Source organism: Streptomyces sp. NPDC020875, from assembly GCF_040641415.1.
Classification (GTDB): domain Bacteria; phylum Actinomycetota; class Actinomycetes; order Streptomycetales; family Streptomycetaceae; genus Streptomyces.
In genome coordinates this window covers 57,672-114,874 of record NZ_JBFADP010000010.1, presented here as the reverse complement: position 1 = coordinate 114,874, position 57,203 = coordinate 57,672, and the positions used below count along the sequence as shown (strand labels likewise).

The following is a 57,203-nucleotide window of genomic DNA, read 5'->3' as shown; positions in this document are numbered from 1 at the left end:
GCCGGCTCCCGCCGGGCGTACGGTGCTACACCGGCGACGACCACCACTATCCCGAGCTGATCGCGGGCGACGAACACGGCCACAGCGACGCCCTGCTCGGTGTCCTCAACCCACTGGCACCCCTGGCGGCCCGGGCCCTGCACGCCCTCGACACAGCCGGTACGGCGGCCTTCAGAGCCGTACTCGACCCGACCCTCGACCTCGCCCGGCACCTCTTCGAACCCCCCACCCGGCATTACAAGACCGGGGTGGTGCTGCTGGCCTGGCTCGCCGGACACCAGCCCCGCTTCACCATGCTCGGCGGCCACCACACCGCCCGGCCGCCGGACCATCTGGCCCGCGCCCACCGGCTCGCCGACCTGCTCGGCCTCCTGCCCGACCCCGAACGCGCCGCCGCCCTGATGGCGGCCCTGCTCACCGGCGAGGAGCCCCGATGACCGCGCTCCCGGCCCCCGGCGGCCTCGAACGGCTCAGCGTCAACCAGATGACCGTACGGCAGCTCTCCCTGCCCGAACTCGCCGACGGCTGCGCCCGGCTCGGCATCCCCGGCGCCGGACTCTGGCGCGAACCCGTGACGGCGTACGGCACCGCCGCCGCGGCCCGGCTGATGCGGGACAGCGGGCTGAGGGTGACCAGTCTGTGCCGGGGCGGCTTCCTCACCTCGGCCGACCCCGCCGCACGGGCCCGCGCCGTCGACGACAACCGGGCCGCCGTCGACCAGGCGGCGGCCCTGGGCACCGACACCCTGGTCCTGGTCTCCGGCGGACTGCCGCCGGGCGACCGGGACCTGCCGGGCGCCAGGGAGCGGGTCGCCGACGCCCTGGCCGGACTCGTCCCGTACGCCGGGGACGCGGGGGTACGGCTCGCGATCGAACCGCTGCACCCCATGTACGCCGCCGACCGCTGCGTCGTCTCCACCCTCGCCCAGGCGCTCCGGATCGCCGGGCGCTTCCCGCCCGCCCGGGTCGGCGTCGTCGTTGACACGTACCACGTGTGGTGGGACGAGGACGCCCCCGCCCAGGTGGCGCGCGCGGGCGCCGAGGGCCGGATCCACGGCTTCCAACTCGCCGACTGGACCACACCGCTGCCCGCCGGGGCGCTCAACGGGCGGGCCCGGCTCGGCGACGGCTGCGTCGATCTGCGGGGCTGGCGGCGCCGGGTCGACGCGGCGGGCTACCGGGGACCCGTCGAGGTGGAGATCTTCAACGAGGCGCTGTGGAGCGGGGACGGGGCGGAGGTACTCGCCGACACGGCCGCCCGCTACGCCCGGCACGTCGCGGGGGAGTGACCGGTCCCGCCGGACGCGGGCCGGGCCGTGCCGCCCCGGTTGTCCACAGGCCCCCACGCTGTCGGACCACGGCGGTAGCGTCGTGCCATGTCCAATCTGTCAGTACTCGAAGGGGTCCTCGAACGGATCACCTACGCGAACGAGGAGAACGGCTACACGGTCGCCCGCGTCGACACCGGCCGCGGCTCCGGCGACCTGCTGACCGTCGTCGGCTCCCTCCTCGGCGCGCAGCCCGGCGAGTCGCTGCGGATGGAAGGGCGATGGGGTTCCCATCCGCAGTACGGCAAGCAGTTCACCGTCGAGAACTACACGACGGTGCTGCCCGCGACGATCCAGGGCATCCGCCGCTATCTCGGCTCCGGACTCATCAAGGGCATCGGACCCCGGATCGCCGAACGGATCGTCGACCACTTCGGTACGGAGACCCTGGACGTGATCGAGCAGGAGCCCGCGCGGCTGGTCGAGGTCCCCGGACTCGGCCCCAAGCGCACCCGGCTCATCGGCTCCGCCTGGGAGGAGCAGAAGGCCATCAAGGAGGTGATGGTGTTCCTCCAGGGCGTCGGCGTCTCGACCTCCATCGCGGTCCGGATCTACAAGAAGTACGAGGACGCCTCGATCTCCGTCGTGAAGAACCAGCCCTACCGGCTCGCCGCCGACGTCTGGGGCATCGGCTTCCTCACCGCCGACCGGATCGCGCAGGCCGTCGGCATCCCGCACGACAGCCCCGACCGGGTCAAGGCCGGGCTGCAGTACGCGCTCTCGCAATCCACCGACCAGGGCCACTGCTTCCTGCCCGAGGAGCGGCTGATCGCCGACGCGGTCAAGCTGCTCCAGGTCGACACCGGCCTGGTCATCGACTGCCTCGGCGAACTCGCCGCCGACGAGGAGGGGGTCGTCCGGGAGCGATTGCCGGGCCCGGAGGGCGGCGAGCCGGTGACAGCCGTCTATCTGGTCCCGTTCCACCGCGCCGAGCTGTCCCTCGCCGCCCAGACGCTACGGCTGCTGAGGGCCCCCGACGACCGTCTGGGAGCCTTCCACGACGTCGCCTGGGACAAGGCCCTGTCCTGGCTCGCGGACCGGACCGGAGCCGAGCTGGCGCCCGGACAGGAGGAGGCGGTACGGCTGGCGCTCACCAGCCGGGTCGCCGTACTGACCGGCGGCCCCGGCTGCGGCAAGTCCTTCACCGTCCGCTCGGTGGTCGAGCTGGCCCGCGCCAAGAAGGCCAAGGTCGTGCTGGCGGCCCCGACCGGGCGCGCCGCCAAACGGCTCGCCGAACTCACCGGCGCCGAGGCGTCCACCGTCCACCGGCTGCTGGAGCTGAAGCCCGGCGGGGACGCCGCCTACGACCGGGACCGCCCGCTCGACGCCGATCTGGTGGTGGTCGACGAGGCGTCCATGCTCGATCTGCTGCTCGCCAACAAGCTGGTGAAAGCCGTGGCGCCCGGGGCGCATCTGCTGCTGGTGGGCGATGTGGACCAGCTGCCCAGCGTCGGGGCGGGGGAGGTGCTGCGCGATCTGCTGGCCGAAGGCAGCCCGGTGCCGCACGTCCGGCTCACCCGGATCTTCCGCCAGGCCCAGCAGTCCGGGGTCGTCACCAACGCCCATCGCATCAACTCCGGTGAGCAGCCGATCACAACCGGTCTGCCGGACTTCTTCCTCTTCGTGGAGGAGGAGACCGAGGACGCGGGGAAGCTGGCCGTCGATGTGGCCGCGCGAAGGATTCCGGCCAAATTCGGTCTGGACCCTCGCCGGGATGTTCAGGTTTTGGCCCCGATGCATCGCGGCCCGGCGGGCGCCGGAGCGCTGAACGGCCTGCTCCAGCAGGCCGTCACCCCCGCCCGGCCCGATGTGGCCGAGAAACGCTTCGGTGGCCGAGTTTTCCGGGTCGGCGACAAGGTCACCCAGATCCGCAACAACTACGAGAAGGGCCGGAACGGCGTTTTCAACGGCACGGTGGGCGTCGTCACCGCCCTTCACCTCGACGACCAGCGGCTCACCGTGCTGACCGACGAGGACGAGGAGGTGCCGTACGACTTCGACGAACTGGACGAACTGGCCCATGCCTACGCGGTCACCATCCACCGCTCCCAGGGCAGCGAGTACCCGGCCGTGGTGATCCCCGTCACTACCGGGGCCTGGATGATGCTGCAACGGAATCTTCTCTACACCGCGGTCACCCGGGCCAAGAAACTCGTGGTGCTGGTCGGCTCCCGCCGGGCGATAGGACAGGCGGTCCGGACGGTTTCCGCAGGCAGACGGTTCACGGCGCTGGCGCACCGGCTCTCGGCCGGCTGATCCCGGGCGCTCGTCCGGCTGGCGGAGCCCACGAGCCGGTGGGGTGGGAAATGGCACCCCGACTTCCGGAAACCGGGCGAACGGGGCAGGATGAGCAGGTTGGCGGCACTCAGTGCCGCCAATGGGCCCAAAGGCCGACCCCGAGTGCACTCTCATGCGCCAAATGGGGGATGGTAGAGACAGTCAGGGCACCTCGAAGAAGAGGCACTACGTCGGTGAGGGATGACGTGAGCGACAACTCTGTAGTACTGCGGTACGCGGACGGTGAATACACCTACCCGGTGGTCGAGAGCACCGTCGGTGACAAGGGCTTCGACATCGGGAAGCTCCGGGCCCAGACAGGACTCGTGACCCTGGACAGCGGCTACGGCAACACGGCCGCCTATAAATCCGCGATCACCTACCTGGACGGCGAGCAGGGCATCCTGCGCTACCGCGGTTACCCCATCGAGCAGCTGGCCGAGCGCTCCACCTTCGTCGAGGTGGCCTATCTGCTCATCAACGGCGAGCTGCCCACGGTCGACGAGCTGGCCGTCTTCAAGAACGAGATCACCCAGCACACGCTGCTCCACGAGGACGTCAAGCGGTTCTTCGACGGCTTCCCGCGTGACGCCCACCCGATGGCGATGCTCTCCTCCGTCGTCAGCGCCCTGTCCACGTTCTACCAGGACAGCCACAACCCGTTCGACGAGAAGCAGCGCCACCTCTCGACGATCCGGCTGCTGGCCAAGCTGCCCACGATCGCGGCGTACGCGTACAAGAAGTCGATCGGTCACCCGTTCGTCTACCCGCGGAACGACCTCGGGTACGTGGAGAACTTCCTGCGGATGACCTTCTCGGTCCCGGCGCAGGAGTACGACCTGGACCCGGTCGTCGTCGCGGCCCTGGACAAGCTGCTCATCCTGCACGCGGACCACGAGCAGAACTGTTCGACCTCCACGGTCCGGCTGGTCGGCTCCTCGCAGGCGAACATGTTCGCCTCGATCTCGGCGGGCATCTCCGCCCTCTGGGGTCCGCTGCACGGCGGCGCCAACCAGTCGGTGCTGGAGATGCTGGAAGGCATCCAGGCGTCCGGCGGCGACGTCGACTCCTTCATCCGCAAGGTGAAGAACAAGGAAGACGGCGTGAAGCTCATGGGCTTCGGGCACCGCGTCTACAAGAACTTCGACCCCCGGGCGAAGATCATCAAGGCGGCGGCGCACGATGTCCTCTCGGCCCTCGGCAAGTCCGACGAGCTGCTCGACATCGCCCTCAAGCTGGAGGAGCACGCCCTCGCGGACGACTACTTCGTCGAGCGCAAGCTCTACCCGAACGTCGACTTCTACACGGGTCTGATCTACCGGGCCATGGGCTTCCCGACCGAGATGTTCACCGTGCTCTTCGCGCTCGGCCGGCTGCCCGGCTGGATCGCCCAGTGGCACGAGATGATCAAGGAGCCGGGCTCCCGGATCGGCCGTCCGCGGCAGATCTACACCGGTGAGGTCCTCCGTGACTTCGTCCCGGTCGAGGCCCGCTGATCGCGTCACGCGACATCGCGCGAGCGCACAGCCGCATAGCGGAAAGCGCCCCGCCGCCGATCCCCCCCCGGGTCGGCGAGCGGGGCGCTTCCCATATCCCCGGAGCGGATTCCCCCCACGGGATCCGGCCGGGTGTCTGCGACCGCAGATTTCGCGCGGTATGCCGGGGTACGTACGACGGGAGGGCCGCTCAAAGCTCCCCGGGCACGTGCCCCGGCCAACGCTTGCCTGAGATGTCCCCCAAGACATCCCATGAACGTCCCCCAAGACGTTCCTGGCATCGTCCATTTAGACCCTGGAGGGGCCTCAATGGTTACCCCTCAATATCTGTGATCTAGGTCTCTTTGTGAAGGTCTTGTGCATCACACGTACCTCCGCGACGGGGTCCGGGTCCGGTCCGGCGGGTCGTTTCGACCCTGGCGTGCGGGGTCGTCGAGATTTGGTGATCATGCCGCTGACCTGGCCGGATTCCATCGCCGATGGGCTTTTCCGGTCGCTCGGCCGACGTCGCGGGACGGCCTTCGGGGGCTTCGGTTCGGGCGTGCGATGAGAGGCGGATCACGTTCGCACGTGTCCGAAATATCGCTGATGCCGCCCGGAGGGTACGCCGGGGGAGCGGGGGCTCGCCCGGCCCTGCCGCGTCCGGGTCCGCCCGAAAACGCGGGCGGGCCGTACGGGGCGCCGCGAAGGACGCTCCCGTACGGCCCCGGCCCCGGGTGGTGTCCGGCTCAGGCGGTGCCCGCCAGCTCGTAGCCCGCCTCGTCCACGGCGGCGCGTACGGCCGCCTCGTCGAGCGGGGCCTCGGAGACGACGGTGACCAGGCCGGTCGAGGCGACGGCGGTCACCGAGCTGACGCCCGCGATCGCGGAGACCTCGGCGGAGATGGCGCCTTCGCAGTGGCCGCAGGTCATGCCGGTGACCTTGTAGACGGTGGTGACGGTGCCCTCGGAGGCGGCCGGGGCGGCGCCTGTACCGCAGGAGCCGCCGCCGCAGCAGCCGGACGCTTCGGTCGTCTCGATGAACTCGATGTCGGGCTTGGTGCTCATGGCGTTCTCCTCGTGGACGGTCGGGCGGTATGGCCGCATGGCACGGTGGACTTGGGGCGGTTGATGACCCCGGGGCCCGTGCTGCACACCATACTATACCCCTAGGGGGTATGAAATCGCGGTGGGGGATATCGGTCTCCCGTCGTCGGGTCGGCAGACGCCCGCCGGGCCCCGTCCCGGGCCGGAGCGGGCCCGGGGAGGCCGCTCCGGCGTCGCGCCGTACGAGGATCGGGGGCGGTGCGCCGTACAGGACGTGCGGCGGCGTGTCGTACGGGATCGACGGCGCCGATTCCGGGGCCGTGCGTACGGGGTCCGGGCGCGCCGTCGAGACCGCCGTACGCGGCTCCGGCGGCGCGCCCGGCGGTCAGCGCCGGCCGCGGTTGTTGCCCGGCCGGTTCGCCACCCAGGAACGGATCGTGTCCGCGTACCAGTACGGCTTCCCGGCCTCGACCAGGTCCGGCGGCGGAAGATGCCCGTGCTTGCGGTAGGAGCGAACGGTGTCCGGCTGCACCCGGATGTGAGCGGCGATCTCCTTGTACGACCAGAGCCTTCGGTCCGACATCTGTGCGACACCTCCTTGCGGGCGCCGCAGTCGCGGTTGGGGGACCGTGAGGGACCTGCGGCGGATGCGCTTGGCGAGCACCGAGCCTGGTGCCGGGGGCCCCTCTCCCGGGAGGGGAAGTGCCGGGATGTTGATCAGCTGTGACGTAAGACCCGCGTAATGGAGATATATCCGATCATCGGCATAAAAAGCCGGGCGCGGCTGTGGCGTCGGGCCGCACCCCCGTCCACTACCGCCGAAGCCCTGGTCAGAACCGGCGGGAGCCCCGGTCAGACCCCGCAGGAGCGCAGAAAGCGCCGAGTGCGCCGGGCGATCGGGAAGGGCTGGTCCGGCGGGCACGGATACATGTCCTGCTCGACGATCGCGAACAGGTCCGCGTCGAGCGCCCGCGCGGCGGCCAGGACCGGCTCCAGCGCCGGTACACCGCCCGGCGGCTCGCACATCACGCCCCGGGCCACCGCCGGGCCGAACGGGACCTCGTCCGCCACCACCCCGGCGAGTACGGCCGGATCCACCTGCTTCAGATGGAGATAGCCGATCCGCTCGCCGTAGGTCTCGATGAGCTTGACGCTGTCGCCGCCGCAGTACGCGTAGTGGCCCGTGTCGAGGCAGAGGGAGACCAGCCCGGGATCCGTGGCGTCGAGGAACCGCTGAACGTTCTCCTCGCCGTCGATATGGGTGTCGGCGTGCGGGTGGACCACGATCGTCAGCCCGTACCGCTCCCGCACCTCACGCCCCAGCCGCTCCGTCTGAACGGTGAGATCGCGCCATTGTCCGGCCGTCAGGGTCCGGTCCTCCAGCACCCTCCCGGTCTTGTCGTCCCGCCAGAAGGACGGGATGACCACCAGATGGCCGGCGCCCGTAGCCCGGGCGAGGGCCGCGACCTCCGAGACCCGGGCCCAGGTCTCGTCCCAGACCGCCGGGCCGTGGTGCAGCCCGGTGAAGACCGTCCCCGCCGACACCTTCAGCCCCCGGCGAGCCGTCTCCTCCGCCAGGACGGCGGGATCCGTCGGGAGATAGCCGTAGGGGCCCAGCTCGATCCACTCGTACCCCGCCTCCGCGACCTCGTCCAGAAAGCGCCGCCAGGGCACCTGACGCGGATCGTCGGGGAACCACACGCCCCAGGAATCGGGGGCCGAGCCGACCCGGATGCGGTGCGGGGGAGCGACGGGCGTGGTCATACGGCCGAGCTTTCCGGCCACGCCGAAACGGTGTCAAGCCTTCGTCCGAATGTCAGGACAAAATATTGACAGGGCTCGGCGAGGGCCTTTAGATCTGGGGGCCGGGCGCCGAACCGCAGGGACCGAAGGGACGCGCATGCCTCAGCCGGACGGGCCACCGCCGCACGACGCGGCCGCCGCACCCCATGACGTGATCACCATGGGGCGGATCGGGGTGGACCTCTACCCGCTGCGCACCGGCGTCCCACTGGCCCGGGTCGACACCTTCGGCAAGTTCCTCGGCGGCTCCGCGAGCAATGTGGCCGTCGGCGCGGCCCGGCTCGGGCGCCGTACCGCCGTCATCACCCGGACCGGCCTCGACCCCTTCGGCGACTATCTCCACCAGGCGCTGCGCGAGTTCGGAGTCGACGACCGCTGGGTCACCCCGGTGGCCGAGTACCCCACCCCCGTCACCTTCTGCGAGATCTTCCCGCCGGACGACTTCCCGCTCTACTTCTACCGGCGGCCCAAGGCCCCCGATCTGGAGATCCGGGCGGACGAACTCGACCTCGACGCGATCCGGCGCGCCCGGGTCTTCTGGATGACCGGCACCGGACTGAGCGCCGAACCCAGCCGGGGCGCCACCCAGACGGCGCTCGCCCACCGCGACCGCGCCGGGATCACGGTCTTCGACCTCGACTGGCGGCCGATGTTCTGGCGGGACCCCGAGACGGCCCGGCCGTACTACCGGGAGGCCCTGCGCTTCGCCACCGTCGCCGTCGGCAATGTCGACGAGTGCGAGATCGCCACCGGGGAACGCGAACCGGAGGCCGCCGCCCGGGCGCTGCTGGCCGCCGGGGTGGAGCTGGCGGTGGTCAAACGGGGCCCCGAGGGTGTGCTGGCGCTGCGGAGCGACGGCGCCCGGGTCGAAGTCCCGCCGGTCCCCGTCGAGGTCGTCAACGGGCTGGGGGCGGGCGACGCGTTCGGCGGCGCGCTCTGCCACGGACTGCTGGCGGGCCTGCCCCTCGAACAGGTGATGCGGTACGCCAACGCGGCCGGGGCGATCGTCGCGGCCCGGCTCGCCTGTTCCAGCGCCATGCCGTACGAGGACGAGGTCGAGCAGGTCCTCGGCGGCGGCCCCGTACCACCGGAGCGCGAACGGCCGGAGCGTGAACGGCCGCCGGGGAGTGCGGAGCCGTCCGAGCGCCCGGGGCGTACGGAACCGGAGCGTACGGAACCTGGGCCTTCGGGACCGGAGCGTACGGAAGGGCGGCCCGCCTCGGAGGACGTCCCCGGGGCCGAGCCCGCCCCGGCCCCTGCCCCGGAGCCCGGTCGCGCCGCCGTGTCCACCACCGGCCGTGGGCGGCCGTCGACCGGTCCGGGGGAGCCGTCGTGAGCCGGGTCTCCATCGGAGAGCTGACCGGGATCCGCACCCGCCACCCCGAAGCCGTCGCCGAGGCCGCCGTCCGGCGCGGCCGGCGGTCCCGGCTCCTCGGCGACTCCGGCCGACTGATGATCATCGCGGCTGACCACCCCGCCCGGGGCGCCCTCGCCGTCGGGGAGAGCCGACTCGCCATGGCCAACCGGCTCGATCTGCTGGAACGGCTCTGTCTCGCGCTCTCGCGCCCCGGGGTCGACGGTGTCCTCGCGACCGCCGACATCCTCGACGACCTGCTGCTTCTCGGCGCCCTCGAAGACAAGATCGTCATCGGCTCGATGAACCGCGGCGGGCTCGCGGGCGCCGCCTTCGAACTCGACGACCGCTTCACCGGCCATCGCGCCCGCGACCTGGCCCGGCTCGGGTTCGACGCCGGGAAGCTGCTGCTCCGGATCGACTACGGGGACCCCGGGTCGCTGGACACCCTGCACACCGCCGCCCGCACCATCGACGAGATGGCGGAGCATCACCTTCCGGTCTTCGTCGAACCGTTTGTCTGCCACCGGGTGGACGGACGGCTGCGGACCGATCTGACCGCCGAGGCCGTCACCCGGTCGATAGCCATCGCGTCGGGCCTGGCCGGGACGTCCGCGTACACCTGGCTGAAGGTCCCGGTCACCGACGACCCCGACGACATGGCGGCGGTACTGGAGACCTCGACCCTGCCCGCCGTCATCCTCGGCGGCGAGATCGGGGACGATCAGCACGGCGCGTACGAGCGGTGGCGGACGGCGCTGCGGCTGCCCACCGTGCAGGGGCTGGTGGTGGGACGCTCCTTGCTCTACCCCGTCGACGGTGATGTCGCCAAGGCCGTCGACACGGCTGTTTCCTTGCTCTGACCGGCTCCGTCGCCGGGGGTGTGCGGGGACCGCGGCGGTACACGGGGTACCCGGAAGACCGGGGCGGCGACGACGGCACCACCGCACGGCGCACCACCGCAGGGCACCACGGCACCAAGGCGCGACGGACAGCAGGGCACGACGGCACGACGGCACGGCGGACCATCCGGACAGGGAGTGCACGGACCGATGAGCACCGACGAGGGCGACGAACGGTACGGGGAGCGGTACGTCCCCGCGGGGACGGCCGCCGACGGACCGTACGCCCTGCGCCTCGACCCCGGCGGGCCCGGCCGGGAGTACACCGGTCTGCGCGTCGTCGAGCTGGCCCCCGGCGCCGCGCACTCCTTCACCACCGGCGACGCCGAATGGATCGTGCTGCCCCTGGAGGGCGGTTGCACGGTCACCGTCGACGGCGCGTTTTTCGAACTGCTGGGCCGGGAAAACGTGTTCAGCGGGGTCTCCGACTTCGCCTACGTACCCCGTGACGCCCGGGCACAGATCGCCTCCGGTGCGGGAGGCCGCTTCGCCTTGGCAGGAGCGAAGTGCGAGCGACGACTCCCCGCTCGCTACGGCCCCGCGCCGGAGGTACCGGTCGAGCTGCGGGGCTCGGGCCCCTGCTCCCGGCAGATCAACAACTTCGCCGCGGCGGACGTCTTCGACTGCGACCGGCTGATCGCGGTCGAGGTACTGACCCCCGGCGGCAACTGGTCCTCCTATCCTCCCCACAAGCACGACGAACACCGGCCGGGCACCGAGTCCGAACTGGAGGAGATCTACTACTTCGAGATCGAGCGCGGCGGACTCGGATACCACCGTGTCTCCCCGTCCCGGCCCGGCGGTACGGAGGTACTCGCCGAGGTCCGCGACGGCGACGCCGTACTGATCCCGGACGGCTGGCACGGCCCGTCGATCGCACCGCCCGGCCGGACCATGTACTACCTCAATGTGATGGCGGGCCCCGGACCCGGGCGCCGCTGGCTGATCCGCGACCATCCGGACCACCGATGGATCCGCGACACCTGGCCGGGGCAGCCCGTCGACCCCAGACTGCCGCTGTACGAGGCGCCCCGCTCCGCCCCCGGAACCCGGACCGCGCCCGGACGCCCGGCCGCCTCCGGGCCCGCCGCGCGACCACCCGAGGAGGAAGACCGATGACCACCCGCCGGCTCACCGTCGCCCAGGCGCTCGTCGCCTTCCTCGGCCGTCAGTACACCGAACGCGACGGCCGCCGCCAACGGCTGATCGCCGCCACCTGGGGCATCTTCGGCCACGGCAATGTCGCCGGGATCGGCCAGGCGCTGGTCGAGTCCGGCACGGGCCCCGGGGCCGTGATGCCCTACTACCAGGGCCGCAACGAACAGGCCATGGTCCACGCGGCGGTCGGCTACGCCCGTCAGTCACGACGACTCTCCGCCCACGCAGTCACCACCTCCATCGGGCCGGGGGCCACCAATCTGGTCACCGGCGCCGCGCTCGCCACCGTCAACCGGCTCCCGGTACTGCTGCTGCCCGGCGACGGCTTCGCGACCCGCCCCGCCGATCCGGTGCTCCAGCAGCTGGAAGTGCCGTACGCGGGCGATGTGTCGGTCAATGACGCGCTGCGGCCCGTCTCCCGCTACTTCGACCGGATCACCCGCCCCGAGGCCCTCATCCCGGCCGCCCTCGCCGCCGTGCGAGTACTCGCCGACCCCGCCGAGACCGGTGCCGTGACCCTCGCGTTGCCGCAGGACGTCCAGGCCGAGGCGTACGACTGGCCGGAGGAGTTTCTCGCCGACCGCGTCTGGCGGGTGCCGAGGACCCGCCCCGACCGAGCGGTGCTCGACGGCGCGGCCCACGGGGTGACGGCGGCCCGGAGACCGCTGATCGTGGCGGGCGGCGGTGTCCGGCACTCCGAAGCGGAGGACGCGCTGCGCCGATTCGCCGAGGCCACCGGGATCCCTGTCGCGGCCACCCAGGCCGGCAAGGGCGCCCTGCCGTACGACCATCCCCGCGATATCGGCGGCATCGGACATACCGGTACGGCGACGGCCGATGAACTCGCCCGCACCGCCGATCTCGTGATCGGGGTCGGCACCCGCTGGTCCGACTTCACCACAGCCTCCTCCACCCTCTTCCAGAACCCCGCCGTCCGCTTCCTGAACATCAACGTCACCTCCTTCGACGCCCACAAGATGGCCGGGCTCTCGGTCGTCGCCGACGCCCGTGCCGCCCTGGACGAACTGACCGACGCCCTCACGGCCGGGGGCGGCTATCGCGTATCCGAGGCGTACGAACGGGAGTACGGCGCGGCGAAGGAGCGCTGGGAGCGGCTGGTCGACCAGGCATACGCCCCCGGAAGCGGTGGCGGCGGCACGGGCTCCGGCGACTCGGGCGCCGACGGCGCGCGCCCCACCCAGACCCAGGTACTCGGCGCGCTCGACGCCCTGGTCACCGGCGACGACATCATCATCAACGCCGCCGGGTCCCTCCCCGGTGACCTCCACAAACTGTGGCGGGCCCGCTCCACCGACCAGTACCACGTCGAATACGGCTACTCCTGTATGGGGTACGAGATTCCCGCCGCGATCGGTGTGGCGCTCGCCGCCCCCGACCGGCCCGTCTGGGCCCTCGTCGGCGACGGCACGTATCTGATGAACCCCACCGAGATCGTCACCGCCGTCCAGGAGAACATCCCGATCAAGGTGATCATCCTGCAGAACCACGGCTACGCCTCGATCGGCGGCCTCTCGGAAGCCGTCGGCGCCGAACGGTTCGGTACGGCATACCGGCTGCGGGCCGGGGACGGCAGTTACACCGGCGGGCCGCTCCCGGTCGACCTCGCGGCCAACGCGGCCTCCCTCGGACTTCGGGTCATCCGCGCCCGAACCGTGCGTGACCTGCAGGAAGCCCTGGCCGAGGCCCGCTGGTCGGATGTCCCGACAGGTGTCTACGTGGAGACCGAAACGGCAGACACTGTGTCGGGCGCGCCCCCGGCACAGGCGTGGTGGGATGTTCCTGTGGCGGAGACGGCGAACCGTCCGTCCGCGATCAAGGCCCGGGAGGAGTACGAACGGCAGATCACGGCCCGGCGTCGCCATCTGTGACCGGGAGGCCGCGCCTCCGCCCCGACCCGTCCGGCCCGCGCGCCGGAGCGAGCGAAGGTTGTGAAGGAGCCATTCGTCATGACGAAGACCGTCCACCACTGGATCGGTGGCAAGACCGTCGAGGGCGCGTCCGGCAACTGGGGCGAGGTCACCGACCCCGCGACCGGTGCCGTCACCACCCGGGTGGCACTGGCCTCGGCCGACGAGGTCGCGAAGGCCGTGGCGGCGGCCCAGGAGGCGTACTCCTCCTGGGGCACCTCGTCGCTCGCCCGGCGCACCGAGATCCTCTTCCGCTACCGCGCCCTGCTGGACGCGCGGCGCGATGACATCGCCGCCCTGATCACCGCCGAACACGGCAAGGTGCACGCCGACGCGCTGGGCGAGGTGGCACGCGGACTGGAGATCGTCGAACTGGCCTGCGGGATCACCACCCAGCTCAAGGGCGAGCTGTCGACCCAGGTCTCCAGCCGGGTCGATGTCGCGGCGATCCGCCAGCCGCTGGGCGTCGTCGCCGGTATCACCCCGTTCAACTTCCCGGCGATGGTGCCGATGTGGATGTTCCCGCTCGCCGTCGCCTGCGGCAACACCTTCGTCCTCAAGCCAAGCGAGAAGGACCCCTCGCCCGCCAATCTGCTGGCCGAACTGGCCGCCGAGGCCGGGCTGCCGGACGGTGTGCTCAATGTCGTCCACGGCGACAAGGTCGCGGTGGACGCGCTGCTGACGCACCCGGACGTGGCCGCGGTCTCCTTCGTCGGCTCCACCCCCATCGCCCGCTACATCCACACCACCGCCTCCGGCCACGGCAAGCGCGTCCAGGCCCTGGGCGGAGCCAAGAACCACATGCTGGTCCTGCCCGACGCGGATCTCGACGCCGCCGCCGACGCCGCGGTCTCGGCGGCCTACGGCTCCGCGGGCGAGCGCTGTATGGCGATCTCCGCCGTCGTCGCCCTCGAATCCGTCGCCGACGAACTCGTCGAGAAGATCCGCGAGCGCGCCGTGAAGATCACCATCGGCCCCGGAACCGACCCCGCGTCCGAGATGGGCCCCCTGATCACCCGGGCCCACCGCGACAAGGTCGCCTCCTATGTGACGGGCGCCGCTGCCCAGGGCGCCGAAGTCGTCCTCGACGGCACCGGCCACACCGTCGACGGATACGAGAACGGCCACTGGATCGGGCTCTCCCTCCTCGACCGGGTCTCCACCGACTCCGACGCCTACCGCGACGAGATCTTCGGCCCCGTCCTCTGCGTCCTCCGCGTCGCGACCTACGAGGAGGGCGTCACGCTGATCAACGCCTCCCCGTACGGCAACGGCACCGCGGTCTTCACCCGCGACGGCGGCGCGGCCCGCCGCTTCCAGCTGGAGGTCCAGGCGGGCATGGTGGGCGTCAACGTCCCCATCCCGGTCCCCGTCGGCTACCACTCCTTCGGCGGCTGGAAGGACTCCCTCTTCGGCGACCACCACATCTACGGAAACGACGGGGTGCACTTCTACACCCGGGGCAAGGTCGTCACCACCCGCTGGCCCGACCCGTCCGAGCCCCACGCCGGCGTCGACCTCGGCTTCCCCCGCAACAGCTGACCGGCCGGGGGCGCGCCCGGCCCCGGCCGCGCCCCCGAACCCCACCCCGACCCGGTACGCGTCCCCGAACCCGGCTCCGCCGGTGCCCCCGGCCAGGGCCCCGGCTCCCGCCCGGGCCGTGTCCCGGGCTCCGGCCCCGGTTTCTTCCGCGTCCCCGGAGCCGGGGGCCGCAGCGGAGCGGGGCGGCCCGGCACGTACCGCGTCGGGTGTACATCCGCCCACCGCGTACTTCCCCGGGAGGGCGCCCGCCTCCCCCCGGCGCCGGTCCATCCCCCCGACCGGCCCGCTTAGGGTTTCCCCATGAAGATCCGACTTCCCCGGCCCCGCACGCGCGGCCAGTGGCTGGCGGGCGCCGTCGCCCTCGCCGCCCTCGCGGGCGGGGGCACCTACGCGGCGGTCGCCGACGACACGGCACCGGCCGTCCAGCGGGAGGACCGCGTCCAACGGATGCCGGGGGCCCAGATCGACACCTCCTACTTCCTCTCCGGCGACCGTACGAAACCCCGGCCCGCCGTCCTCCTCGGACACGGCTTCGGCGGCACCAAGGACGACGTCCGAACCCAGGCCGAGCAACTGGCCCGGGACGGCTACGCCGTACTGACCTGGTCCGCACGGGGCTTCGGAAAGTCCACCGGACAGATCGGGCTCAACGACCCCGACCACGAGGTCGAGGACGTCTCCCGGCTGATCGACTGGCTGGCCGCGCGCCCCGAGATCCGCAAGGACGCCGAAGGCGACCCCCGGGTCGGCATGGCCGGGGCCTCCTACGGCGGCGCCATCGCCCTGCTCACCGCCGGACACGACCGCCGCGTCGACGCCCTCGCCCCCTCCATCACCTACTGGAACCTGGCGGACGCCCTCTTCCCCGACGGCGTCTTCAAGAAGCTGTGGGCCGGGATCTTCTTCTCCACGGGCTCCACCGGCACCGGAGTCGGCACCCCGCCGCCCGGCACCACCCCCGACGGACCCGGCACCGACCGCGAACCGGGCAGCGGCCGCCCGCCCGCCGCCCGCGCCACCGGCACCCCCGCCCCCGTCGGCTGCGGCCGGTTCCAGCCCGAACTGTGCGCCATGTACGAGCGGACCGCGATCTCCGGAAAGCCCGACGCCGCCGCCCGGCAGCTGCTGGCGGAGCGCAGCCCGTCCGCCGTCGGCGAGCGGATCACCGTGCCCACCCTCGTCGTCCAGGGACAGTCGGACTCCCTGTTCCCGCTGGACCAGGCCGATGCCATGGCCCAGCGGATCCGCGCCAACGGCGCGCCCGTCGCCGTCGACTGGATCAGCGGCGGCCATGACGGCGGCGATCGTGAGAACGAACGCGTGGAACAACGGGTCACCTCCTGGTTCGACCGATATCTCCGTCAAGACGGTGGCGTCTCGACCGGGCCCGCCTTCCGGGTCAGCCGGACCGGGGGAGTGGACTCCACCGACGGCACCGCCCGGCTGCGCGGAGCGACCGCCGACAGCTACCCGGGACTCGACGGCGGCCCCCGGCCCGTCGAACTGACCGGAATGCCGCAGCGCTTCACCAACCCGGCGGGCGGGGCCCCGCCCGCCGTCTCCGCCGTACCCGGACTCACCGGCGGACTCGGACAGCTCTCCTCCCTCGGCGTCGGCCTCGGTCTCGACTTCCCCGGCCAGCACGCCCGCTTCGAATCGGACCGGCTGACCGAACCCCTCCGGATCACCGGCGCCCCGACCGTCCGGCTCAGGGTCACCTCGTCGACCGGAGAGGCCGTCCTCTTCGGCAAGGTGTACGACGTCGGGCCCGACGGCCGTACCCAGGTCCTCCCCTCTCAACTGGTCGCCCCCCTACGGGTCGAGGGCGCCGAACGAGGCAAGGAGGTCGAACTGACCCTCCCCGCCGTGGACCACCGGGTCGACGCCGGACACCGGCTGCGGCTGGTGCTCTCCGCCACCGACCTCGGCTACGCCTCCCCGGCCGCCCCCGCCACCTACACCGTCGCCCTCGCCGACCCGGCCGGCACCCTGACCGTGCCGACCGCGCCGGATGTCCGGACCGAGGCCGCCGGACTGCCCTGGTGGACCTGGGGCCTGCCGACCGCCGCGGCACTGATCGCCGCCGCCCTGCTGCTCACCGCCCGCCGCCGCACCACGGCACCGCCGGCCGATCCCGGACTCGCCGACGTTCCCCTGGAGATCACCGGACTCACCAAGCGATACGCCGGATCCCAGGACCGCTATGCGGTACGGGAACTCTCCTTCCGGGTCGAGAAGGGCCAGGTACTGGGGCTCCTCGGCCCCAACGGCGCGGGCAAGACCACCACCTTGCGGATGCTGATGGGCCTGATCCGCCCCGACGAGGGCGAGATCAAGGTCTTCGGCCACCCCATCCGCCCCGGCGCACCCGTACTCTCCCGGGTCGGCGCCTTCGTCGAGGGCGCCGGGTTCCTGCCCCATCTGTCGGGCCGCGAGAACCTCGAACTGTACTGGCGGGCCACCGGACGCCCCGCCGAGGACGCGCACCTGGAGGAGGCGCTGGATGTCGCGGGCCTGGGCGACGCCCTCGCCCGCGCCGTCCGCACCTACTCCCAGGGCATGCGCCAGCGGCTCGCCATTGCCCAGGCCATGCTCGGTATGCCGGATCTGCTGATCCTCGACGAACCGACGAACGGTCTCGATCCGCCGCAGATCCGTGAGATGCGCGAGGTCATGATCCGGTATGCGGCCGGAGGCCGAACGGTCATCGTCTCCAGCCACCTCCTCTCCGAGGTCGAACAGTCATGCACCCATCTGGTCGTCATGGACCGGGGCCGGCTGGTGCAGGCCGGACCGGTCGGTGAGATCACCGGCGGCAGCGACACCCTGCTCGTCACCGTCGCCGGGGACGTATCCGACCCGCTGATCGACAAGATCGCGGCCCTGCCCGGGGTCGGCTCGGCCCACCGGGCCGACGAGGGACTGCTCGTCCGGCTGGACGGCGCCACCGCGACCGAACTCATCGGCGAACTCGTCCGGCTCGACATCCCCCTGACCGGAGTCGGACCGCACCGCCGCCTCGAGGACGCCTTCCTCACCCTGATCGGAGGTTCCGCATGAGCGGGCCCGCCCCGTCCACGGCGGCACCCGGCTACCGGCCCCGGGGCACCCTGCCGCTGCGCGTCGAAGCCGTACGCCAGCTCAAGCGCCGCCGGACCCTGGTGATGGCCGCCGTCCTCGGCGCCCTCCCCTTCGTCCTCGTCGCCGCCTTCGCCATCGGCGGCGGTCCGGACGGCGGCGAGAACGACCGGATCACCCTGATGGACACCGCCACGGCGTCCAGCGCCAACTTCGCCGCCACCTGCCTCTTCGTCTCAGCGGGATTTCTGCTGGTGATCCCGGTGGCGCTGTTCCACGGCGACACCGTCGCGTCCGAGGCCGGATGGTCGTCGCTGCGGTATCTGCTGGCGGCGCCCGTACCGCGATTCCGGCTCCTCTGGTCCAAGCTGGTGGTCGCCCTCGGCTTCAGCGCGGCGGCCATCCTCCTGCTGCCCGTGGTCGCCCTGGCGGTCGGCACCGTCGCCTACGGCTGGGGGCCGCTGAAGCTACCGACAGGCGGCTCCCTCGACACCGGCGACACCCTGCCCCGGCTGGGCATCGTCATCGTCTTCATCGCTCTCTCCCAACTGGTCACCGCCGGACTGGCGTTCTGGCTCTCCACCAAGACCGACGCCCCCCTGGGCGCGGTCGGCGGAGCGGTCGGCCTGACGATCGTCGGCAATGTGCTCGACGCCGTCACGGCCCTCGGCGACTGGCGCGAGATCCTCCCGGCGCACTGGCAGTTCGCCTGGATAGACGCCCTCCAGCCGCAACTGGAATGGGACGGCATGATCAAGGGCACGGCCGTCTCGGTCTCCTACGCCCTGGTGCTCTTCGCCCTGGCGTTCCGCACCTTCACCCGTAAGGACATCGTGTCCTGATCCGATGACCGGCCCGCCGGACCACCCGGCGGGTCGGCTCCTCAGATCCAGCCGCGTCGAGCCGCCTCGGCGCCCGCCCGGAAACGGCTCGTCGTGCCGAGTACGGACATCAGCTCACCCACTCGGCGGCTGTAGGTGCGCCCCGACATATTGAGCCGGGTAGCCGCCGCGTCATCCGTGAGACCGGCGAGTATCGCCTCCAGCACCGGCCGCAGATGGGGCGGCGGACCCGAGGACCTGGCCTTCCGGGCGAGATCCTCACCCGTCTCCCACCAGACCTCGTGGATCCGGACGAGAGCCCGGACGACCACGGGATCCCGGATCAGCAGCACACCGTCGTCATCGGGGTCGAGATCGAGCGGTACCGCGGCGACCGAACGGTCCGCGACGATTATCCGGAACGGAACCGATTCGGTGACCCTGGCCTCACCCAGACACCGCCAGGGCTCCCGCAGCTGACGCAACCCGTGCCGGGGCGCGATCCGCCGGACCCGGGTCGTCGGCACCTCGGTCGCACACCCCGAGGTGTCACTTCTGAGAAAAGACTCGGGAATCCCCTGACCGAGCGACGCGGCCGGATCGTCGAAGCTGAGCAACTCGTGCCGCGCCGAATGGACCAGACTCGCCAGAGCGGCCCGGATCCGGGCGATTCCCCTGATCTGCTGTATCCGCTGCCCCTGTTCGAACCGGTGCGGAAGCACCGTGTGCTGGAGCTGCTGAGACTGCTGTCCCCGCTCGCCCCGCGCCTCGCGCGGTACGGACCGTGAGACCTCCCACCCGGGCGCGGAGCCCGGAACGACTGCCACCGACATGTCGCATCATCCCCCGCTGTTCCTTTCACCGCGGGATCCGTCCCCTTCGAATCCGCGGACACTCCATGTACGCACACGACAGCACTCCGTGACAAGATCCTGATCGGAGAGTGGCGAGTCCTTGCCACTCAGGTGATTTCGGCCGCCGGTGCGGACACCATGAAGTCAGAGCCGCCGAAGCGCGTCGCACCGGCGGACGGGCCTCGGAGCCCGACGCGCCACGGGTGATTCGCACCCGCTCGCGCACACCATCCACCATCCGCGCACGGACGCGCTCCCGTGCGCCGGGAAGAGGAGAACTCCCATGTCACGTCGGATCACCGCAGCCGTTCTCGCCGCCGCCGCACTGCCGCTGGCACTGACCGTCTCGACCGCGCAGGCGGCCGAGACGGTGAAGTCGGCGCCTCGACCCGCCCTGCTCGACTGCCGTACGAGTACCGACGGCTGGACCGGCCGGGCGGACTGTACGAACCGTAGCAACCAGGTCGTCGCCTTCCGGGCGGTGGTCGTCTGCGGGGTGTGGCCCGACGCCTACGGCAAGTGGATCACCCTGAGTCCGGGACAGGCCGGCTGGTCCTCGGCGACCTGTGGCGGCGGAACCGGCGTGGGCAGTGTCAGCTGGGAGGAGGGCTGACCTTCCCGGGAGCGCGGGCGGGGAAACGGAGCTGATCATCCGGCGGTGACAGGTCATCATGTCGGGCATGGCTACCGTCCTTCTCGCCCTCGCGATCATCTCCACCGGCCTCTACGCGGGCTTTATGCTCACCTTCCGCACGGGCGTCATGCCCGCACTCGCCCAATTGACCGATGAGCAGTTCCTGGCCGCGATGAGACGGATCAACGAGGTCGTGCCCCGGCCGCTGTTCGTCCTCACCTTCTTCTCCATCGTGGTCTTCCCGGCCGTGGCCCTGGCCGTTCCGACCGAGGGCCGAACCACCGAGCAGACCTGGCTGATCGTCGCCGGACTGGTCTGCTCCGTGCTCAACCATCTGGTGACCATCGGCGGCAACATCCCGCTCAACAACGCGCTCGCGGCGGCCGAGAGGTCCGCCGGGACCGGAACCGCCGCACCCCGGACGAGTGGTGCCGGGGGCGGCCGAAGCGCCGACTGGTCGGCGCTGTCCGACAAGGAGGTGCGTACCGCGTTCGAGGGTCCGTGGAACCGCCTGCATCTGATCCGGACCCTGTTCACCATCGCCGCGTTCGCGCTTCTGGTCGCCGCCGCGCTGGGCTGACCGCGAACAGTCCGCCCGGTCCCGGTCCCGGTCCCGGTCCGGGGCGGACGCGGATGACAACGGTGAATGAGTGCTCATTAATACGCCTGAGTACCGGTTCGCCGTTGTCGACGCGGGCGGGACCCGGGCGGAGCGCCGCCGGGAGCGGGCGGGCGGACGCCAGGGAGCCGGGTTCGGCGCGCACGGTTCGGGCGGGCGCCGGGCCTCGGCCGGGCGGATTCCGGATCGATCCGGCGGCGCCTTCCCCGCCGTCACTTGAGTCCTGGGGCGTCCGGCGCCGTATCTCCGGGTGACCGTGATCGCCGGAACCCCGGCGGAAACGTGAGGCAGGGGAGGTTCCGGATGGTTCTCGGGTCGGCGCGACTGGTCGAGTGGTGCAGGGGGTTACGCCCCCGGGGGCGTCATAGCGACGGTTCTCGGAGCGGTCCGCAGGGCCGGTCCTTCCCCGGAGCGACGGGGTCCGGTGGCGATGGTCCGGCCGGTCCGGGAGGCGGCGAGCCGCCCGGTTCCGGACCTCGGAGAGGCATGGTCAGAAGGCCGAGTTCCCCAGGTACCGGGCACGGGGGGCGACATGAGAATGCTCTCCTATTTCACTCACCAGTTCGATCTAGGACGCACACTCTCCGCATGAGACTGAGGCGAGCCAATGTGGTGATCACCGCGGTGGCAGTACTCGCGGGCGTCGGGATGGTGACCGGACGGATGCTGACGAGCGAACCGGATCCGCTCGATCTGGGCCCCGTCGTCATCGTCGACCACACGGCCCCTCATGACGACCGGAGCCGCGACCTCAGTCCGTCGGCGTCGTCACGTCCGCGTCCGTCCGCGGAGCGTCTGCCGAACGGTTCGGCGGGTGGTTCGGGCCCGTCCGCCTCGTCCTCCGGTTCGGCTCCGGGCACCCCCGCGTCCCATGGGCCGTCCGCCAAGCAGCCGGCGTCGCGTCAGCCGGGCGGCAGACCCGTACCTCCGCTCTCGCCGCCGCGCAGCGACGACGACAGACCCGCCCGGCCGACCCCCGGCTCCGGAGAGGAAGAGGAAAACGAGGGCGAAGGCGACGACGAACGCGGTGACTACTCGGAACGGGAGCGGTTCCAGGACGACTTCGAGGGAGACGACTAGTGGTGCGGCGGCGTACGGCGAGCGCCCGCTCGCGCATCGTCGGCTGGATGATGCTCCTGGTCGGCGCGGCGCTCGCGGCTCCGGTCGTGGGGATCACCGTGGTCTGGCAGGCCCAGCTCGACGGACAGGTCGATGCCCGGCTGCAGTGGGAGGCGAACCGTTTACGGGTCTTCGCCGAGACCAGGGTGCAGCCCGACGGCGAGCCCTACAGGGACGGCGCGTCCCTGCTGAAGGAGTTCCTCCGGGAGAACATCCCCAACCGGGACGAGACCTTCTTCAGCATCGTCGACGGCCAGGCGGATCTGCGCAGCGCGTCGGAGCCGCCGATCCGGCTCGACAAGGACCCCGCCGTGATCGAGCTGCTGTCGTCCCAGGGCCGTCGTGACACGGCTGTGGGCTGGCTGGACTCCCCGGTGGGCAAGGTGCGGTACGGAGTCGTGCCGGTGAAGGTCGCGGGCGATACCCGTGATGTGCGGCTGGTGGTGCTGGAGTTCCGGGACCGGCAGCTGAAGGAGGAGCGGCAGGTCGCGAAGTTGCTGCTGGCGACCGGGTTCGGCGCGCTGGTCTGCGCCGGGCTGGCGAGCTGGCTGGTGGCGGGCCGGATCCTGGCGCCCGTACGGCTGGTCCGGCAGACGGCCGCCCGGATCGGGGAGTCCGATCTGACCCAGCGGCTCGATGTCCGCGGGGACGACGACGTCGCCGCCCTCGCCCATACCTTCAACCACATGCTGGACCGGCTGGAGCGGGCGTTCACCACCCAGCGGCGCTTCCTCGACGAGGTCGGCCATGAGCTGCGCACCCCCATCACCGTCGTCCGCGGCCATCTGGAGCTGATGGAGAACGGTGGCGGGGAGTGGGCCGTCGAGTGGGACGTCACCCGTGCGCTCGTGGTCGACGAACTCGACCGGATGAGCCGGATCGTGGACGACCTCCTCCTCCTGGCCAAGGCGGAGCGTCCCGACTTCCTGACGGTCGGGGAGACCAATCTGACCGACCTCATCGTCGATGTGGTCGCCAAGGCCCGGGCCCTGGGGAACCGGCACTGGCGGGTGGCGGCGGTCTCCGAGGCCAGCGTCCTGGTCGACGGGCAGCGGCTCACCCAGGGCCTGATCCAGCTGGCCGCCAACGCGGTACGGCACACCCTCGACGGAGACCTCATCGAGATGGGGTCCGCGGTCCGCGAGGGCCGGATCCTGCTCTGGGTGCGCGACACCGGACCCGGGGTGGGCCCCGTGGACCGGGAACGGATCTTCGGCCGGTTCGTCCAGGCCGGCCGAGTCACCTCACCCGCCCAGGCCGGTACGGGCATCGGCCTCGGGCTGGCCATCGTGCGCGAGATAGCCCAGGCGCACGGCGGGACGGCGTGGGTGGAGGACGCCGAGACGGGCGGTGCCCGTTTCGTACTGGATCTACCTGCCTACTTCCCCTGGCAGAAAGGACACCATGCAACGGATATTGATAGCGGAGGACGAGGCCGGAATCGCCTCCTTCGTCGAAAAGGGGTTGAGGAGCAACGGGTTCGTGACGGCAGTCGTGGGTGACGGCCTCTCGGCCTATGAGCACGCCCGGGCCGGGGACTGCGATCTGATGATCCTGGACCTCGGGCTGCCCGCCGTGGACGGGCTCACGGTGCTCCGGAAGCTGCGTGAGCTGAGGGTGACGCTGCCCGTGGTCATCCTGACGGCCCGGGACAGCGTCTCGGACGTGGTGGCGGGGCTGGAGGGCGGCGCGGACGACTACATCTCCAAGCCCTTCGCCTTCGAGGAGTTACTGGCCCGGGTGCGGCTGAGACTGCGCGGTGAGGGCGGTCCCGAGGCGTCCGTGCTCCGGGTCGGCGACATGGTCCTCGATCTGCGGACCCGGCGGGTCCATGTCGAGGGGCGGGTGGCAGAGCTGTCGGCCCGCGAGTTCGCGCTGGCCGAGGTCTTTCTGCGCAATCCCGACCAGGTACTGACCCGGGAACAACTGCTCAGCCGGGTCTGGGGCTTCGACTACGACCCGGGTTCCAACATCGTGGACGTCTATGTCCGCTATCTGCGGCGGAAGCTGGGGCCCGACCGGGTGGAGACCATTCGCGGCGTCGGCTACCGGCTCCGGGCCTGAACCCGGGGCCGCGTACCCGCGTGGCGGCTCCGGTCGTTTGCACGTGGGAAATGGCCGGTACTTGACGGCCGTCGGACGCTCCGAGCCGCGGTGTACGGGCGGGCCCACGCCCGCCGCGGTGAGGTCGGCGACCGGGTAGGAAAAGCCCAGGTCGCCGGTCGGTATCCCTGGTCAGGGAGCCGACCCGGCCCTTTCCGACATCGTTGTCAAATCCTTATTTTCCCAGTGAGAACTCTCTCACCCTGATCTCACGGATGGTTCATCGCATAGGCGCATGCTTCACGGCCAAGACATCCACCGCCGGATGTCGGCCCGTCCCAGCTGCCCCGTGGGCCTGCGATTGGTATGTGCCTCGCCACCACCGCATATGCCAGAAGGCTCCGGCCGCCGGCTGGACTCTGCGAGGAGCCTGTTATGAAGCGACTGCTCACCAATGCCCGGAACTTCCGCCACCGCGTGGCCCCCGAGAGCGAGACCTTCCGCCGCTTCGCGGCCGGTCAGACCCCCGGCACCCTGTTCATCAGCTGCTCCGACTCCCGGGTCATCCCCGCGCTGATCACCGGTGCCGTGCCCGGTGAGGTCTTCGAACTGCGCAACGCGGGCAACATCATTCCGCCCTACGAGCCCAAGCGGGAGTCCGCCGAATCGGCCACCATCGAGTACGCGGTGGAGGTCCTCAAGGTCCAGGACATCGTGGTCTGCGGGCACTCCCACTGCGGGGCCGTCGGCGCCCTCGCCAACGACCAGGACCTGACCGAACTGCCCTGCGTCTCCCAGTGGGTCGCCTTCGCCCGCCCGGCGCTCGCGCCCATGCTGGGCACCCCGCCGGACGACGCGACCCTCGCCACCTACGTCCAGCGGCATGTGATCGCCCAGCTGGAGACCCTGCGCGGCTATCCCGCCGTACGGGCCGCGGTCGACCAGGGCCGGCTGAAGCTGCACGGCTGGTACTACCGCGTCGACACGGCCGAGGTGCTCGAACTCGACGAGCTCCACGGAGTGTTCCACCGCAACTGACTTCTCCCGGGCGAGCCCACCCGGTCCTTACACCCCCCACTCGTATCGGTCCACCGGACGCGAACCCCTCCGGAGCCCCCGCTCTCGGCGCCCCGGACCCCGATGCGGCGAAAGGAACACAGTGTCCACTGAAGAGATAAGTCCCGGTGCGGGACGGCATGCGCGAAAGGGTAGCGCCGGCCCCGCGGGTTCTCCCGCCCCCGCCAGGAAAACCGGTGACTTCGGCGCCGACTTCATGGCGTCCATCGTCGTCTTCCTCGTCGCCCTCCCCCTGTGCATCGGCGTCGCGGCTGCCTCGGGCGTTCCCCCGGCCCTGGGCATCATCACCGGTATCGTCGGCGGGCTGATCGTCGGCTTCCTGCCCGGCAGCGCCCTGCAGGTGAGCGGCCCGGCCGCCGGACTCGCCGTGCTCTGCCTGGAGTTCGTCACGGAGCACGGCGTCGGCATGCTCGGCCCCGTCGTGCTGGCCAGTGGCATCCTGCAGATGATCCTGGGCACGCTGAAGATGGGCCGGGTCTTCCAGTCGATCTCGCTCTCCGTCGTGCAGGGCATGCTCGCGGGTATCGGCGTACCGCTGATCCTGAGCCAGACCTACGCCCTGGTCGATTCCAAGCAGCACGGCACCGCCATTGATAATGTCATGGGCCTGCCAAATCTGGCGAAGGATGTCATCGAGAGCAGCGCCAAGAGCGGCGCTCTGGCCCTCGGTGTCATGGCCGTGGCCATCTGCTTCCTCTGGTACAAGGTGCCGAAGCCGCTCGGCAAGGTCCCCGCGCCCCTGGTCGCCGTGATGCTGGGCAGCATCCTCGCCGCCCTGCCCGCCTTCGACGTCAAGAAGGTCGCCTTCGGGAACATGCTGGACGCGGTGAACGTCCCCGGTGTCAGCGACATCACCGGACTCACCGACCCCGCGGTGTTGATGATGGTGATCACCTTCACCGTCATCGCCTCCGCCGAGAGCCTGTTCAGCGCGGCGGCCGTGGACCGGATGCACACCGGTCCGCGTACCCAGTACAACAAGGAGCTGTTCGCCCAGGGCGTCGGTAACGCCGTCTCCGGCGCGCTGGGCGCCATGCCGCTCACCGCAGTCATCGTCCGCAGCGCCGCCAATGTCAACGCGGGCGCCAGGACCAAGATCTCCCGCATTCTGCACGGTGTCTGGCTGCTGGGCTTCGGTCTGCTGCTGCCCGGACTGCTCGGAATGATCCCGATCACCGTCCTCGCGGGCGTCCTGCTCCACGCGGGCTGGAAGCTGTTCAACCCGCCGTCCTTCGTCAAGATGTGGAAGAAGGACCGCGGCGAGGGCCTGGTCATGTTCGTCACCACCGGTGCCATCGTGGCGACCAACCTGCTCGACGGAGTGCTCGGCGGACTGGCCGTCGCGGTGATCCTGACCGCGCTGCGGATGTCCCATATGACCATCCGGACGACCACGGACGGCGATGCCGCCAGGCTCGAACTCAAGGGCAACGCCACCTTCCTGCGGATGCCCAAACTGATCGACGCGCTGGAGGCGATCTCCGACAAGGAACGGGTCGTCATCGACGGCCGGGGCATCTCCCATCTGGACATGGCCTGCCAGGCCCAGCTGGAGGGATGGGTCGACCAGCGCCTCAAGGCCGGTGCCGAGAGTATCGAGCTCCTCCTCCCGGGAACCGGGACCAAGGACTCCGCGGTCGAGGGAATGCCGGAGACGACGGATGTCTCCGCCACCCTGCAACAGGAGAAGGTGCCGGCCGGAGTCGCCGCCGGCTCGTCGCCCGGACTGCTCGACGGTCCCGCCGCGGACGGTTCGGGCCGGTCGCGACCGGAGCCTGAGGGGGCCCGTCAGGACTCCGAGCCGGAGACCTTCCGGCCGTATGTGCCGCCCGCGCAGCCGAACTTCGAGTTCCAGCACGCCATGGGCCAGGGCTATGCCCACGGTCCCGTCGTGTACGGCCCGCACTCCGGCCGCCAGCACCAGCACACCCAGCACCCGTATCCGCAGCCGTCCGCGTACGGACACGCCCCCGCGCACGGTCCGTACGGTGCCCCCGCGCACGGTCCGTCGTACGGTCGTACGGGCGGATACGGTCAGCCGCCCTACCCGCACCAGCAGTCCCAGGTGCACATTCCGCACCAGACCCAGCAGGCGGGCCACGGCCACCAGCCCCATCCGGGTCACCCGGGCTACCAGCCCCAGTCGAGCCAGCCCGGCCACCAGGCGCACCAGACGCATCAGACCCATCAGCCGGATCAGGCCGGGCAGGGTCCGGGCGGCGGGCAGCCCTACGGGGAGCCCCCGCACCCCCATCAGCCGCAGCCCGGTCCCGACGGCTACATCTCCGTACCGCCCGGCTACGGCGGCTCGGACGGCTCGTCGGCCCCCGCCCCCGGCCCGAACGGGAACGGCCAGTGGGGCCGGTCGGGGGAATGGGAGCGCGCCTACGGCGAGGGGACGCGGCGATGAAACGACCCCTGAGGACCGCCCTCGCCAACGCGTTACATCTGCGCGACTCCGAAGACCCGCACGACCAGCGGCACCACGGTCACCCCGGGCCCGCCGGGGGCTCCGGCGGCCGCCCCGCCCGCTGCGGCATGGTCCCCTGCGGACTCGACCAGTCGGGACCCGAGTCCGACGGCCCTCCCGACCTCGGGAGACCGGAGTACGGGCGGACCGAGCACGGCCGTCCGGTGCGCGGCGCGGGGAAGCTCCCCGAGCGCCGGCGCCCGGATCCCCGCCGGATCGACTACCGGACCCCGCCGCCCGACTTGTGCGGTCCGGCCGGAACGAAGCCGGGAGCCGGTGGCGGTACGGGCCACCGGACCGGGGTGGCCCGGAACGGCGCCTCGCCCGACGGGCCCGGGGAGGACACCCTCTTCCTCTTCCTGAAGTCGCTCCACCAGTTCCTCACGGCACCCCAGGACGTGGCGACGGCGAGGTCCGCGCCGCCCGTCCGGTCCGAGCCCTCCCCGGCGACCGACGCCACGGCGGTCGCGGAGGACGGCGGCGGACACCGTCCGGCACCGGACGGCCCCACCGGGCCGGACGATCCGGTCTGATCGCGGCAGGGCGGCGCGCCCGTGCGGGTGCGCCGCCCGCCACCCCGGAACGTCGTCCACGGCGCTCACCATCCCCAGGGACCGTGGACGACTCGCAGGGCCTATGAGCGGTAACGCGCTTCCCCCACCAGGCCCTTGGAGAGCCCCTTCCGCTGTTCCCCCGTGCGGCGAAGGGGCTCTCCGCGGTTTCCACGGCCCGTCCGGCGGTTCCCCGGGCCGGCCGGAGAGAGCTTGACCTCAATCAATGTTGAGGTCGAAGGATGGTCATCGGCGCACCGGACAACCGGGCGCGGATCGTCGTGACGGCGTCGTACCCCGTGCCGTCGTGGCCCGACCGAGGAGCACACCATGGAACCCCAGATCGCCGGAGTCCCCGTACCGCAGGACGATGTGGACGCCGTCCTCGCCCTGGTCGCCGGGGTCGAGCAGGCTCAGCAGAAGGCGCTGCCGGACGCCTTCATGGCCGCGTTCCGCCCGGACGCCTTCTGGACCACCGCGCACGGCAGACGGCTCACCGGCGCCGACGCGATCGGCGACTTCACCCGGCAGGTGCTGCCCGCCACGGCGGACGACCCGGTGACCGCCTCCTACGAGGCCGAGCACATCCTCTTCATCCGCCCCGACGTCGCGGCCGTCAAAGTCCGGCAGCGCCCGGTCACCCGGGACGGCGAGCCGCTCGACGAGGTGTTCCGCGGCCATGCGGACCCGGCCGCCCTGGTCGTGGCGCGCCCCGACGCCGTACCCGGAACCCCGCTGTACGTCCTCGCCAAGGACGACGGCGTCTGGAGGATCGCCGCCGCGCAGAACACCAAGGTCGTCGACCCGCAGACGCTGGCATCCCTGGCGTGACCCCGCCCGGGGGCGCGGTGCCGGGACAGCGGTGCTCCGGCACCGGCCTCCGGGGCGCCGGGAGTATCCGGCCGGGCGGTCAGCGAGAGGCGGTCGCGGAGAGCGTCTGCGGCGCGTAGCAGTCGCACGACAGCACCGTCGCGGGCTCGTTTCTGCGGGCGGGCACCGCGATCACGGCGGTCGCGCTGCTCCGCTCGTCGACCCGCCGCCACTCCCGTCCGCCGCCGCCCAGCAGGGCGTCCGTGCCGGAGCCCTCGGTGAAGACGACCGTATCGCCGTCGCCCGAACCCGCCAGGCGGTGTTCCCGGATCAGGGAGCAGGTCACGAGGGAGCCGCCGGACTGCAGCCGGAAAACCGGCGCCCCGGTCTCCGTCGCGCGGTAGGTGTAGCCGCGGATCAGCCGTTCGTCGGCGAGACCGGAGACGTACGACCGCAGGCCGGAGGTGAACGGGCCCGGGGTGAACCGCCGGTCGGCGGCGACCGCCTCGGCGGACCTGGGCCCGCCGGCCGGTCCGCTCAGCGACGTGGCCAGGGTGTCGCAGATCGCGCGATCTGCGGCGGGGGTGGACGAGGTACGGATCGTGCCGGTCGCGGCCCGGTCCGGCGGCGGAAGGACCGGCGTACCCGGCCGGACCAGGTCCTGCGGCGCTCCGGCCGCCGGATCGTGGCCGGTGAAGCCCGGCCGCGCCGCGGACGGCGGCGCGGCGGCGGGCTCGGGGGCGGTGACCACCCAGGAGGCCACGGCGGCCCGCCACGGCCCCTTGGGCTCCCGCTGGACGAAGTAGTGGAGCGCCGAGGTCCGGTCCGCCTCCCGGCCCTCCCACTTGCTGACCGCCGCGAACCACCGCGGATAGCCCCGGTCGTGCCGGGCGTCCGGAATCAGGAACGTCGGCCTGCGGAAGCCCGCCCTCGGCAACTCGGCCCCCGTACGCCGGGCGACGGTGTACTCCGCCAGCGACTCGGCGAGCAGCGGACCCGTCTGGACCGCCCGGATCGCGGAGCCGTCGAGAGCCGCGTCGGCGGCCGCGTTGGCCCCGGCGTACGCCTCGAAGACCCGCTGGGCCTCCTGGGCCCGTACCGCCACGGGCCCGGGCGGCGCGGCGGCCGGACCCGAGCCGCCGGACTCGGCCGGACCCGTCGGACCGCCGGTGGCACCACAACCCGTCGCCAGTGTCGTCAGCAGTACGAGACCGGCTGCGCCGAGCCGGGCGAGTGGGCGTGTCACGGCGGGTTGCCTCCGGGTCGTATGGTTCCTCCCCGCCAGCCTAATCCGGGGTTCGGGCGGCCCGGTCCGGTCCCGCGACGGCCGGCACCGTGGCCGACGACTGCGTCGCCCTCGTCGGGACCCCTTCGGAGCTGGATCTCCTGCTCGGGGTCAGGGCGCAGATCAGGACGGCGAGGGCGGCGACGGCGGTGCCCGCACGGCCGAGGTTGAACAGCTCCCAGCGGCGCAGTACTTCGGCGTGACCGTCCGGTGGGACCGTCGCGGCCCACTCCTTGATCCGGGCGTTGATCGGGACGTTTCCGAACCGGGTGATCAGGAAGGTGGCGACGGTCAACAGCCCCGCCGTGCCCGCGAGCATCCGTTCCCGGAGGCGGTCCGGCCCGAACGCCGGGAGCGTGAGGACGAAGGAGCCGACGGCGGAGAGCGCCATCGCGCCCTGCACGGTGATGCCGTTCATCCGCATCAGCTCGGTATGGAAGTCCAGCCGCAGTTCCAGGGGCACGGCACCGAAAGCCGGGACGAGATCGGCGGCGCCGTAGCAGAGCGCTCCGGCGAGAAGTCCGGTGCGGAGCAGCGTCGACCGGCGGACTGCGAGCGGCAGACGGTGGCGGTGGTCGGGCGAGGGCGGCATGACGGGGCTCTCCGCGGGGAGTCGGGGGGTGGGGTGCGGCTGTGGTCCCCGGTGTCTCGGTACGATAGGGAGCAGCAATAAAGCCGACAAGGGTGTAAGAGTTTGTCGTGATGACGCAGCCCGCCGTGCCTTCCACCGCCCACTCCGACGACCCCGCTCCGGCTTCCGGCGGCCGTGAACCGCGCAGGAAGCGCCGGGCCGATGCCGAGCGGAGCCGGGCAGCCATCCTCGACGCCGCGGTCCGGCTGCTGCGGGCCCGCCCCGACGCCGGTCTCGAAGCCGTCGCCAGGGCCGCCGGACTGACCCGGCAGACCGTCTACGCCCACTTCGCCTCCCGCGAGGCCCTGCTCGCCGCCGTCGTCGACCGGATCACGGCGGAGGCGCTGGCCGCGATCGAGTCGGCGGCGCTGGACGAAGGGCCGGCGGCGGACGCGCTGCTGCGGTTCCTCGACGCCTCCTGGCGGCCGTACGAGAACTACGCGTCGCTGCTCCACTCGGTCGCCGCGACCGTGACCCCCGCCTCCGGCCGGGCCGACCGCGCCCGGCACGAGCCCGTCGCCGAACGGCTTGTCCGGCTGGTGGAACGCGGCATCCGCTCCGGCGAGTTCACCCCCGGCCTCTCCCCGGAGTGGCTGGTGACCACCTTGATCGCGGTGGGGCACGCCGCCGGGGAGGCCGCCCACTCCGGCCGGATGACCCTCCAGGAGGCCCGGGAGACCCTCGATGCCACGGCGCTCCGGCTGCTCGGCGCCCGGCCCGTAACGAACACGGCCACCCCCGCGTGAACCAGGCGCTTCCCGTCCCCCGTTGGGGTGCCGGACCCGCCGGCCGGGCGTGGACCCCGGCGGACCGGATCCGGGACGCCCTACCCTGGCCAGCCGGGGCGCCGGTGGTGGCCGCCGCTCGGCCGACGGTGCCGGACGGCGACGGCCGCCGGTGACCACGACCGGCCCCGGGCGGCGCCGACGGCGACCGGCCGGGGGAGACGACACGGCGGGAGAGGACGGGCACCAGTGATGAAGGCGATCCGGTTCGGGGAGTTCGGCGGGCCCGAGGTACTGCGGCTGGTCGACACCGACACGCCCGACCCGGGCCCCGGGCAGGTCAGGCTGAGGGTCGTCGCGGCGGCCGTGAACCCCATCGACTACAAGATTCGCAGTGGATCGATGGCGGGCGTCTTCACCACCAGGCTGCCCGCCGTCCCGGGGGCCGAGGCCGCCGGGGTCGTGGACGCCGTCGGCGAAGGCGTAAGCCATCTCGCCGTGGGCGACGAGGCGTTCGGCTTCACCGACACCGGCGGCTACGCCCAATACGCCCTGGCGTCCACCGTCGTCCGGAAGCCCGAGGAACTCTCCTTCGAGGAGGCCGCCGCGCTCAGCCTGGTCGCCGAGACCGCGCAGCGCACCCTCGATCTGCTGGCCCTCGCCGCCGGGGAGACCGTACTGATCCACGGTGCCGCGGGCGGTGTGGGTACGGCCGCCGTCCAGCTCGCCCTGGCCCGGGGCGCCCGGGTCGTCGGCACCGCGTCCCCCGCCCGCCACTCCGCCCTCCGCGCCCTGGGAGTCACCCCCGTCGCCTACGGCAACGGTCTGGTCGCCCGGGTCCGCGAGGTGGCCCCCGACGGGATCGACGCCGTCCTCGACACGGTCGGCAAGGGCGCCCTGCCCGACTCCGTCGAACTGCGCGGCGGGACCGACCGGATCGTCACCATCGCCGACCCGGCCGCCGCCGACTACGGGGTCGTCTACTCCTCCAAGGCCGTACGCGACATCGGCCAACTCGGCGAGCACGCCCGGCTCGCCGCCGAGGGCCGGTTGCGGATCCCGGTCGCCGAGGTGTTCCCGCTGGCCGACGCGGGCCGTGCCCAGGAGGCGAGTGAGCACGGCCACGCCCCGGGGAAGCTCGTCCTCAAGCCCTGACCGGCGAACCGGCGCCCCGGCGGGGCGGACGACAACGTCCGTCACCCCGGGCCGGGGCGCTCCGGCGTCACCTTCGGCAACAGCCGGGCCAGCGGGGCCGGAAGCCACCAGGCCCGCCGCCCCAGCAACTGCATGGCGGCCGCGGCGTACGGCATCTGTCGCCCTGTCGCTCCGCCACCCGTCGTGCCCGGACATCCGCTCAGTCGTCGGCGATATCGACTCCGTAGCCACGGGCGAGCGCGTCCAGTCCGTGGTCGTAGCCCTGCCCGACCGCGCGGAACCGCCACAGCGCGCCCCGGCGGTACAACTCGGCCAGCAGCAGAGTGCGCTCCGTGGTGGCGGCGTCCAGGGTGGCCCGGGCCAGGGGAGCGGCCCCGAGCCCGGGGGAGACCGCGACCTGCACCGCGCCGACGTCCCCGAACGTCGGTGTCCCGTCGATCGCCGCCGCCACGGCGATCCGCCGACAGCCGGGCGGGAACGCGGCCAGGTCGACGGCGACGGTCTGCTCCGCCGGGCCGTCGGAGAGGAGGCGTACCGTGCCCGCCGGATTCTCCGGAGCGCCGTAGAAGACGAAGTCCTCGTCGAAGGAGACCTGTTCGTCCTCGTCCAGCACGAACGCGACGACATCGATCTCACAGTGGTCCTGGGGCGCCCAAGCGGCGGTGATGTGCCAGGTCGGGGCGGGTGAGCCGAGGGGCGGTACGGGCAGATCGACGACCCCGCCGCGAGGTAGTACGGACGACGCGCGCGTCCCGGTCCGACTCTCGCCGCCTTCCGTCGGCGCGGCGGCCGTCGGCGCGTCGAGCCAGGGCGCGTGGTGAACGGGCAGCTCCAGTTCGGTGATGCGCCGGATGCGGCGGTCCCGCTCACCTCCGCTCAGCAGCAGGACGTCCGTGACGCTGCGCGAGAGGTTCACGGCGGCCGACGCCCCCAGTTCGACGACGCGGGTCCGGGCGGCGGCGGCCTCCGGGTGAGTACCGCCGAGGACGAGGACCCGCCGCCCGGCGAGCGGCCGGACCCCGGCGGAACCGGACCCTGCACCGGCCTTGTCCCCCGCCCCGGCTCCGGGCTCGGTTCCCGTGCCGGTTCCGGACTCGGTCGCCGGTACCTCCGGCGGGCGCGGTGCCGGGACGGCGGCTTCCGGCGGCGCGACGGGCGATTCCCATTCCGGTTCCGGTCGGGTGCGGTCGGCCGGAGCCGGAGCCGGAGCCGCCGGGCCGTTCGCGGCCGTCCCCTCCGGTGCCGGAACCGGTGCCGTCACCGCGCCCGGGGCCCCCGTACGGTGCGGGGTTCCCGCGCGGACGTCCCGCAGCAGCCTCAGATACGTGTGCTCGTCGACGACGGGCACACCCTCGGCGGCGGCCCGCCGGGCCTTCGTGGAGTTCGCCGCCGACGCGTTGGTGACCAGCAGACTGGTGTGGCGGCTGACCGACGCCATCATGTTCAGTCCGGCCGCGACCGACCGGGCGACCAGCTCGGCGCGTGAGGTCTCCGTCTCGCCGGTGATGGCGATCTTCATACCCTGGACGAGGGGCCCGGCGGTCCACCAACGCCCCGGATTGCGGTACGCGCACGGGGTCTTCGGCGGGTTGGGGGCGAACTGCGGGTCCTGCCGGGGCGGACAGGGCACCAGGGGCAGCGGCAGATCCAGCCCGGCCGCCTCCCGCAGCGTGGCCCGGAAGATCCCGGCCAGGACCCGGGTGTCGTCCAGGGCGTCGTGCGCCCGGGTCTGCCGTACGCCGTAGTGGGCGGCGAGGGTCCCCAGTGTCATGTCGTTCGTGGGCGGATCCACCTGCCGGTTGAGCGCCAGGGTGCACAGCCGCCGCGACACGGGCAGGAAGAGCCTGGCCCGGGCGAACTCGTGGGCGAGGAAGTCGTAGTCGAACTGCGCGTTGTGGGCGACCAGGACCCGGTCCTGGAGCAGCGCCCCGATCCTCCCCGCCACCTGGTCGAAGGTGGGCGCCCCGCGCAGCCGCTCGGCGGTCAGACCGTGGATATGGACCGGCCCTGGGTCGCAGCCGGGATCCAGCAGGGTCGAGAACTCCTCGACCGGTTCCCCGTCCGGCCCGAGGGTCAGGACCGCGACCGAGAGCACCCGGTCGCGCCGGGCGACCAGCCCGGATGTCTCCACATCGACGAGAGCCCAGTCGAAGGCGTAGTCGCGGAGGCTGGACACGGCGGATTCCGGGGTTCTCAGGCTCATCGGTCAAGGATGAGCCGGGATATGACGCTCCTTCAACCAGAAGGGGCTATTGCCTGATTATGTGAGTTCTGTCGGGCCTGCGCGGCGCAGCCGTACGGCCGCCACTCGCCTCCGGCGTCCGTACGCCACGCACCCGCGGCCCCTCTACCGCGCCCGTCCCCGGGCCGCCGGTGAAAAGAAATATCCCCGGATCCGAGCGCGTCGGAATTACCGGGTGATAGCCGGGGGCCCGTCCTACGCTTCTGCTGTCCCTGAATCACCCGGCGGCGGGGTGCCGACAACATGTATTCCCGGCCGCCCGACAGAAAGGAACGTGTTGTGTTGAATCCGGTTGGGCATGGAGTCTTCAACGTTCGCGACTACGGCGCCGTCGGTGACGGTACGGCCAATGACACCGCCGCGATACAGGCCGCTCTGAACGCGGCGCGGACGGCCGGTGGCGGAACGGTCGTGATACCTCTCGGCACCTATGCCGTGAACGACTTCCTGGTGGTCTTCAGTAATACCCGGATATCCGCCTACGGGGCCACCATCCGCTCCGTATCGACCAACAAGGGAATCCTGCGCAACTTCCTTCCGAACGATTCCTATCCCCTCTACTCGGGGAACTCCGGGATCGTCGTCGAAGGCGGCGTCTGGGACGGCAACGCGGCCGACCAGGGTCAGGGCACCGTCACCGGGGTCACCAATGTCATGGCGTTCATCCATGCCCGGGACATCACCATCCGGGACGCCGTGATCCGCAATATCTCGGGGGCGCACGGTGTGGAGTTCAACGCCATCGACAGCGGCCGGATCCTCAACTCGCGGTTCGAGGGCTTCAAGGACACGACCCCGTCGACCCGCAGCTTCTCCGAGGCCGTCCAGCTGGACATCGCCCGGGACGGCAGCACGTCCCTCCCCCCGTACGACTGGACGACCTGCCGGAACATCCTGATCCAGGGCTGCTGGTTCGGCCGATCCGACCGGCTGGAGGCCGCCGGTCGTGCCATCGGCGGCCACACCGCCGAGACCGGTCGCACCTACGACAACATCCAGGTCATCGGCTGCCGGATCGAGGGGGCGATCGAGGAGGGTATCCAGGGCTTCAACTGGCGTAACTCCGTCATCGCCGACAACGTCATCAGTGGGACCGGCAAGGCGGGCATCCTGATGGAGGTGACCGATCCCCAGGTGGTCGACGTCCACTCCGTCGTCATCAAGGGGAATGTCGTCACCAATGCCGGCCCCAAACCCGGCACGTCCGGTATCCGGGTCGCCGGGAACGTCCTCAACCGGATTCCCGCGGTCGTCATCGCGGACAATGTCGTCCGTAACATCAAGGGCAACGGTATCCATGCGGAGGACTGCCCGGCGTCGATCATCTCCGGCAACCAAGTGGAGGGGACGGACAGTACGGGGATCTACGCGGTGAACTCCGAAGGCGCTTCCGTCACCGGAAACACCACCTCCCGTACGCAGTCGAACGGAATCAATATCGGAGGATCGGTAGGGGCGACCGTGTCCGGTAACACCATCCGTACGACGACCACGAATCACGGGGTTTACGTCGGAGCTGGTCGGGCCGCCGCCGCGGATGTCGTGATCTCGGGGAACAACATTCGCGGTGCGGCGGTCGCGGGTATCCGTATCGCGGCCGGATCCAAGGACTGCACGGTCACCGGAAACCGGGTGAAGGCCGCCGGGGCGACCCAGAACGGCATCACCCTCACCGCGGACTCGACCGGCGCGGCTGTGGTGGGCAACGACCTCTCCGGCAACAGTTGGACGGCGGCCACGGCGATCGTGCCCGCCGGTTCCGCGCCCCGGCTCGACTGGGCGGGCGGCACCACCGCGCCCGGCCACAACCTGATCTGACCACGCCTCGGCCCCGCCCCGCCCCCTGTCCCCGCCCCGATCGGGACGTCCCGAGCCGTCCCGATCGGAGCCGGGCCGGGTGGGGCGGGGCCGAGCGGCGCGCACTCGCGGCCGGGTACCGGAAGGTGCCCGGCCGTGGTCCGGTCTCCGGGGCGGCACGGTCCCGAGCCTGTCCGACCCCTGCCTCACCAGGACGACTTGGTGACCCCCGGCAGGAAGCCCGCATGCGCCTGCTCCCGCATCCGTACCCGCGAGAGTCCGAACGCGCGCAGATGACCGCGCGGGCGGCCGTCCACACTGTCGCGGTTGCGGACCCGGGTGGCGCTCGCGTCCCGCGGCTGACGGCGCAGCTCGGCCTCGGCGGCGGCGCGCTCCGCCGGGGTGGAACCCGGGCGGCGGATGATCTCCTTCAGCTCGGCGCGGCGTACCGCGTACCGCGCGACGACCTCCTTGCGTCGATCGTTCCGCGCGATCTTGCTCTTCTTCGCCATCAGACCTTCTCCCCCCGGGCGCGGATCCGGGCGACCGCGGCGGTCACGCCGATCGCGTCCACGGTCCTGATCGCCCGGACGCTCAGGGTCAGCCGGACATGGCGCCCCTCGCCGGGCAGCCAGTACCGCTTGCGCTGGAGGTTCGGGTCGAACCTGCGCGAGGTCCGCCGATGCGAGTGGGAGATGGAGTTGCCGAAGCCGGGCTTGGCGCCCGTGAGCTGGCAGTACGTGGCCATAGGGGGAGATGTCCCCTTCCGCTCTTGTCGAGCCTTATTGAGAATGAAAACCGTTGTCATATACTAGCCTCATGGCACGCAATGAACTCCGCCCGGTGATCAAGCTCCGCTCCACCGAGGGCACCGGCTTCACCTATGTGACGCGCAAGAACCGCCGCAACCACCCCGACCGGCTGGTGCTGCGCAAGTACGACCCGGTCGCCCGTCGGCATGTCCTCTTCCGCGAGGAGCGATAACCCTCCGGCGCCCCGACCCCGACCCCGACCCCGGCCCCTGACTCCGACCTCGGCCCTGTGCCCGGCCCTGGCCGCGCCGAGGAATCCACCGCCCCGAGCCCGGCCCCACCCGTCCCGCCCACCGCAGAAGGACCCCACCCATGAAGCCCGGAATCCACCCCGCCTACGGTCCCGTCGTCTTCCGCGACTCCGCCTCCGGATTCGCCTTTCTCACCCGCTCCACCATGACCAGCGACAAGACCGTGGTCTGGGAGGACGGCGCGACCTACCCGGTGGTCGACGTGGAGATCTCCTCGGCGAGTCACCCCTTCTACACGGGCAACGCCCGGGTGGTGGACACCGCCGGACGGGTCGAACGGTTCGAGCGCCGCTACGGAGCCCGCTGATGGAACAAGGACACCGCCTCCCCGTCGCGATCGTCGCCGGGCTCCACGCCCGGGCCCGTAAGCGGGTGGTCGACGAGCTGCTGCGGAGCCTCCCCGGCAGCGTCGCCCTGCACCACGAGCCGGCCGGGGCGTCCGGCCGTACCGTGCTCCGTACCCTCCGCGACGGTTCCGGCCCGCTCGCCGCCGCGGAGATCCCGCTGGTCGACGACTGCGTCTGCTGTGCGCTCGGGGCCGATCTCGGCCCCGAACTGGAGCGGCTCGCGGCCGACGGCACGACCCGGCTCGCCGTCGTGGAGTTGTGGGACTCGATCGAACCCAGGGCCGTGGCCGAGTCCGTCGCGGCGTACGGCGGCGACCGGCTCCGGGTCACGGGCGTACTCACCGCGGTGGACCCGGCGCTGGTCCTCCCGTACCTCGGCAACGGCGACGACCTCGCCGAATGCGGTCTCGCCTCCGCCCCCACGGACCAGCGGACCGTCGGCGACACCTGGGCCCGCCAACTGGAGTACGCCCCCGTCCTCGCCGTGGTCGACGGAGGCGGGGCCGACGACGAGGATCGCGCGCTCCTTGCCCAACTGCACCCCACCGCCCGGCGGGTGGCCGTCGGCACACCGGAACTCGCGGCCGCCGCCCTCGCGGGCTTCGACGCCGAGGCCACCGCCGCGGCCCAGCACCCCGCGTGCGCGCTGCTGCCCCAGAACGCCGACGAGGCCGGTGTCGCCACCTACGTCTGGCACCGGCACCGGCCCTTCCACCCGGAACGCCTCTACGATGCGCTGGAGGACCTGTGCTGTGCCGCGGCCCGCAGCCGGGGCCGCTTCTGGCTCGCCGACCGGCCCGACACCCTCCTCGCCTGGGACGCGGCGGGCGGCGCGCTCTGCGTCGAGGCCACCGGCCCCTGGCTGGCGTCCCTGCCCGACGCGGCCTGGGAGACGGTCCCGCCGGTACGCCGCGCGGCCGCCGCACTCGACTGGCACCCCGACCACGGTGACCGCTGCCAGCATCTGGTCTTCACCTCGCCCGGCCTCGACCGGGACGGGCTGGAACGCCTCCTCGACTCCTGTCTGCTGACGGACGCCGAGTACGCCTCGGGACGCGATGCATGGCGGCGGCTGCCCGCGGCCTTCGATCTGCTGCTCGACACCGCCTGACGCCTCGGTAACCGGCGCTGCGGCACGGCCCCGCGCGGTCCGCCGGGCCCGTGCGGTCGCCGGGCCCGTGCCGCGGTTCTGTACCCGGGAGTGGCGCTGCCCGGTACGCCTGATACCGGAGGTACGGGCGCGATGAACGGGCTCGATGTCCGTCCGCACCCGGACCTGTACCGGAGTTCTCGAACAGGTACCTCGCGACACCATCCCCGACCACGGTGTACGTGCCACCGTCCGCGTCCGGATCTCCCGCGCCCTCCTCGCCCCAGGCGCCTACCCGACGATCGACGACTTCCGCACCACAGGGTCTTCGCCTCTCACGGGCGGAGATCCGCGGCAAACTGACCATCACGGACCCCGCGACTTTCGTGGGCGTGCTGACGAGGGGTCTCGGGCACGGCCGGGCGTACGGCTGCGGGTTGGTACTGGTGCGCTGAACCGGGAGACGGCGGCGCCCTGGGCGCACGGGGGTACCGCCCGGCGGCCCTGCCGTGGGGAGACCCGCGTACCGGTGCCGGTGGTGAAGCCGTGGTGGCCCCGCATGCCGTCGGCGGGGCCGGTATCGCGGCGGGTCGCCGGACGGCGGAACCGCCCCCGGCCCGCCGGACGTCCGGCTCCCCTCAAAAGGGGGATGGGCGTCCGGTGCCCCGGCTGGAACCGTGATCAGCGCCCGACCGGATCAGCCGCGGAGGGCCGCCGCACCCACGGTTCCACAACGGCCCGGTGCGTACCGGCCTCCGGAAGGAGAGCCCGATGACGACCATCACCACCGTTCAGGCCCCACCACGGAACACCCCCTCCGCGGGCGCGACCGGGCTCCGGCTCGGTGCTCTCTTCGGGCCCGTGATCTTCGGAGTGACGGCCGCGGGGGTCGCGCTGCCCGATGTCGCGGCCGCCATGGAAGTCCGTCCGGCCGTCGCGGGCTGGGTGCTGACGGCCCACGCCCTGGCGCTCGGTATCGGTACCGCGTTCTTCGGGCGGCTCTCGGCGAAACGGGGCGTACGCGACACTCTCCTGGCCGGATCGATACTCCTCGCGGTCGGTGCCGTCATCTGTCTGACCGCCCCCGACCTCGGCACCCTCGTCGCGGGCCGCTTCGTTCAGGCGGCGGGTTCCGGAGCCGTCACCTCCGCCGCACTCACCCTCGTCTCGGCCGCGCCCGTCGCGCGACGGGCGAGGATCCTCGGGATATTCGGGGCTTCCATGGCCCTCTTCTCCTCCACCGCCACCCTCATGGGAGGGCTGGCGACCGAGTGGGCGCACTGGCGGATCACCCTCGTACTACCGGCCCTGTCCCTGCTGGCCGTGCCCTTCTGCCTGAGGCTCGCCGCGGCCCGGCCGGGGTTCGGCACCCCCGTCGATCCGCGCGGCGGGCTACTGCTCGGCACCGCCGCCGCCACCCTGCTGCTGCTCATCCAGGCACCCTCGCTCGACCTCACGACCGGGCCCGTCATCGTCCTGTCGGCGCTGCTGGCCCTGTCGGCGGCCGGCCTGGCGGCCCATATCGGCCGACGCCCCGACGGATTCTTCCCGCGCCCCCTGGCCACCGACCGCACCTTCCTGACCGCGGCCCTGATCGGACTGGGCGGCTACGCCGGACTGTTCGCCGCGATGTACGCGATCCCGCAGATCCTCACCGTGACATACGGCTGGAGCGTCCTCGCCGTCGGCGCCTGGCTGCTGCCGGGCGCGGTGGTCGGCGCGGTGGCCGCCCGGATCGCCGGCCGGCTCAGCACCGGCAGGGGTGGTGGCCGCCTGCTCGCCGGAACCGCCGTCACCTCGGCCGGCTGCCTCGGGATCGTGGGCCTCGTCGAAGGCGGCGTCGTCGTCATGCTGATCGGTACGTCCATGGGCATGGCCACCTTCGCGGCCACCCAGGTACTCACCACCGCCGTACTCGCCGACCGGCTCGAACCCGCCCGGCGCGGCGCCGCCATGGGCATCCTCAACCTGCTCTTCTTCGTCGGCGGCGGCATCGGCTCCGCCACCACCGGGACCCTCTCCGAACATCTGGGGCCGACCGGCGCGCTCGCCGCCGTCGCCCTGCTGCCGCTGCTCGCGGGCGTCACCGCCCTCCTGCTCCCGCCCGCCGGGCCCGGGCGTGAATCATGACCCGGCACCGGCGGCGCCCCGGACCACCCCGGCGCGTCGTCTACGGTGAAATCGGCCGCAGTACGTTCCCCCACCCGCGGACGCCCGGAACGGAGAGCCGCAGCATGCCCCCTGTGACCGGCCGCGAAGAACTCATCGCCCGCGCGGTCAGGGCCGACGGCCCGTACGAGATGTTCAGCACCCTCGCCGCACAACTGCGCCGAGCCGTCCCCTACGACGTCGGCGTCTGGCGCGCCACCGATCCCGAGACCGGGATGATCACCTCCCCGGTTCTCGCCGAGAACACCGAGGACCACAGCTGTACCGCCTACTGGCGGTACGAACTGTTCACGGAGCGGATCAACCTGTTCCGCGACCTCGCCCGGGCACCGGTACCGGTCGCGAGCCTCTGGGACAGCACCGGAGGCCGACCCGCCCGAAGCGGCCTCTACCGGGACTTCCTGGTACCGCGCGGACTCCACGACGAACTCCGGGCCGTCCTGCGCGTGGACGGCCGCCCGCACGGTTACGTCAGCCTGTTCCGGGCGAAGGGCCGCCCCGCCTTCACCGCCTCCGAACGGAGATTCCTCCAGGACCTCGGCACACCGATCGCCCGCCGACTCAGGTCCTACGCCAAAACCCGCCCCGCCCCCGCCGAAGACGGCCCGACCGGCACCGGACTCCTCCTCTTCGACGCGGGCGGCGCCCTGCTCTCCGCCAATGACGAAGCCCGCCGCTACCTGGAAGAACTCCCCGACGGCCCGACATCGGTCACCGCCCTCGGCGTCCGGGTCCCCCTCTGGGTCCACGGCACCGCGATGCGCGCCAGGGCGATCGCCGAACGGCACGGCGGCGACACCGCCCGCATCAGAATGCGCGCCCGGACCGGCCGCTGGCTGGTCTGCCACGGCTCCTGCCTGCGCGGCGCCGACGGCGAACTCGGCTTCTCCGCGGTCGTCATCGAACGGGCCCCGGCCTCCGAGATCACCCCGCTCGTCGTCCTCGCCTACGAACTGTCGGACCGGGAACTCCAGGTCACCCAGTGCGTGGCCCGCGGCCTCCCCACCAACGCCATCGCCGCCGAACTCCACCTGTCCCCCCACACGGTCCGCGACCACATCAAATCGATCTTCGAGAAACTCGACGTCTCCAGCCGCGGCGAACTGGTCGGCCGACTCTTCACGGAGTACGGCGAGCCGGCCCTCTCGACGGCTACGGAGCGCCGGGTGCTGTAGGAGCTTTGAGGGGTCGGCCGGTGGTACGGCGACTCGGAGAGCCGGGGTCTCGATAGGTGCTCGGTGGTGATCGAGCTCAAGGCAGCAGCGTTCCGCGAATGCCCACGAAGACGCCGCAGAAGCAGCAAGGCCGTAGGGCCTCCTGGAGACGGGTGAGGCTTTCGCCGTCTTGGCGGCGTGAATGAAGACCAGCGGACCGGCCGAACGGCTGCGTGCCGCGCAGGACGCGCTACGCGAGAGCGCCGGCTGAGGACACGGGTGGGAGAGAGCGTATGGACATCGGAAATGCCGCGCTGGTCGTCATCGATATGCAGAACGGCTTCGTGAACCACCACAGCCGCCAGGCAGTGCCCGCTGTCTCGGATCTGGTCGCGCGGTGGTCCGCTGTCGGCCGTCCGGTGCTCTTCACCCGTTACTTCAACTATCCGGACAGCCCCTACGAGCGGTTCTTCCAGTGGCGTCGCCTTCGCGACTCGCCGGAGACCGATCTCGTGCCGGAACTCGCCGAGCCCGCGGCCAGGGCCCATGCCGTGATTGACAAGACCGGGTACACGCTCTTCACGCCCGAAGCCACCGAACTGATCCGCCGGGCGGGTTGGACCGATCTCGTCTTCTGCGGGATCGCCACTGAGAGCTGCGTGCTGAAGTCCGCCGCGGACGCCTTCGAGCACGGTTACGCGCCGTGGATCGTGACCGACGCGTGCGCGAGTGACGCGGGCCCGGATGTCCACGACGCCGGTCTCGTCGTAGGCCGCCGGTTGATCGGACCCGGCCAACTCGTGCCGATGGACGCCGTGGTGCGGCAGATCACTGCGTATGCGGAGACCCTGGTGCTGGAATAGGCGCATGGTCGATACGCCGTCGCATGCGGGTTCGTCTGTCAGCTTCGACACCGATCTGATCGTCATCGGCGGAGGGCCTGCCGGTTGTGCGGCGGCCCGGATGGCGGCGAGTGTCGGTATGCGTTCGGTGGTGATTGAGCCGGACCGGTTGTGCCGGAACCTGTATCGGATTCCGGCGCTGAACAATGCCCTGGGCGGTTACAGCAGCGGTGGGGAGCTGGCGGACGCGATGACCGCGGAGCTGAGAGCCACGGAGCTGTGCCGTCTCGAACTCGGCCGCCGGGTGGTCGAACTCCGCGCCGATGACGACCGGGTGGCGGTCGCGTTGGACGACGGTACGCGTCTGATGGCGCCGTACGCGGTCGTCGCCACGGGCGTCGGACCGCTGCAGCCCGGTGACGTCCCGTGGGTCACGGCACCCACCGGTCTCGTCCTGCCCCCGCTGTGGGAGGCGGAGGCGGACGTCGCCGAAGGCCGTACGCTCCTCGTCCTCGGCGGCGACCGCCCGATCGGCACTTTCCTCCGCGCCCACCCGAATCTGGACGTCCGGCTGCTGGTGGCCTACCCGGAGCCGGACGCGTACAAGGTCGAGGAGGTACGGGGCGACCCGCGTGTCGTGCCGGTGCCCGTACGGCAGTTGACACTGCGTCGTGGTGCGGGAGGAACGGTTGCGGCGGAGGTGACGGACAGCAGCGGTGACAGGCACGATCTGGTGGCGGATGCCGCGTATCTCTCCCTCGGTAACACCCCGACGGCCCCGCCGGGCGACCTGGTCCGAGGTCCGGACGGCTACTGCCCACCGGCCGCCCAGCATCCGCGCGTCATTGTGGCGGGGGATCTGCGTTCGGCCCGCTACCAGCGGATCATGACAGCCCTCGGCTCCGGGTCGGAAGCTGCCCTGCGCGCGTACTACGCGGCCCGGGAACTGCCCGCCGACGGGTGAGTGTGCCGGGCCCTGCCGACCGCGCGAGACCGGGTGTCGTAACGGGGGCGGGTCGCTCCGCTGTCGGCGACCGCCACTCCGATCGGGCGCGGCGGTCACAACCGTCCAGTCGCATGACGACGATCACCGGCCGCACGGTCGAATACTCCGAACAGCGAAAACGCCCTCCCGGGGGAGGGCGGAACACCAAGACGGCGCTGCAAAGAAAGAGCGCCCCCGGCAGGACTCGAACCTGCGGCCAAGCGCTTAGAAGGCGCCTGCTCTATCCACTGAGCTACGGGGGCCGGGTGTGGTGGGACGGACGCGGGAAGCGGAGTGCGTGAGTCCGTGACCGTGTCGGGGACAAGGATAGGGCTCCCGTCGCCTTGACCCCGTTGCTTCGCCTGCGTGGCTCGATGTGGAGGTTCGGTGAAGCGAACCGATAATCGCAGGCAGGTGCGATTCCTGCATCGGTTTTCCGCTCAACGGTCGCGGGTGTTGTGCACTCGTTATGCCTGCGCCCCACTCATCCCCTCTGTCCCTTGTGTCCGACCGGCGCGCAGACATGGCCATACGCTTCAAAATGGCTGAAAAATTGGGCATTCTTCACATGTGGTGACCTTGGATGCCCGGCCCCAGCTGATCGACGCTCTGACCGCCCTGCGCGAACGAGTCGCCGCCGTGCGTCTGCCGCTGCCGTTGGCGGGGGCGCCGCGGGCCCGGCAGGCGCGGGGGGAGCTGCTGGCGCAGCTCGACGACTATCTCGTACCGCGGCTCAAGGATCCGGGGGCGCCGCTGCTCGCGGTGGTCGGGGGGTCGACCGGGGCCGGGAAGTCGACGCTGGTGAATTCGCTCGTGGGGCGGCGGGTCACCGAGGCGGGGGTGTTGCGGCCGACCACCAGGACTCCGGTGCTGGTCTGCCATCCCGACGACCACCACTGGTTCAGCGGGGGGCGGGTGCTGCCCCGGCTCACCCGGGTCTGGGCGCCCGAGCGGGAGGACGGCGACGGGGAGGGCGTTGCCCGGAACGAGTTGCGGGTGGAGCGGTCGGGGGCGCTGCCCAGGGGGCTGGCGCTGCTCGACGCGCCCGATATCGACTCGCTCGTGGTGGAGAACCGGGTGCTCGCCGCCGAGCTGATCTGCGCGGCCGACGTCTGGGTGATGGTGACGACCGCCTCGCGGTACGCCGACGCGGTGCCCTGGCATCTGCTGCGTACCGCCAAGGAGTACGACGCGTCCCTGGTCACCGTGCTCGACCGGGTGCCGCACCAGGTGCTCGCCGAGGTGTCCCGGCAGTACGCGGCGCTGCTCACCAAGGCCGGGCTCGGGGATGTACCCCGGTTCACCATTCCCGAGCTGCCCGAGTCCGCGGGCGGCGGCAGCGGGCTGCTGCCCAACAGCGCCGTCGCGCCCCTGCACGACTGGCTCGCCCACCGGGTGCGGGACCCGGCCGCCCGGCAGCAGGCGCTGGGGCGGACCGCGACCGGGGTGATCGACTCCCTCAACGCCCGGATGCCGGAGCTGGCCGCCGCCGTCGCCGGGCAGTACGCCGCCACCGTACGGCTCACCGGGGTGGTGGAGGACGCCTACGAGTCGGAGCGCGCCCGGCTCGACCAGCGGCTTGCCGCCGGGGCCGTGCTCTCCGGGGACGCCAGGACCCGTTGGCGGGGTTTTCCCCGCGACAGCACCGCCGGTGAGCTGCTGGACGCGCTCACCGACGGGCTCCGCGCCCTGGTGCAGTGCGCCGTGGCCGCCGCCGACGAGCGGGTACGGGACGCCTGGCGCCGCGATCCGGCGGCGGCCGGGGTGGCCGCCGTACGGCCCGACCCCGAGGCGGGCGAGCGGCTGGGGATCGCGGTCCGGCGCTGGCGGCGGGAGCTGGAGGAGCTGGCCGACGAGGAGGTGCGGGAGCTGGACCGTACCCCCGCGCCCGATCCCGAGACCGTGGCCGCCCTCGTCGCCGCCGCCCTCCTCGGCGGGCGGCGGGCCCGGCCGGCCGGGGAACGGCTCGCCCAGCGGATCGGGGCCCGGGCCGCGCTCCGGCTCCGCGACCGCGGCGGCGAACTGCTGACCGCGGCCGTCGGTTCCGTCTTCGACGGGGAGCGGGACCGCAGGCTCGCCCCCCTCGACTCCCTCGACGTCTCACCGGAACCCCAGGCCGAGCTGATCGCCGCCCTGTCCGTACTGCAGAAGGTGAAGTGACTGGTGTGGAAGCGGAACACGACGAACGGCGCTGGGACGACGGACTGATCGCCCGCAGGGCCGCCCCGGTCCCCGTCCCCGGAGAGGCCGTGCCGGAGCCCGAGGAGGATCCGGCCGAAACCGGGGTGATCGGCGGCGGTCTGCGGTTCCGGCTCGACGCCCTGCGGGAACTCGTCGGCCTCTCCCGCGCCCGCCTCGACGACGCCGCGCTCGCCGAGCCCGGACGCGTCCTGGACGAGGCCGCCGCCCGGCAGCGGCTCTCCGGGCGGCATACCGTCGTCGCCGTCGCCGGAGCCACCGGAAGCGGCAAGTCCACCCTCTTCAACACCCTCGCGCAGGTACCGCTGTCGGAGACCGGTCTGCGCAGGCCCACCACATCGGCGCCGGTCGCCTGCGTCTGGTCGGAGGGCGCCGCCGGGCTCCTCGACCGGCTCGCCATCCCGCCCAGGCTGCGGCGGCGGCCCCTGGCGGGCGGCGCCGAGGAACTGTCGGGACTGGTCCTGATCGACCTGCCCGACCACGACTCGGCGCTCCGCAGACACCGCGACCAGGTCGACCGGGTACTCGCCCTGGTCGACGCCGTGATCTGGGTCGTCGACCCGGAGAAATACGCGGACGCCGCACTCCACGAGCGCTATCTGCGGCCCCTCGCGGGCCATGCCGAGGTCACCTTCGTGGTGCTCAACCAGATCGACCGGCTGCCCGGCGACGCCGCCGACCAGGTACTCGACGATCTGCGGCGGCTGCTGGACGAGGACGGCATGGCGCTGGGCGAACACGGCGACAGCGGCGCCACCGTGCTCCCCGTCTCCGCCCTCACCGGTGAGGGGATCGGGGAGCTGCGGGAGGTGCTGGGCGCCTTCGTCCAGGAACGTACGGCCGCCGCCCGCAGGCTCTCCGCCGATGTCGACGCCGCCGCGCACGGGCTGCGCGGCGGCTATGTCGCCACCGGCCGGACCGGTCTGGACGAACGGGCGCGGGAGGAGTTCACCGACCGGCTCGCCGAGGCCGTCGGCGCCGACGCGGCGGGTGAGGCCGCCGAACGGGAGTGGCGGCGGCACGCGGGCCGCGCCTGCGGCACCCCCTGGCTGAGGCTCTGGCGCTGGTACGAGCGCCGGCGCACGCCCGGGGCCGTCCCGGTGCCCGACGTACCGCCGGCCGAGGACGAGCCGACCGCTCGCCAGCGGGTGGAACAGGCGGTCCGCACGGTCGCCGACGAGGCGGCGGCGGGGCTGCCCGCGCCCTGGTCGCAGGCGGTGCGCGAGGCCGCGGTCCGGGGCTCCGAGGGGCTGCCGGAAGCCCTCGACGAGCTGGCGGCGAAGGCGGCGGAGGAGACCGGGAGACGGCCGCTGCGGCCCGCCTGGTGGCCCGCCGCCGTACTGGCCCAGGCGTCGATGACCCTGCTTCAGATCTACGGCGGGCTGTGGCTGGTGGGGCAGATCGTCGGGGTCTTCCCGCCGGGCCTGGTCTATCCGGCGGGGCTGATGCTGGCCGGGATCGTCGGCGGACCGCTGGTGGAGTGGGCCTGTACGGCGGCGGTACGCGGCCCCGCGCGGCGGTACGGGCAGGATGCCCGGCGCAGGCTGCGCGAGGCGGCGGCCGGGTGCGGCCGGGCGATGGTGCTCGATCCGGTGGCGGGTGAGTTGCTGCGCTATCGAGAGGTACGGGAGCGGTACGCGACCGTCGCGGGCGGCGACCGGACGGCGCTGGGCGGTACCCGGGGCGCGCTGGGCGGCCGGGGCGGACGGGGCTCGGGGGGTGCCCCGGGGGTGACGGGGTTCTCCACAACCGGCCGGTAGTCCACAGGGCCAGGCGGCGGTCCGGGGCCGGGTCCAGGATCGGACGCGGAGCCGCGGAAGGGCGGTCGTCCGGTCGAGCGGCGGGCCGTGGAGGTCCGCCGGGGGGAGTGGTCGCGCGATGTACGAGACGACGGTGACGCTGGTGGGCAACGCCGCCACGGCGGTGGAGTACCGGGAGACGACCGCCGGGCCGGTGGCGCGGTTCCGGATGGCGGTGACGCCCAGGCGCTGGGACCGGCAGAACTCGGGCTGGTCCGACGGGCCCACCAGCTTCTACACGGTCTTCGCCTGGCGGGGGCTCGCCGCCAATCTGTCGGGGTCGCTCTCGGTCGGCGATCCGGTCCTGGTCCACGGGCGGCTGCGGGTACGGGAAGTCGATCCGATCGGCCCGGCGGGGGAGCAACGGGAGCGCGAAGGCCATGGCGGACCCGGCGGGGACGGTGGCCGGCGGACCTTCGTGGACGTCGACGCGCTCGCCGTGGGGCACGACCTCAACCGGGGTACGTCCGCCTTCCGGCGGGTCGCCCGGCCCGCCGGTGGTGCCGCGGGTGGCACCGGGGGAGCGCCGGAGGCTGGTGGGGGCGCTGTGGGTGCCGGGGGCGATCCGTCCGGGTGATCCGGCGAACCGGGCGGGGGTGGGGGAGGTTGCGATCCGGTCGCAACCCCTCCCGCTCCGGTGAGTCCAGGTCGTCGCCAGGAGGTCGTCAGGCGGTCGCCGAGTTGCTTCCTGGTGTACTCCCCGTATTTGTCCAAGGTTGTTGTGAAAGCTGGCAACGCCGTACCGACCTGCGGATTCACCGATCTCACACGGCTGTTGGGGGTGTGGATGTACCGGTGATTTATCGATAAGGAATGGAGGAGGGCCAGTTGGCGGCGGGATCCGCGATAACGATTCCGATTCGGAATGGTTGTATGACGGTACGACGGGGCATCGGCCCGCTCGGGCGTTCATAGGATCCCTCCGTACTCACGGGGCACTTGAGTAGGTCGGCGAGGCCCACTCCCCACACACATCGTGCGCATCGTCTGCGAAGCCTCGCCCGGAGGGGATTTCTGTGTTTGCACTGTTCTCCGCGTCGTCCGCTTCCAGCGGGCGCGGGCGGTCCACCGTTCGCCGTATCGCCGCCGTCACCGCGGTGACGGGTCTGGTCGCGACCGGCGCGCTCACCGGCGCCGGGGCCGCCGTCGCCAGTGACGGGGTGTCGCACACGGGCGGCGCGGTCGCCACACTCGCCGGGCTGAAGGTCCACGACTACGCGCTGCTGCACACCCCGGGCGACAAGGAGCCGTTCCGGATGGCCGCCGGGCTCTTCGAGCTGACCGGCGGCGGCACGTTCAAGACGTACTGCATCGATCTCCACAACCCGACCGAGGACGGCACCAAGTACCAGGAGACCCCCTGGGACCAGAGCGTCCTCAACAAGAACCCCGAAGCGGGCAAGATCCGCTGGATCCTCCAGAACTCCTACCCGAAGGTGGACGACCTGGCGGCGCTGGCGGAGGCGGCCAAGTCCGGCCCGCTGACCGAGAAGACCGCAGCCGCCGGAACGCAGGTCGCCATCTGGCGCTACTCGGACAAGGCGGATGTGACAGCCGCCGACGAGAACGCCGGGAAGCTGGCCGACTACCTTTACGAGAAGGCGCAGAACCTGGCGGAGCCGAAGCCGTCCCTCAAGGTCGACCCGCACGCCGTCTCAGGCAAGCCCGGCAGCCGGATCGGTCCGGTGACCGTCACCACCGACGCGCCCCCGGCCGCCAAGGTCGGCCTGACCCTCTCCTCCGAGGGCACCGTCGCCGGGGTGAAGATCGTGGACAAGGCCGGGAAGCCGGTCACCACTGCGGTCAACGGCGACAAGGTCTACTTCGAGGTCCCGGCCGACGCCCCCGACGGGCGGGCGGAGCTGACCGCGAGCGTCACCACCCAGGTCCCGGTCGGGCGGGCCTTCGCGCCGCAGGTCGGCACCAGCCAGACCATGATCCTGGCGGGCTCCAGCACCTCCGAGGTCTTCGCCTCCGCCGCCGTGGTCTGGGCGAAGACCGGCCCCGTCCCGGCGGTCACCTTCCAGGAGAACTGCGACAAGGGCGGCGTCGACGTCACCGCCGCCAACAAGGGCGACGCGCCCTTCACCTTCACCCTCGCGGGTAAGGAGTACACGGTTCCGGCGGGCGGCTCCAAGACCGTGACCGTCCCGGTCGCCGAGGACCAGCCGTACGACATCACCATCACCGGCCCGAACGACTTCAAGGAGACGTTCAAGGGCGTACTGGACTGCGAGACCAGCGGCAAGCCGGTCGAGCCGAAGCCGTCCTCCGAGCCCACGCCGAACTCGGCGGGCGGTACGGGCACCGGCGGCGGTGACGCCTCCACCGGGTCGACGGGCGGTTCCACCGGCACCACCGGCGCCGCCACCACCACCGGCGGCGGCCTGGCCGCGACCGGCGGCTCCAGCGCCACCCCCGTGATCGCGGGTGTCGCGGTGGCCCTGGTCGCCCTCGGCGGCGGCGCGGTGTTCTTCCTCCGGAAGAAGAAGGCGGCCGCGGGCGAGTGACCGCGGATGCGCGGGGAGTGACCGCGTACGGCCTGTGACTTACCGGTGGCCCCGGAGTGCCGAGCACTCCGGGGCCACCGGTACGTCCGGCCACCGGGGCCGTCCGTACCCCGGCGGTCCGGGCCCGTACCGCCGTCGGTTTTCGCCACGGGACGGCGGTACGGCAAGATGGGGTGTATCTCTGCCCACCCACTTATCTGCCGGACGGTTTCTCTTGGCTGAGTACATCTACACGATGCGCAAGACGCGCAAGGCGCACGGCGACAAGGTCATCCTCGATGACGTGACGCTGAGCTTCCTGCCCGGCGCCAAGATCGGTGTGGTCGGTCCGAACGGCGCCGGTAAGTCCACGGTCCTGAAGATCATGGCCGGACTGGAGCAGCCGTCGAACGGCGACGCCTTCCTGTCGCCCGGCTACACCGTCGGCATCCTGCTCCAGGAGCCGCCGCTGGACGAGTCCAAGACGGTTCTGCAGAACGTCGAGGACGGTGTCGCGGAGATCAAGGGCAAGCTCAACCGGTTCAACGAGATCGCCGAGCAGATGGCGACCGAGTACACCGACGAGCTGATGGAGGAGATGGGCAAGCTCCAGGAGGACCTCGACCACGCCAACGCGTGGGACCTCGACGCCCAGCTGGAGCAGGCCATGGACGCCCTGGGCTGCCCGCCCGGCGACTGGCCCGTCAACAACCTCTCCGGTGGCGAGAAGCGCCGTGTCGCGCTCTGCAAGCTGCTGCTGGAGGCCCCCGACCTGCTGCTCCTCGACGAGCCCACCAACCACCTCGACGCCGAGTCGGTGCAGTGGCTGGAGCAGCACCTCGCCAAGTACGCGGGCACCGTCGTCGCCATCACCCACGACCGGTACTTCCTCGACAACGTCGCGGGCTGGATCCTGGAGCTGGACCGCGGCCGCGCCATCGGCTACGAGGGCAACTACTCCACGTACCTGGAGAGCAAGCAGGCCCGGCTCAAGGTCGAGGGCCAGAAGGACGCCAAGCGCGCCAAGCGGCTCCGGGAAGAGCTGGAGTGGGTCCGCTCCAACGCCAAGGGCCGGCAGGCCAAGTCCAAGGCCCGGCTCGCCCGGTACGAGGAGATGGCGGCCGAGGCCGACAAGATGCGGAAGCTGGACTTCGAGGAGATCCAGATCCCGCCGGGCCCCCGGCTCGGCAGCATCGTCGTCGAGGTCAACAACCTCACCAAGGGCTTCGGCGAGAAGCTGCTGATCGACGACCTCAGCTTCACCCTGCCCCGGAACGGCATCGTCGGCATCATCGGCCCCAACGGCGCCGGTAAGACGACCCTGTTCAAGATGCTCCAGGGCCTGGAGGCGCCGGACGCCGGCACCATCAAGGTCGGCGACACCGTCAAGATCAGCTACGTCGACCAGAGCCGCGAGAACATCGACCCCAAGAAGACGCTGTGGGCCGTGGTCTCCGACGAGCTGGACTACATCAACGTCGGCCAGGTCGAGATGCCGTCCCGCGCCTATGTCTCCGCCTTCGGATTCAAGGGCCCGGACCAGCAGAAGCCCGCCGGGATCCTCTCCGGCGGCGAGCGCAACCGGCTCAACCTCGCGCTCACCCTCAAGCAGGGCGGCAATCTGCTCCTCCTCGACGAGCCGACCAACGACCTCGACGTGGAGACGCTCTCCTCCCTGGAGAACGCGCTGCTGGAGTTCCCCGGCTGCGCCGTGGTCGTCTCCCACGACCGCTGGTTCCTCGACCGGGTGGCCACCCACATCCTCGCCTACGAGGGCGACTCCAAGTGGTTCTGGTTCGAGGGCAACTTCGAGACGTACGAGAAGAACAAGATCGAGCGGCTCGGCCCGGACGCGGCCCGGCCGCACCGTGCCACGTACAAGAAGCTCACCCGGGGCTGAGCCCCGCCCGCCCGGTCCCGTCCCCGCCCCCGCCCCGGCCGCTCCCGGCCGGGGCCGGGGACCCGGGGCACCGGGACCGGAGCACGAACCAAGCCAGAGACCGAGAAGGCGGGAACCGTCACCCATGGCCCGGCACATCTACCGCTGTCCGCTCCGCTGGTCCGACATGGACGCCTTCGGGCATGTCAACAATGTCGTCTTCCTCCGCTATCTGGAGGAGGCCCGGATCGACTTCATGTTCCGGCTCCGGCCGTCGGACGGCTCGCCCTCCTTCTCCGGGGGCTCGGTGGTGGCCCGGCACGAGATCGACTACGTCCGGCCGCTGGTCCACCGGCACGAGCCGGTCGTGATCGAGACCCGGGTGACCCGGATCGGCGCCGCGTCCCTGACCGTCAGCTACGAGGTCAAGGACACCGAGGGCGCCTCGGAGGTCTATGTCCGGGCCTCGACCGTCGTCGTCCCCTACGACCTCGAAGCGGGCCGGCCGCGCCGGATCAGCGCGGAGGAGCGCGCCCACCTCCGGGAGTATCTGGAGGAGGCCGACGAGAGCGCCCTGGTCGCATGAGTACGCCCGTGCGGAGCCCGGACCTCGCCGACGCCCGGGAGGCGGACGATCTCACCGCCTTCCTCGCCCGGCTGCTGCACTACGACCGCGCCGCCGCCGTCCGCCTCCAGGCGGGCGGCCCGGACGGCCGTCCCCAGCCGCATCTCGCGGTCTTCGGCCGCCCGCCCTCCTTCGAGGTGCTGGCGATCAGGACCGCCCGGCTGAGCACGCCCCTCGCCCTCGACACCACGGTCTCCGCCGGTGAGCTGCTCGACCGGATCGAGGGCACCGGATTCACCCTGCCCGCGCCGGTCACCGGCCCGCCGTGGACCGGCGTCCTGCCGCCCCGCGGCGGCTGGAGCACCGTCCCCGGGCTCCCCGGCGCCGCCGAGATGCGGGCCGCCGTCGCCGCCGCCGTCGCCGAGTTCCGGCACCGGGACGAGGCCCTGCCCGCCGAGCGCAGGACCCGGGCCGAACGCGACCGGATCGGACGGGAGATCTGGTCCCGCGAGGTGGCCGGAACCGGACTGCCGCTGCGCGCCGTGCACGCCGCGCACTCCCTCGGCTTCCTGCGCCCCGGCGCGCCCGTGGCGCTGCTGACCGCCCCCGGCTCCTGGCTGCGCCTGCGGACCTCCTTCGGTTCGATCGCCGTCCGGGCCTCCGGTCCCGGCGGGCTGACCGGGCTGACCGTCACACCCACCCGGAGCGGCTGAGTCCGGGGAGACCCGGCTCACCCGCCCCCGGCGGTTGAAGCCCCGCCGGCCGGGCAGGAGCGGCTTTTCCGAACAGACGCGCGAGGCGGGGCGGGCGCGGTACGACCGGCGGCGCCCCGGCCGCGAGGGTGGGAGAGATGACGACCGACAGAGCCGGTACGGCGGTGCAGTCCGTGGACCGGGCCGTCAGTGTGCTGGAGAGCCTGGCCCGGCGGGGCGAGGCGGGGGTCACCGAGATCGCCGTCGAACTGGGGGTCCACAAGTCGACCGCGTCCCGGCTGCTCGGGGCGCTGGAGAACCGGGGCCTGGTGACGCAGTCCGGGGACCGGGGCAAGTACCGGCTCGGGGCGGGCGTACTGCGGCTCGCGGGCGCCGCCGCCGGGCGGCTGGACATCGCCCGGGAGGCCGAGCCGCTCTGCCGGGACCTCGCCGACGAGATCGGGGACACCGTCAATGTGGCCGTACTCGCCGACGGCGCGGCCGTGAACGTCGCCCAGGCCAGGGGCTCGGCGGCGGTGACCTCGTACAACTGGATCGGCCGCCGCACCCCGCTGCACGCCACCTCCAGCGGCAAGGTGCTGCTCGCGTACGCGCCCGGCGCCGTACGGGAGCGGGTCCTCGCGGGCGGACTCGACGGCTTCACACCGCGGACCGTGACCGACCCCGGGCGGCTGGCCCGGCTGCTCGACGAGGTGGTGGAGCGGGGGTACGCGATCGCCGTCGAGGAGCTGGAGACCGGGCTGAACGCGGTGGCCGCGCCCGTACGGTGCCACGACGGGTCGGTGAGCGGGGCGCTGAGCGTCTCCGGGCCCGCGTACCGGCTCCGGGCCGAACTGCTGCCCGAGGTCGCCGGGCGGACCGTGGCCGTCGCCGCCGAGCTGTCGTACCGGATGGGGTACGCGGGCTGACGCCCGGAAGCCCGGCCCCGGGATCGGCGGCCGGGCCGGAAGGGCGCCGGGACGGCTGGTCGGCCCGGAGCGGGTCAGCCGTCGGTGTTGATCATGGAGGCGGCGGCGTACGTCATGTAGTTCCACAGCTGGGTCTCGTGCTCGGGCGAGAGCTCCAGCTCGTCCACCGCGACCCGCATATGCCGCAGCCAGGCGTCGTGCGCGGCCCGGTCGACCCGGAACGGCGCGTGCCGCATCCGCAGCCGGGGGTGACCCCGGTTGTCGCTGTAGGTCCTGGGCCCGCCCCAGTACTGCATCAGAAAGAGGGCGAACCGCTCCTCGGCCGGGCCGAGGTCCTCCTCCGGATACATCGGCCGCAGCAGCGGATCGTCGGCGACGCCTTCGTAGAACCGGTGAACAAGGCGACGGAAGGTCGGCTCGCCGCCGACCTGCTCGTAGAAGGTCTGCTCCTGAAGGGTGCCCCGGGGAATCTCGTTCACCCGTCCATCGTCTCAGATGACCGGGACCAGGACCGGGGTCCTAGGTCCCCCCGGCTGGACCCGAATCCGGAATCTCCGGGTCCGCGTGGGGCTCGTTCCGGCCGGGTGCCGAACCGACCGGAGCGGCGCCGCGCGGAGCCCGGTGATGCTCGCCTCGCGACCGTCCGGGCCGCACAGTGGGAGACATGGGGACCCTTCCGCAGCGGTACGCCGATCCCGCCGACGAGGCCCGCCGGGCGCTGGTGCGCGCGATGGTGGCCGACGGCGGGCTGCGGGATCCCGCCTGGCGGCTCGCCTTCGAGGAGGTGCCCCGCCATCTGTTCGTGCCGTACTACTACGTCCCCGTGCCCTCGGGCGCGGGACGGCCCGCCCGCTGGGAACGGCTCTGGGGCGAGGACCCCGACCCCGTCCGCCGGGAGCGCTGGCTGCGCGGCGCCTACACCGACGGGCCGCTGGCCACCCGGGTCCGGGACGGTGAGCTGATCTCCTCCAGCAGCCAGCCGTCGCTGATGGCGCGGATGCTGGCGGCGCTGGAGGTGCGGTACGGGGACCGGGTACTGGAGATCGGCGCCGGTACCGGCTACAACGCGGCCCTGCTCTGCCACCGGCTCGGCGACACCCGGGTCACCACCGTCGATCTCGAACCGGAGATCACCGAGTCCGCCCGGGCCCACCTGGCGGCGGCGGGCTACCGGCCCGCGGTGATCACCGGCGACGGGGCCCGGGGAGCGCCCGGGCGGGCGCCCTTCGACCGGATCCTGGCCACCTGCGCGCTTCCGGTGATCCCGGACGACTGGCCGGCGCAGTGCCGGCCGGACGCGGTGATCGTCGCCCCGGTCTCCACCGGCCTGGTCGTGCTCCGGGTCCGGGACGACGCCCGGGGCCGCTTCGCCGAGGGCCGCTTCCTCCGCGTACCGGCCTACTTCGTGCCGCTGCGGGGTACGGGCGACGCCCCGCTGATCCGGACCCGCGGCCTGCCCCGGCAGACGGTCGAGAACGATCTCTTCCGCTTCCTGCTGGCGCTGACGGCGGGCGGCCTCGATCCCCACGAGGCCCTCGCCCTCTGGGAGCGCGAGGGACGGCCGCGCCGCGACCGGTTCGGGATCACGGTCGGGGCGCGCCGCCAATGGGCATGGCTGGACGACCCCGGGGGACCTTACGTCTGGCCCCTGGGCGAGTTCGGACCGGACTGAGACCGACCGCCCGCGAGCGGCCGGTCAGCCGTGCCGGACGGCGACCGTGATGACGGTCAGCCGTGCCGGACCGCGACCATGATCACGGTCAGCCGCGCCGGACCGTGATCGTGGTCCAGGCGCCGACGTGTACCCGGTCGCCGTCGTTCAACGGGACGGGCACATAGGGCTGGATCGGCTCCTCGGCGCCGTTGAGCGTCGTGCCGTTGGTCGAGTTCTGGTCGACGACGGCCCAGGAGCCGTCCGGCTGCTGGACCAGTACGGCGTGCTTGTGCGAGACGCCCGGGTCCTCCGGCGGTACCGACAGATCTATATCGGGCGCCTCGCCGGTGGACTGGCGGCGACGGCCGATGGTGATCTGGTTGCCGGTGAGCGGCAGATGCTGCTCGGGGCTGTACGCGGGCAGGTTGAGGCCGCCCGCGTCCGGGCCGCTGCGCTGCATCATCGCCAGGAAGTAGTCCCGGTCGGGGGCGATCACGGCGGTCCACGAGCCGGGCGCGCCGGGTCCGCCGAAACCGCCGGGCGCCGACTGGTGCTGCCCGGGAACGGGGCCGGAACCGGGGCCCGGTCCGGGGCCGGTGGGCGGGCCGCCCTGCGGGCCGCCGT

General features: G+C 72.1%; 51 protein-coding genes and 1 tRNA gene (2 of these 52 cut by a window edge). 40 read left to right on the top strand and 12 right to left on the bottom strand.

Annotated elements, in window-relative coordinates; all coding sequences use genetic code 11:
• The 4 genes from AB0G74_RS08275 to AB0G74_RS08260 form a co-directional block, all read left to right on the top strand.
• A protein-coding gene (locus tag AB0G74_RS08275) for a DUF993 family protein (protein ID WP_361141964.1) crosses the window boundary here: on the top strand, positions 1-437 show its 3' end. Its footprint begins 790 nt before the window's first position; only the last 437 of its 1,227 coding nucleotides appear in the window; its start codon lies off the left edge, out of view; the stop codon is at positions 435-437.
• Positions 434-1,288 (top strand): sugar phosphate isomerase/epimerase family protein, encoded by an 855-nt coding sequence (locus AB0G74_RS08270; protein WP_361141962.1) that lies wholly within the window; start codon positions 434-436, stop codon positions 1,286-1,288. Before AB0G74_RS08275 ends, AB0G74_RS08270 begins: the two co-directional genes overlap by 4 nt.
• Positions 1,289-1,375: 87 nt before the next feature.
• Positions 1,376-3,583: an ATP-dependent RecD-like DNA helicase gene (locus AB0G74_RS08265; protein ID WP_361141960.1), complete on the top strand. Its 2,208-nt coding sequence runs from the start codon at positions 1,376-1,378 to the stop codon at positions 3,581-3,583.
• Between the two features lie 227 nt (positions 3,584-3,810).
• Complete coding sequence (locus AB0G74_RS08260) at positions 3,811-5,100, top strand: citrate synthase (protein WP_361141958.1); 1,290 nt, start codon at positions 3,811-3,813, stop codon at positions 5,098-5,100.
• Positions 5,101-5,828: 728 nt separating this feature from the next.
• Here AB0G74_RS08260 and AB0G74_RS08255 read toward each other — a convergent pair.
• The 3 genes from AB0G74_RS08255 to AB0G74_RS08245 all read right to left on the bottom strand — a co-directional run bounded on the left by AB0G74_RS08255 (position 5,829) and on the right by AB0G74_RS08245 (position 7,889).
• Complete coding sequence (locus AB0G74_RS08255) at positions 5,829-6,146, bottom strand: heavy-metal-associated domain-containing protein (protein ID WP_361141957.1); 318 nt, start codon at positions 6,144-6,146, stop codon at positions 5,829-5,831.
• Positions 6,147-6,510: 364 nt separating this feature from the next.
• A complete protein-coding gene (locus AB0G74_RS08250) occupies positions 6,511-6,708 on the bottom strand; it encodes a MerR family transcriptional regulator (protein ID WP_358825001.1) in 198 nt (65 codons plus the stop codon).
• A 269-nt stretch (positions 6,709-6,977) separates the two neighbouring features.
• Positions 6,978-7,889: a sugar phosphate isomerase/epimerase gene (locus tag AB0G74_RS08245; RefSeq protein ID WP_361141955.1), complete on the bottom strand. Its 912-nt coding sequence runs from the start codon at positions 7,887-7,889 to the stop codon at positions 6,978-6,980.
• A 136-nt stretch (positions 7,890-8,025) separates the two neighbouring features.
• Here AB0G74_RS08245 and iolC point away from each other — a divergent pair, with 136 nt between their 5' ends.
• The 7 genes from iolC to AB0G74_RS08210 all read left to right on the top strand — a co-directional run bounded on the left by iolC (position 8,026) and on the right by AB0G74_RS08210 (position 18,732).
• Positions 8,026-9,264 carry a 5-dehydro-2-deoxygluconokinase gene (iolC, locus tag AB0G74_RS08240; RefSeq protein ID WP_361141953.1) on the top strand — a complete coding sequence of 413 codons (1,239 nt, stop codon included), beginning with the start codon at positions 8,026-8,028 and terminating at the stop codon, positions 9,262-9,264.
• Positions 9,261-10,145, top strand: a complete 885-nt coding sequence (locus AB0G74_RS08235) for a deoxyribose-phosphate aldolase (protein ID WP_361141951.1) — start codon at positions 9,261-9,263, stop codon at positions 10,143-10,145. The genes iolC and AB0G74_RS08235 overlap by 4 nt, the downstream gene beginning before the upstream one ends.
• Positions 10,146-10,334: 189 nt before the next feature.
• The gene (gene iolB / locus AB0G74_RS08230) at positions 10,335-11,303 is read left to right on the top strand and encodes a 5-deoxy-glucuronate isomerase (protein ID WP_361141949.1); all 969 of its coding nucleotides are present in this window, start codon (positions 10,335-10,337) and stop codon (positions 11,301-11,303) included.
• On the top strand, positions 11,300-13,231 hold the full coding sequence (gene iolD / locus AB0G74_RS08225; RefSeq protein WP_361141947.1) for a 3D-(3,5/4)-trihydroxycyclohexane-1,2-dione acylhydrolase (decyclizing): 1,932 nt from the start codon (positions 11,300-11,302) through the stop codon (positions 13,229-13,231). Before iolB ends, iolD begins: the two co-directional genes overlap by 4 nt.
• Before the next feature lie 78 nt (positions 13,232-13,309).
• The gene (locus AB0G74_RS08220; protein WP_361141945.1) at positions 13,310-14,812 is read left to right on the top strand and encodes a CoA-acylating methylmalonate-semialdehyde dehydrogenase; all 1,503 of its coding nucleotides are present in this window, start codon (positions 13,310-13,312) and stop codon (positions 14,810-14,812) included.
• Between the two features lie 300 nt (positions 14,813-15,112).
• Positions 15,113-17,872 carry an alpha/beta fold hydrolase gene (locus AB0G74_RS08215; RefSeq protein WP_361141943.1) on the top strand — a complete coding sequence of 920 codons (2,760 nt, stop codon included), beginning with the start codon at positions 15,113-15,115 and terminating at the stop codon, positions 17,870-17,872.
• Positions 17,869-18,732 carry an ABC transporter permease gene (locus tag AB0G74_RS08210; RefSeq protein ID WP_361141941.1) on the top strand — a complete coding sequence of 288 codons (864 nt, stop codon included), beginning with the start codon at positions 17,869-17,871 and terminating at the stop codon, positions 18,730-18,732. Before AB0G74_RS08215 ends, AB0G74_RS08210 begins: the two co-directional genes overlap by 4 nt.
• A gap of 41 nt (positions 18,733-18,773) precedes the next feature.
• On the opposite strand, the gene AB0G74_RS08205 is transcribed toward AB0G74_RS08210, so the two are convergent.
• On the bottom strand, positions 18,774-19,544 hold the full coding sequence (locus AB0G74_RS08205) for a DNA-binding response regulator (RefSeq protein ID WP_361141939.1): 771 nt from the start codon (positions 19,542-19,544) through the stop codon (positions 18,774-18,776).
• A 304-nt stretch (positions 19,545-19,848) separates the two neighbouring features.
• Between AB0G74_RS08205 and AB0G74_RS08200 the strand changes: the two genes are divergently transcribed.
• The 9 genes from AB0G74_RS08200 (at position 19,849) to AB0G74_RS08160 (ending at position 28,909) form a co-directional block, all read left to right on the top strand.
• Positions 19,849-20,178, top strand: coding sequence for a hypothetical protein (locus AB0G74_RS08200; protein ID WP_361141937.1), 330 nt, complete (start codon positions 19,849-19,851; stop codon positions 20,176-20,178).
• Positions 20,179-20,245: 67 nt separating this feature from the next.
• Positions 20,246-20,779, top strand: a complete 534-nt coding sequence (locus AB0G74_RS08195) for an anthrone oxygenase family protein (RefSeq protein WP_361141935.1) — start codon at positions 20,246-20,248, stop codon at positions 20,777-20,779.
• 627 nt (positions 20,780-21,406) lie between these two features.
• Positions 21,407-21,898 (top strand): hypothetical protein, encoded by a 492-nt coding sequence (locus tag AB0G74_RS08190; protein WP_361141933.1) that lies wholly within the window; start codon positions 21,407-21,409, stop codon positions 21,896-21,898.
• Positions 21,899-21,945: 47 nt separating this feature from the next.
• The gene (locus AB0G74_RS08185; protein ID WP_361142011.1) at positions 21,946-23,439 is read left to right on the top strand and encodes a HAMP domain-containing sensor histidine kinase; all 1,494 of its coding nucleotides are present in this window, start codon (positions 21,946-21,948) and stop codon (positions 23,437-23,439) included.
• Positions 23,342-24,001: a response regulator transcription factor gene (locus AB0G74_RS08180; protein ID WP_358824988.1), complete on the top strand. Its 660-nt coding sequence runs from the start codon at positions 23,342-23,344 to the stop codon at positions 23,999-24,001. Before AB0G74_RS08185 ends, AB0G74_RS08180 begins: the two co-directional genes overlap by 98 nt.
• 414 nt (positions 24,002-24,415) lie before the next feature.
• Positions 24,416-25,018: a carbonic anhydrase gene (locus tag AB0G74_RS08175; RefSeq protein ID WP_358824987.1), complete on the top strand. Its 603-nt coding sequence runs from the start codon at positions 24,416-24,418 to the stop codon at positions 25,016-25,018.
• A 235-nt stretch (positions 25,019-25,253) separates the two neighbouring features.
• Positions 25,254-27,467, top strand: a complete 2,214-nt coding sequence (locus tag AB0G74_RS08170; RefSeq protein WP_361141931.1) for a SulP family inorganic anion transporter — start codon at positions 25,254-25,256, stop codon at positions 27,465-27,467.
• Positions 27,468-27,595: 128 nt separating this feature from the next.
• Positions 27,596-28,060 carry a hypothetical protein gene (locus AB0G74_RS08165; RefSeq protein ID WP_361141929.1) on the top strand — a complete coding sequence of 155 codons (465 nt, stop codon included), beginning with the start codon at positions 27,596-27,598 and terminating at the stop codon, positions 28,058-28,060.
• Between the two features lie 348 nt (positions 28,061-28,408).
• Positions 28,409-28,909, top strand: coding sequence for an SgcJ/EcaC family oxidoreductase (locus tag AB0G74_RS08160; RefSeq protein ID WP_361141928.1), 501 nt, complete (start codon positions 28,409-28,411; stop codon positions 28,907-28,909).
• Between the two features lie 79 nt (positions 28,910-28,988).
• On the opposite strand, the gene AB0G74_RS08155 is transcribed toward AB0G74_RS08160, so the two are convergent.
• Positions 28,989-30,134 (bottom strand): hypothetical protein, encoded by a 1,146-nt coding sequence (locus AB0G74_RS08155; RefSeq protein ID WP_361141926.1) that lies wholly within the window; start codon positions 30,132-30,134, stop codon positions 28,989-28,991.
• Between the two features lie 40 nt (positions 30,135-30,174).
• On the bottom strand, positions 30,175-30,765 hold the full coding sequence (locus AB0G74_RS08150) for a DUF1772 domain-containing protein (protein ID WP_361141924.1): 591 nt from the start codon (positions 30,763-30,765) through the stop codon (positions 30,175-30,177).
• 110 nt (positions 30,766-30,875) lie between these two features.
• Between AB0G74_RS08150 and AB0G74_RS08145 the strand changes: the two genes are divergently transcribed.
• Both AB0G74_RS08145 and AB0G74_RS08140 read left to right on the top strand, forming a co-directional pair.
• On the top strand, positions 30,876-31,550 hold the full coding sequence (locus AB0G74_RS08145; protein WP_361141923.1) for a TetR/AcrR family transcriptional regulator: 675 nt from the start codon (positions 30,876-30,878) through the stop codon (positions 31,548-31,550).
• 231 nt (positions 31,551-31,781) lie between these two features.
• Positions 31,782-32,684, top strand: a complete 903-nt coding sequence (locus tag AB0G74_RS08140) for an NADP-dependent oxidoreductase (protein WP_361142009.1) — start codon at positions 31,782-31,784, stop codon at positions 32,682-32,684.
• A 199-nt stretch (positions 32,685-32,883) separates the two neighbouring features.
• On the opposite strand, the gene AB0G74_RS08135 is transcribed toward AB0G74_RS08140, so the two are convergent.
• Positions 32,884-34,887, bottom strand: a complete 2,004-nt coding sequence (locus tag AB0G74_RS08135; protein WP_361141921.1) for a TerD family protein — start codon at positions 34,885-34,887, stop codon at positions 32,884-32,886.
• 318 nt (positions 34,888-35,205) lie between these two features.
• On the opposite strand from AB0G74_RS08135, the gene AB0G74_RS08130 reads away from it, so the two are divergent.
• Complete coding sequence (locus tag AB0G74_RS08130; protein ID WP_361141919.1) at positions 35,206-36,744, top strand: NosD domain-containing protein; 1,539 nt, start codon at positions 35,206-35,208, stop codon at positions 36,742-36,744.
• 185 nt (positions 36,745-36,929) lie between these two features.
• Here AB0G74_RS08130 and rpsN read toward each other — a convergent pair whose 3' ends face one another.
• Positions 36,930-37,235 carry a 30S ribosomal protein S14 gene (gene rpsN / locus AB0G74_RS08125; RefSeq protein ID WP_361141918.1) on the bottom strand — a complete coding sequence of 102 codons (306 nt, stop codon included), beginning with the start codon at positions 37,233-37,235 and terminating at the stop codon, positions 36,930-36,932.
• Positions 37,235-37,471, bottom strand: coding sequence for a 50S ribosomal protein L28 (gene rpmB, locus AB0G74_RS08120; protein ID WP_361141916.1), 237 nt, complete (start codon positions 37,469-37,471; stop codon positions 37,235-37,237). Before rpmB ends, rpsN begins: the two co-directional genes overlap by 1 nt.
• 71 nt (positions 37,472-37,542) lie before the next feature.
• Here rpmB and rpmG point away from each other — a divergent pair, with 71 nt between their 5' ends.
• The 8 genes from rpmG to AB0G74_RS08080 all read left to right on the top strand — a co-directional run bounded on the left by rpmG (position 37,543) and on the right by AB0G74_RS08080 (position 44,352).
• The gene (gene rpmG / locus AB0G74_RS08115) at positions 37,543-37,707 is read left to right on the top strand and encodes a 50S ribosomal protein L33 (RefSeq protein WP_361141914.1); all 165 of its coding nucleotides are present in this window, start codon (positions 37,543-37,545) and stop codon (positions 37,705-37,707) included.
• A gap of 140 nt (positions 37,708-37,847) precedes the next feature.
• A complete protein-coding gene (locus AB0G74_RS08110; protein WP_361141913.1) occupies positions 37,848-38,093 on the top strand; it encodes a type B 50S ribosomal protein L31 in 246 nt (81 codons plus the stop codon).
• On the top strand, positions 38,093-39,244 hold the full coding sequence (locus AB0G74_RS08105; protein ID WP_361141911.1) for a GTP-binding protein: 1,152 nt from the start codon (positions 38,093-38,095) through the stop codon (positions 39,242-39,244). The genes AB0G74_RS08110 and AB0G74_RS08105 overlap by 1 nt, the downstream gene beginning before the upstream one ends.
• A 215-nt stretch (positions 39,245-39,459) precedes the next feature.
• Positions 39,460-39,678 carry a type I-E CRISPR-associated protein Cas6/Cse3/CasE gene (locus tag AB0G74_RS08100; protein WP_361141909.1) on the top strand — a complete coding sequence of 73 codons (219 nt, stop codon included), beginning with the start codon at positions 39,460-39,462 and terminating at the stop codon, positions 39,676-39,678.
• A 316-nt stretch (positions 39,679-39,994) separates the two neighbouring features.
• Positions 39,995-41,353: an MFS transporter gene (locus AB0G74_RS08095; protein WP_361141907.1), complete on the top strand. Its 1,359-nt coding sequence runs from the start codon at positions 39,995-39,997 to the stop codon at positions 41,351-41,353.
• Between the two features lie 113 nt (positions 41,354-41,466).
• A complete protein-coding gene (locus tag AB0G74_RS08090; protein WP_361141905.1) occupies positions 41,467-42,567 on the top strand; it encodes a helix-turn-helix transcriptional regulator in 1,101 nt (366 codons plus the stop codon).
• A 272-nt stretch (positions 42,568-42,839) separates the two neighbouring features.
• Positions 42,840-43,409 carry an isochorismatase family cysteine hydrolase gene (locus AB0G74_RS08085; RefSeq protein ID WP_361141903.1) on the top strand — a complete coding sequence of 190 codons (570 nt, stop codon included), beginning with the start codon at positions 42,840-42,842 and terminating at the stop codon, positions 43,407-43,409.
• Between the two features lie 4 nt (positions 43,410-43,413).
• Positions 43,414-44,352 (top strand): FAD-dependent oxidoreductase, encoded by a 939-nt coding sequence (locus tag AB0G74_RS08080; RefSeq protein ID WP_361141901.1) that lies wholly within the window; start codon positions 43,414-43,416, stop codon positions 44,350-44,352.
• Positions 44,353-44,563: 211 nt separating this feature from the next.
• Here AB0G74_RS08080 and AB0G74_RS08075 read toward each other — a convergent pair.
• Positions 44,564-44,636, bottom strand: a tRNA-Arg gene (locus AB0G74_RS08075).
• A gap of 307 nt (positions 44,637-44,943) precedes the next feature.
• On the opposite strand from AB0G74_RS08075, the gene AB0G74_RS08070 reads away from it, so the two are divergent.
• The 8 genes from AB0G74_RS08070 (at position 44,944) to AB0G74_RS08035 (ending at position 54,925) form a co-directional block, all read left to right on the top strand.
• Positions 44,944-46,533: a dynamin family protein gene (locus AB0G74_RS08070; protein ID WP_361141899.1), complete on the top strand. Its 1,590-nt coding sequence runs from the start codon at positions 44,944-44,946 to the stop codon at positions 46,531-46,533.
• 89 nt (positions 46,534-46,622) lie between these two features.
• The gene (locus AB0G74_RS08065) at positions 46,623-48,332 is read left to right on the top strand and encodes a GTPase (RefSeq protein WP_361142007.1); all 1,710 of its coding nucleotides are present in this window, start codon (positions 46,623-46,625) and stop codon (positions 48,330-48,332) included.
• 118 nt (positions 48,333-48,450) lie between these two features.
• A complete protein-coding gene (locus AB0G74_RS08060; protein ID WP_361141898.1) occupies positions 48,451-48,948 on the top strand; it encodes a single-stranded DNA-binding protein in 498 nt (165 codons plus the stop codon).
• Between the two features lie 439 nt (positions 48,949-49,387).
• Positions 49,388-50,881 carry a Cys-Gln thioester bond-forming surface protein gene (locus AB0G74_RS08055; protein ID WP_361141896.1) on the top strand — a complete coding sequence of 498 codons (1,494 nt, stop codon included), beginning with the start codon at positions 49,388-49,390 and terminating at the stop codon, positions 50,879-50,881.
• A gap of 214 nt (positions 50,882-51,095) precedes the next feature.
• Complete coding sequence (gene ettA / locus AB0G74_RS08050) at positions 51,096-52,760, top strand: energy-dependent translational throttle protein EttA (RefSeq protein ID WP_361141894.1); 1,665 nt, start codon at positions 51,096-51,098, stop codon at positions 52,758-52,760.
• Between the two features lie 124 nt (positions 52,761-52,884).
• The gene (locus AB0G74_RS08045; protein ID WP_361141892.1) at positions 52,885-53,325 is read left to right on the top strand and encodes a thioesterase family protein; all 441 of its coding nucleotides are present in this window, start codon (positions 52,885-52,887) and stop codon (positions 53,323-53,325) included.
• The gene (locus AB0G74_RS08040; RefSeq protein ID WP_361141890.1) at positions 53,322-54,017 is read left to right on the top strand and encodes a hypothetical protein; all 696 of its coding nucleotides are present in this window, start codon (positions 53,322-53,324) and stop codon (positions 54,015-54,017) included. Before AB0G74_RS08045 ends, AB0G74_RS08040 begins: the two co-directional genes overlap by 4 nt.
• Before the next feature lie 137 nt (positions 54,018-54,154).
• The gene (locus tag AB0G74_RS08035) at positions 54,155-54,925 is read left to right on the top strand and encodes an IclR family transcriptional regulator (protein WP_361141888.1); all 771 of its coding nucleotides are present in this window, start codon (positions 54,155-54,157) and stop codon (positions 54,923-54,925) included.
• 74 nt (positions 54,926-54,999) lie between these two features.
• Here the strand turns inward: AB0G74_RS08035 and AB0G74_RS08030 are convergent, their stop codons facing one another.
• Complete coding sequence (locus tag AB0G74_RS08030) at positions 55,000-55,404, bottom strand: globin (protein WP_361141887.1); 405 nt, start codon at positions 55,402-55,404, stop codon at positions 55,000-55,002.
• A gap of 185 nt (positions 55,405-55,589) precedes the next feature.
• On the opposite strand from AB0G74_RS08030, the gene AB0G74_RS08025 reads away from it, so the two are divergent.
• Positions 55,590-56,597 (top strand): methyltransferase domain-containing protein, encoded by a 1,008-nt coding sequence (locus AB0G74_RS08025; RefSeq protein WP_361141885.1) that lies wholly within the window; start codon positions 55,590-55,592, stop codon positions 56,595-56,597.
• Positions 56,598-56,685: 88 nt separating this feature from the next.
• Here AB0G74_RS08025 and AB0G74_RS08020 read toward each other — a convergent pair whose 3' ends face one another.
• A protein-coding gene (locus tag AB0G74_RS08020) for an FHA domain-containing protein (protein ID WP_361141883.1) crosses the window boundary here: on the bottom strand, positions 56,686-57,203 show its 3' portion. It continues 952 nt past the right edge of the window; the window shows 518 of its 1,470 coding nt (coding positions 953-1,470); its start codon lies beyond the right edge, outside the window — the gene reads right to left on this strand; its stop codon occupies positions 56,686-56,688.

Coding starts and splice junctions, on each gene's coding strand:
- AB0G74_RS08180 (WP_358824988.1), top strand. CDS start 23,342: ATGCAACGGATATTGATAGCGGAGGACGAGGCCGGAATCGCCTCCTTC.
- AB0G74_RS08250 (WP_358825001.1), bottom strand. CDS start 6,708: ATGTCGGACCGAAGGCTCTGGTCGTACAAGGAGATCGCCGCTCACATC.
- AB0G74_RS08165 (WP_361141929.1), top strand. CDS start 27,596: ATGGTCCCCTGCGGACTCGACCAGTCGGGACCCGAGTCCGACGGCCCT.
- AB0G74_RS08160 (WP_361141928.1), top strand. CDS start 28,409: ATGGAACCCCAGATCGCCGGAGTCCCCGTACCGCAGGACGATGTGGAC.
- AB0G74_RS08080 (WP_361141901.1), top strand. CDS start 43,414: ATGGTCGATACGCCGTCGCATGCGGGTTCGTCTGTCAGCTTCGACACC.
- AB0G74_RS08200 (WP_361141937.1), top strand. CDS start 19,849: ATGTCACGTCGGATCACCGCAGCCGTTCTCGCCGCCGCCGCACTGCCG.
- AB0G74_RS08210 (WP_361141941.1), top strand. CDS start 17,869: ATGAGCGGGCCCGCCCCGTCCACGGCGGCACCCGGCTACCGGCCCCGG.
- AB0G74_RS08265 (WP_361141960.1), top strand. CDS start 1,376: ATGTCCAATCTGTCAGTACTCGAAGGGGTCCTCGAACGGATCACCTAC.
- AB0G74_RS08190 (WP_361141933.1), top strand. CDS start 21,407: ATGAGACTGAGGCGAGCCAATGTGGTGATCACCGCGGTGGCAGTACTC.
- AB0G74_RS08095 (WP_361141907.1), top strand. CDS start 39,995: ATGACGACCATCACCACCGTTCAGGCCCCACCACGGAACACCCCCTCC.
- AB0G74_RS08205 (WP_361141939.1), bottom strand. CDS start 19,544: ATGTCGGTGGCAGTCGTTCCGGGCTCCGCGCCCGGGTGGGAGGTCTCA.
- AB0G74_RS08270 (WP_361141962.1), top strand. CDS start 434: ATGACCGCGCTCCCGGCCCCCGGCGGCCTCGAACGGCTCAGCGTCAAC.
- AB0G74_RS08220 (WP_361141945.1), top strand. CDS start 13,310: ATGACGAAGACCGTCCACCACTGGATCGGTGGCAAGACCGTCGAGGGC.
- AB0G74_RS08105 (WP_361141911.1), top strand. CDS start 38,093: ATGGAACAAGGACACCGCCTCCCCGTCGCGATCGTCGCCGGGCTCCAC.
- rpmB (WP_361141916.1), bottom strand. CDS start 37,471: ATGGCCACGTACTGCCAGCTCACGGGCGCCAAGCCCGGCTTCGGCAAC.
- AB0G74_RS08035 (WP_361141888.1), top strand. CDS start 54,155: ATGACGACCGACAGAGCCGGTACGGCGGTGCAGTCCGTGGACCGGGCC.
- iolD (WP_361141947.1), top strand. CDS start 11,300: ATGACCACCCGCCGGCTCACCGTCGCCCAGGCGCTCGTCGCCTTCCTC.
- AB0G74_RS08185 (WP_361142011.1), top strand. CDS start 21,946: ATGATGCTCCTGGTCGGCGCGGCGCTCGCGGCTCCGGTCGTGGGGATC.
- AB0G74_RS08025 (WP_361141885.1), top strand. CDS start 55,590: ATGGGGACCCTTCCGCAGCGGTACGCCGATCCCGCCGACGAGGCCCGC.
- AB0G74_RS08110 (WP_361141913.1), top strand. CDS start 37,848: ATGAAGCCCGGAATCCACCCCGCCTACGGTCCCGTCGTCTTCCGCGAC.
- AB0G74_RS08045 (WP_361141892.1), top strand. CDS start 52,885: ATGGCCCGGCACATCTACCGCTGTCCGCTCCGCTGGTCCGACATGGAC.
- AB0G74_RS08040 (WP_361141890.1), top strand. CDS start 53,322: ATGAGTACGCCCGTGCGGAGCCCGGACCTCGCCGACGCCCGGGAGGCG.
- AB0G74_RS08135 (WP_361141921.1), bottom strand. CDS start 34,887: ATGAGCCTGAGAACCCCGGAATCCGCCGTGTCCAGCCTCCGCGACTAC.
- AB0G74_RS08170 (WP_361141931.1), top strand. CDS start 25,254: ATGGCGTCCATCGTCGTCTTCCTCGTCGCCCTCCCCCTGTGCATCGGC.
- AB0G74_RS08215 (WP_361141943.1), top strand. CDS start 15,113: ATGAAGATCCGACTTCCCCGGCCCCGCACGCGCGGCCAGTGGCTGGCG.
- rpsN (WP_361141918.1), bottom strand. CDS start 37,235: ATGGCGAAGAAGAGCAAGATCGCGCGGAACGATCGACGCAAGGAGGTC.
- iolB (WP_361141949.1), top strand. CDS start 10,335: ATGAGCACCGACGAGGGCGACGAACGGTACGGGGAGCGGTACGTCCCC.
- AB0G74_RS08150 (WP_361141924.1), bottom strand. CDS start 30,765: ATGCCGCCCTCGCCCGACCACCGCCACCGTCTGCCGCTCGCAGTCCGC.
- AB0G74_RS08175 (WP_358824987.1), top strand. CDS start 24,416: ATGAAGCGACTGCTCACCAATGCCCGGAACTTCCGCCACCGCGTGGCC.
- AB0G74_RS08145 (WP_361141923.1), top strand. CDS start 30,876: ATGACGCAGCCCGCCGTGCCTTCCACCGCCCACTCCGACGACCCCGCT.
- AB0G74_RS08085 (WP_361141903.1), top strand. CDS start 42,840: ATGGACATCGGAAATGCCGCGCTGGTCGTCATCGATATGCAGAACGGC.
- AB0G74_RS08140 (WP_361142009.1), top strand. CDS start 31,782: ATGAAGGCGATCCGGTTCGGGGAGTTCGGCGGGCCCGAGGTACTGCGG.
- AB0G74_RS08245 (WP_361141955.1), bottom strand. CDS start 7,889: ATGACCACGCCCGTCGCTCCCCCGCACCGCATCCGGGTCGGCTCGGCC.
- AB0G74_RS08060 (WP_361141898.1), top strand. CDS start 48,451: ATGTACGAGACGACGGTGACGCTGGTGGGCAACGCCGCCACGGCGGTG.
- iolC (WP_361141953.1), top strand. CDS start 8,026: ATGCCTCAGCCGGACGGGCCACCGCCGCACGACGCGGCCGCCGCACCC.
- AB0G74_RS08255 (WP_361141957.1), bottom strand. CDS start 6,146: ATGAGCACCAAGCCCGACATCGAGTTCATCGAGACGACCGAAGCGTCC.
- AB0G74_RS08195 (WP_361141935.1), top strand. CDS start 20,246: ATGGCTACCGTCCTTCTCGCCCTCGCGATCATCTCCACCGGCCTCTAC.
- rpmG (WP_361141914.1), top strand. CDS start 37,543: ATGGCACGCAATGAACTCCGCCCGGTGATCAAGCTCCGCTCCACCGAG.